Below are 48,054 nucleotides of genomic sequence, written 5' to 3'. Positions count from 1 at the left end.
TGCCCGCCGAGTCATAGCCGCGATATTCCATCCGCCGCAGGCCATCGACCAGCCGGTCTGCCACCTGTTCCTTGCCGACGATTCCGATGATTCCGCACATTTGGGGATGGGCTTTCGTTTAGAGTGTTGTGGCGCTTAGAGCGTATAGGGCACGCGGATGCCGGGCATGGTTGCCGGAAAATCCTTGGTATTTCGTGTAATCAGAATGGCCCCGTTAACCTGTGCAGTAGCCAGGATATAGGCATCCATCAGCTTCATCCGGCTGCGATAGCGGATATCGGCTGCTGCAGTGGCGATCCGCGCATCGATTTCCACGCAATCGAAATGGCTCAAGGCTTCACGCACCAGATCGCGCCTTTCCAGTGCTTCACCGGCCATCACTTCGGTCCACACGATCCTGCTGATGCGGTGGCTGCGATATCGCGCGATCTCCTGCGTGGCATGGGGCATCCGCCGCAGCCAGTCGATCACGATGTTGGTGTCGAAAAACGGTGCCGACACGGTCAGATGTCTTCGTAAGGTCGGCGATCCTCGCGCATGGCGCGCTGATATTCGACGCTGTCGCCGATATCGGTGCGATGGGCCCACAACCCGGCATAGCGGTCAATCCAGTCGTTGCTCGTATCGCTCTGCACGAGAAAAAGCTTCACCGCCTCGCGCACGAGCGCGGCCCGCGACTTGCCCTGTTCGCTGGCACGCGCATCAAGCGCGGCAATGTCTTCATCCGGGATATCGGCGAGGATACGAGTCATTGTGATATCATGATATGATATCGTGCTATCGTCAAGTCCTGAGGAACGCATCCCTGCCCTCGCCGGTTGCCTGTGGAAACCCATCGCAGGAGCACCCGATGAGCATTTTCAGCAAGATTATGGACGCCATCTCGTGGAAGGGCACGCGCCCGACCCAGACCGGCCAGACGCCAAAACCCGCGCCCACCGCAACCCCTGCTGCCCCTTCGCCATCGACGCCGGCGCCGGCGCCCGCACCAACGGCAACCGCAGCCCCCGTTTCGCAGTTTGACGTCGAAGCCAATCTTGCCGAAATGGCGCAGGGCAAGGACCTCAACTGGCGCAGCTCGATCGTCGACCTGATGAAGCTGCTCGGCATCGATTCCAGCCTTGCCAACCGCAAGGAACTCGCCCAGGAACTGGGCTACACCGGCGCCCTCGACGGTTCGGCCGAAATGAACATCTGGCTGCACAAGGCAACCATGCGCAAGCTGGCGCAGAACGGCGGCAAGGTGCCGGCGGCGATGCTGGATTGAATGTGCGTGAGGGTAAGGGTGCGTCCCTTACCCCCGCTTTTCGGCCTTCTTCTTCTTCATCGCATCGTGGAAGCGGTCGGCCCAGCCCGGTTTCACCAGCTGTTCGGCCCGCACCATCCGCAGCTCGCCATCGGCCACGTCGCGTGACACTGCGCTGCCTGCCGCGACGATGGCGTCCGCGCCGATCTTCACGGGGGCGATCAGCGCCGAGTTCGAGCCGATGAAGGCACGCTCGCCGATAGTGGTCTTGTACTTGAAGTAGCCGTCATAGTTGCAGGTGATCGTGCCTGCGCCGATGTTCGCCTCGGCACCCACTTCGGCATCGCCGAGGTAGGTGAGGTGGCTGGCCTTGGCGCCGCGGTGCATGACCGTGTTCTTGACCTCGACGAAGTTGCCGACCTTGACGTCCTCCTCCAGCTTCGCACCAGGCCGCAGGCGGGCATAGGGACCGATGTGGACGCCGGGCGAGAGCGTCGCGCCTTCGAGATGGCAAAAGGCGTGGATCGTCACGCCATCGGCCACGGTCACGCCGGGGCCGAAGAACACGTTGGGCTCTACCGTCACATCGCGGCCAAGCACGGTGTCCCACGAAAACCACACGGTTTCGGGCGCGATCAGCGTTGCGCCATCGGCCATGGCCTGCGCCCGGCGGCGCAGCTGCCAGCGGCCTTCGGCTTCGGCAAGCTCCGCGCGGCTGTTGATCCCGGCCACTTCATCGGCATCGTCGGTGACGATCACGGCACAAGTCCGCCCATCGGCAATCGCGATGTTGACCACGTCGGGCAGGTAGTATTCGCCTTGGGCATTGTCGTTGCCGACGCGGGCGAGCAGGCCGAACAGGTCCGCGCTGCGCACCGCCATGAGGCCCGAATTGCACACGCGGCAGGCACGCTCCTCGTCGGTCGCGTCCTTGTGCTCGACCATCTTCACGATCCGCCCATCTTCAGCAATCACGCGTCCGTATTGCAGGGTATCGGCGGGCGCGAAGCCCAGCACGACCGCGGCTGGCGCATCATTTTCATGCAATCGCGCGATCATCGCCCGCATCGTTTCGGCGCGCACAAACGGCACGTCGCCATAGAGAATCAGCACATCGCCCTCAAAACCGGCGAGCGCGCCCTCGGCCTGCTGCACGGCGTGCGCGGTGCCCAGCTGCGGGTCCTGCACGGCAATCGTCGCAGATCCGCCGAGCGCCTTTTCCAGCTGCTCGCGCCCGTGCCCTGCCACCACCACCTGACGCTGCGGCGAGAGCTCCGCAGCGCTCGCCATCAGGTGCCCTACCATCGGCCTGCCCGCGATCGGATGCAGCACCTTGTGCAGGTCGCTCTTCATGCGGGTGCCTTTTCCGGCGGCGAGGACGATAATGGCGAGGGGGGTCTGTTCAGTCATGGCCGCACCCTTGCCAGACAAATCTTGCGCTTTCCAGAACAGCGCGCCACTTGGGCGCACCATGGCGGATTTTCCTTATGCAATCGTCGGATTCGATCTCGACGGCACGCTGCTCGATACCAGCCGCGATCTCGGCGTCGCGCTCAATCACGCGCTGGCTCTCGCAGGCAGGCCACCTGTGCCGCTGGAGGAGACGAAGCGCCACATCGGCGGCGGCGCGGCGCAGATGCTGCGTTCGGCGCTGACGGAATCGGGCGGGGTGGACGAGGACGCCTTCCCCGGCCTGCAGGCGAGCCTGATCGAATTCTACGGCCACAACATCGCCCACCACACCGAACTTTTTCCCGGTGGCGCAGCGATGATGGACGAACTCGACGCGCGCGGCGTGAAGATCGCCATCGCCACCAACAAGGCTGAAGACCTGGCGGTCAGGCTGTTCGAGGAACTGGGCCTGCTCCACCGCTTCGCCTGCGTGATCGGCGGCGATACGCTGGGTCGCCATCGGTCGAAGCCCAAGCCCGACATGCTGCACGAAATGGTCGCGCGCTGTGGCGGAGGCCCTGCAGCTTTCGTCGGCGATACCACCTTCGACGTGGGCGCCGCCAAGGCCGCGCAAATGCCGGTCGTCGCCGTCCGCTTCGGCTTTAACGACCTTCCGGCTGACGAGCTTGGCGCCGATGCCGTAATCGATCATTACGATGAGCTGGTGCCGACGCTGGAGCGTCTCGCCAGCGTTGCGCAGAGCGTCTAGGCTTTCCCGGATGACCGCTCCCCTAGCCCTTACCATCGGCGATCCGGCAGGCGTCGGCCCGGAACTTGCCGCCGCCGCGTGGGCGTTGCGCGATAGCGAAGGCTTGCCCCCGTTCTTCGTCGTCGGCTCGGCCCGCGTTGTCGAGGAAGCGGCGCGACGGCGTGGCATCTCGGCGCTGGTCTGCACGGTCAAGGCGCCCGATGAAGTGGCGGAATGCTTTGACGGCGCGCTGCCGGTGCTGGACCTTGCCGATCTGCGCTACACTCCGGGCGAGCCTGACGACGCGGGCGCCAGCCTTGCCCTGAATGCGCTTGCCACTGCCACCGGCCTCGTCCGTTCAGGCGCGGCATCGGCGCTGGTCACTGGCCCCATCGCCAAGAGCCGCTTGGCAAGGGTCGGTTTCGATCACCCGGGGCAGACTGAATTCGTGGCGCAAGCCTGCGGCGTGACGGCCGAGAACGCGGTGATGATGCTCGCCGGGCCAAGCCTCAAGGTCGTGCCGATCACCGTCCATGTGGCGCTGCGGCTGGTGCCCGACATGCTCACCGCCGAACTGATCCGCACCCGCGCCGCGATCACCGCTGCGGCCCTGACGCGCGACTACGGCCTCACCGCCCCGCGCCTCGCGGTCGCCGGGCTAAACCCCCACGCGGGCGAGGACGGGCGCATGGGCCATGAGGACACGCAGGTTGTCGCTCCCGCCGTGGCCTTGCTCCGTGACGCCGGGATCAACGCCTTCGGACCGCTCCCGCCGGATACCATGTTCCACGCCGAAGCGCGCGAGAGCTATGACGTGGCCATCTGCATGTACCACGATCAGGCGCTGATCCCGATGAAGGCGCTGGATTTCGATGCTGGCGTGAACGTGACGCTCGGCCTGCCGATCATCCGCACCTCGCCCGATCACGGCACCGCCTTCGCCATCGCCGGCACCGGCAAGGCGCGCGTCGGCCCCACTATCGCAGCGCTGCGCATGGCGGGCGAATGTGCCGCGCGGAGGGCTTCGGCATGACCGACCTCCCCCCTCTACGCGACGTCATCAATCGCCACGGCCTCTTCGCCACCAAGGCGCTCGGCCAGAACTTCCTGTTCGACGAGCAGTTGCTCGATCGCATCGCGCGCGTCCCGGGCAAGCTCAAGGGCGAGAATGTTCTCGAAGTCGGTCCCGGCCCCGGCGGCCTGACCCGCGCCCTGCTGCGTGCAGGCGCAAACGTCACCGCGATCGAAATGGACAAGCGCTGCATGCCTGCGCTTGCCGAACTGTCCGATGCCTTTCCCGGCCAGCTGACCGTGATTCAGGGCGATGCCACAAGGATCGATCCGGCAACGCTGTTTGAAGGTCCGTGGCACGTCGCGGCGAACCTGCCCTACAACGTCGGCACGCAGCTGTTCACCGGCTGGCTATCCGGGCAAGACTGGCCGCCGCAGTGGAAATCGTTGACGCTGATGTTCCAGCTGGAAGTGGCAGAGCGCATCGTCGCCGCGCCCGGCACGGATGCCTATGGCCGCCTTGCCGTACTGGCACAGTGGCGCGCGTCCCCGCGCATAGCGATGAAGGTTCACCGCAGTGCCTTCACTCCGCCGCCCAAGGTCATGTCGGCGATCGTCCATGTCGAGCCCGGCACGATGCCCGAAGGCGTCTCCGCCCGCATGCTGGAGCGCGTGACGGAAGCCGCCTTCGGCCAGCGCCGCAAGATGTTGCGCCAGTCCCTGAAGGGCCTGCCCGGCGCGCTGGACGCGCTCGAAGCGCTCGGCATCGACGCACAGCGCCGGGCCGAGACGTTGAGCGTGGAGGAATTCGTCTCCATCGCCCGCGTGCTGACGAAGTAAGGGCGGACCCGCAGGCCCGCCCCCTTCAAGTTCAGGCCGGCTCGGCGACCTTCGCCAAAGCGGCCTTCTTCTTCAGGCGCCATGCATGCAACAAAGGCTCGGTATAGCCGTTGGGCTGCTCCACCCCGTTGAACACCAGATCGCAGGCCGCACGGAAGGCAAAGCTTTCTTCCCAGTTTCCGGCCATCGGCTCGTAGAGCGGATCGCCCGCGTTCTGCGCATCAACCTTGGCTGCCATGCGCTTTAGGCTGTCCATGACTTGTTCGTTGGTGGCCACGCCGTGCAGCAGCCAGTTGGCCATGTGCTGGCTGGAAATCCGCAAGGTCGCGCGGTCCTCCATCAGCCCGATGTCATTGATGTCCGGCACCTTGGAGCAGCCGACGCCCTGATCGATCCAGCGCACGACATAGCCCAGCAGGCCTTGCGCGTTGTTGTCCAGTTCCTCGCGCACTTCCTCTTCCGACCAGTTGGCACCATCGGCCAGCGGAATGGCGAGAAGCGCGTCCAGACCCGGTGTCGCTTCCTGCGCAACGTCGCGCTGAACCCCGAACACATCGACCTGATGATAGTGCATCGCGTGCAGCGTTGCCGCCGTGGGCGAAGGCACCCAGGCCGTGTTCGCCCCGGTGCGGGGATGCGCGATCTTCTGTTGCATCATGTCGTGCATCATGTCGGGCGCGGCCCACATGCCCTTGCCGATCTGTGCCTTGCCCGAAAGGCCGTGGGCCAGCCCGATGCAGACGTTGCGCTTTTCGTAAGCCGCGATCCAGCCAGATCTCTTGATGGCCCCTTTCCGGATCATCGCCCCCGCCTGCATCGAGGTGTGGATCTCGTCGCCGGTGCGGTCGAGGAAGCCGGTATTGATGAACACGATGCGGTCGCGAACCTTCTCGATGCAGGCGGCGAGATTGGCAGACGTGCGCCGCTCCTCGTCCATCACGCCGACCTTCACGGTGTGGCGTTCCAGCCCGAGCAGGTCCTCGACCGCGTTGAACAGGTCGTTGGTGAAGGCGACCTCTTCGGGACCGTGCATCTTGGGCTTGACGATATAGATGCTGCCGGTGCGGCTGTTGCGGTGGCGGCCCAGGCCCTTGAGGTCGTGCATGCCAATCGCCGACGTGATCACAGCGTCCATGATGCCTTCCGGTATCTCGCTGCCGTCCTGGAGCAGGATCGCCGGATTGGTCATCAGGTGGCCGACATTGCGCACGAACAGCAGGCTGCGCCCCGGCAGCGTGATCGCCTCACCCTTGGCCGAAGTCCACTCGCGGTCCGGCTCAAGCGCGCGGGTCATGGTCTTGCCGCCCTTGCTGAATCTCGCCTCGAGATCGCCGCGCATCAGGCCGAGCCAGTTGCGATAGGCCAGCAGCTTGTCTTCGGCGTCGACTGCAGCGACCGAATCCTCGAGGTCGACAATGCTGGTCAGCGCCGCTTCCATGACGATATCCGCAATGCCCGCCTTGTCATCCATGCCCACCGGGTGCGTCCGGTCCAGCACGATTTCGACATGCATACCGTTGTTGCACAGCAGAATGCCACCGGGTTTCGTGCCGGCAAACTGCATCTCATCGCACAACGGCAGGCTGCTCGCCCCGTCCCATTCGGTCCAGCTCATGCCGTCCAGCGGGAATGTCAGGTCAAGGAACGCGCGGCCTGCGCGGACCACCGCCGCGCCGCGTTCCTTGTCGTAGCCGCCCGGCCGGGCCGGGGCCGCATCGAGCGCGTCGGTGCCGTACCAGGCATCGTAGAGACTACCCCAGCGCGCATTCGCCGCATTGAGCACGAACCGGTCATTCAGAACCGGCACGACCAGCTGCGGCCCTGCCATGCAGGCAATCTCGCGGTCGACGTTTTGCGTGCCGATCACGAAATCCTCAGGCTCTGCCACAAGATAGCCGATCTCGGTCAGGAACGCGCGATACTCGGCAGGATCGATCGGCTTGCCCTTGCGTTCGTGGTGCCAGGAGTCGATCAGCGCCTGCAGCGCCTCGCGCTTGTCCAGCAACATGCGGTTTACCGGGGCGAAATGGCCGACCAGCGCGGCAAAGCCCTGCCAGAATGCGCCCGCGTCAAGCCCAAGTGGCCCGAGCACGTCATTGTCGATGAAGCTGGCGAGGTTAGCGTCGACCTTCAGGCCGCTGCGTTCGATACGTCCGTTCATTTCACCCATGTCCATACGCTCACATAAGCGGCGCCCCGCAAATCTTGCGAAAAGCCGAATCCGATGAACCTGGGGAGGAACGGCTAAAGCCTATGCATGATCCGACATTGCATTGCAATCATGCGAAAGTCGTGCCTCAGCCGAATGCCTCTGCATAGAGCCGCTCGATCTCCGCCGCATCGGGCACGCGCGGGTTGTTGCCGGGTGATCCCGAAGCCAGCGCCTGCCGCGCCATTTCCGGCACCACCTCGAACCATCGCGCCTCGCTGATACCGTGAGAACGCGGGGATGGCACGGACAGGTCAGCGTTCAACGCTGCCAGTTCCACCAGCAGCCGCGCCACCGCCGCCTGATCGCCCTCGTCTGCACCGGCGACGCCCATCGCCCGCGCGCAATCGGCATAGCGCGCAAGCGCGGCTGGCGCGGAGAAGGCCGTCACCGCAGGCAGCAGCATGGCGTTGGAAAGCCCGTGCGGCACATGAAAGAACGCGCCCACCGGTCGGCTCATGCCATGAACCAGCGCCACGCTGGCGTTGGAGAATGCGATCCCCGCATGATGCGCCCCCACCATCATCGCCTCGCGCGCTGCCCGGTTGCCCGGCTCGTTACAGGCAGTGCGAATGGCGGGCGCGATCAGCTTCATCGCCGAAAGCGCCATGGCATCGCTGAAGGCATTGGCCTTTTTCGAGACGTAAGCCTCGATCGCATGGGTAAGCGAATCGATGCCGGTATCGGCTGTCAGCCGCGCGGGCTTGCCCATGGTCAGTTCGAAATCGACGATCGCCACGGTCGGCAGGAAAGCAAGGCCAGCGCAAAGCATTTTCTCGCTGCTGGCCTCATCGGTGACGATGGTGAACTTCGTTGCCTCCGATCCGGTCCCAGCCGTGGTCGGCACGGCGATGATCGGCAGGCCGGGCACCTCCGTCGTTGCCGGAGTCTTCATCGACTGGACCGGCCTCGGCTCCACCGCCAGTGCGGCAATGGCCTTTGCCGTATCGATCGGGCTGCCGCCGCCGAAGCCGATAACGCAATCGCAATCGGCAGCACGCAGAGCCTCCAGCGCAGCTTCAACCACCGCCACGGTCGGATCGGGCACCGTATCGGCGAACACGGTCGCATCGATGCCGGCTTTGTCGAGCACGGCGAGCAACGTCGCCACCATCCCGCTGCTCACCAGGAATGCGTCGGTCACGATGAACGGTCGGGACACCCCGCACTGGGCAAGCGCTTCCGGCAATTCGGCCAGTGCGCCGCCCCCTACCCTGATGATCCGTGGAAGATTGATCGCCGCCATACCTGTCCTCTTGCCAAAGCCTGCCTATCCGACCGCAAATCGCGGCGGACGGCAAGCTGGCAAAAGCACCCGTTCGGGCCGTCACCGCTCAATTCCGTCGGGCATCACCAAGCGGCTCTGCCGTGACGGGAATCACCGCTCCATCGGGATAGGGCATGATCAACGTACCGTCGGGCGCAGCGGTAAAGGTCGTCTGCGTGGGATAGGGTATGCTGATTCCTTCGGCGGCAAAGCGCTCCATGATCGCCACCAGCAAGCGATCGCGCAAAGGATGCGCTACGTTCCAGTCAGCACCAGGCACGTCGAGGATCAGGGTGAAATCAAGCGAACTGGCTCCGAACGCCTCGAAGCCTGAGCGGGCCACTTTCGCGCCTTCCGCCTCGCCCAGCGCCTTCAGCATTGCCGGAATCCGCGCCAGGGTTTCAGGCGGGGTTTCATAGGCAACGCCAATCGCGAAAGTCAGGCGGATGTGATCGCGCACGGTAAGATTGCTGATCTCCTTGTCGAGCAGGTTCTTGTTCGAAACCACCAGCAGTTCTCCGCTTACCAGCCTGATACGGGTGGTGCGCATGCCGATGATCTCGACAGTTCCGGTATTCCCGCCCCAGCTGATCACTTCCCCCACCTTGAAAGGCCGGTCGAACAGGATCGAAATGCCGGCAAACAGGTCGGAGAAGATGCCTTGAGCCGCAAGACCGATCGCAATGCCGCCGATGCCAAGGCCCGCAACGAGCCCGGCGACATTGACGCCAAGGTTTCCGAGGATGAGGACGAAGGCAATGGCGAAGACAAGGAATGTCACCAGCGCCCTCAGGATGTTGAGTGCCGAATTCAGCGCACCGTTGGCGTGTTGTGCTTCACCTGCGCGATGTTCGATCAGGCCGATCGTCAGTTCCCGAACCCACAGCGCTGCCTGGAAGGTGAGGCCGACGGTGAAGAGGAAGCGAATGGTCTTGTCCAGCCAGACCGGTGTCTGCGCGTAGCTGGCTACCGCCTCCGCTGCGACCAGCACGATGAACCAGAATCGCGTGCGGCTTGCCATTCGGCCGATGATTGTCTTCCAGCCGACCAGCGCCTCGCCTTCGGGGCAGAACCGGCGCCCGAGGTTGCGGATGGCGACAAGGACCAGAACGACGACAGCCGCGATGCCGATGGCGATCGAGATGCGCAACCAGTTGTCGGTAATCCAGCCGGTCGTATCGGCAATCAGAACGTCGGGGCTGGATGGAAGAGCGAGCGCGGCGGCCTTCGGAGTAACGATCATGCCTTGTTCAAGCGATGGTCCGCCGATCCGTTCCCTAGCGCCCCTGCATGTCCCGCGCTTCGGCCGGTATGTGCACCACCAGCCCGTCGAGCGCCTCGGTAAGTTCGATCTGGCATGACAGGCGACTCGTCCGCGTCACCCCGGCAGCCAGGTCGAGCATGTCCTCCTCATCGTCGATCGCTGGCGGCAGTTTCGCAAACCAGTCGGCATCGATGACCACATGGCAGGTGGAGCAGGCCATCTGGCCCTCGCAGGTGCCCTCAAGCGGCATGCCCTTGGCTTGCCCCAGTTCCAGAAGTCGCGTCCCCGCTTCGCCTTCTGCGGCGATCTTTTCACCCTTTGCGGTGACGAAGGTGACGCTGACCATGGTTACAAGACTCCCTGCGCGCGCGCCGCGGCGTTGATCGCCTCGGCAGCCTGTTCCAGTTCATCATCCCCCGTATAGCGTCCGAAACCGATGCGGATCGCGGTTCTGCTATCCCTGTCCGAAAGTCCGAGCGCGCGCAAGACATGGCTTGGCCTGCCCGACCCGCTGGCACAGGCCGATCCCGCTGAAATTGCGATCGTGCGGCATTCCGACAACAGTCTCGCCACGTCCAGCCCCGGCAATCGCAGGTTGAGATTGCCATACCAGCGCTCGGTGGCGCTCCCGTTCAGAATCCATCCCTCGAACAGAGACAAAGCCTTCGCCCACAGCTTATCCACATGAAGCCGGTCGGTTTCCGACAGACTTGTGCACAGGGCCGCCGCGGCGCCGAAGCCCGCGCAGAGCGCTGGCGAGAGCGTACCCGAACGCAAGCCGCCCTCCTGCCCCCCGCCATGGATCAGGGGCGCAAGTTCCACCCCGTCACGCACCCACAGCGCGCCGATGCCTTTCGGGCCATAGAGCTTGTGCGAGGACACCGCGATCAGGTCAGCCCCTTGCGGAGCGGCGATCTTGCCCGCCCCCTGCACCGCATCGCACAGGAACAGCGCGCCCATGTCGCGTGCCCGCCGGGCCAGCGCTTCGATCGGCTGGATCGTGCCGATCTCGTTGTTGACCTGCATTACCGCGACAAGACCGGTTCCCGCCGGAATCGCCACCTCAGGATCGACCAGACCCGCACCATCGACCGGCAGCACCGCCACAGCGGGATCAAGAACCCGCGCCGTATCCAGGACCGCCGCGTGTTCAATGGCGCTGACCGCCAGCCGCTTTCGGCCACATCCAGCCAGAGCAAGGTTGATCGCCTCGGTCGCGCCCGAGGTGAAGACCACGCGCCCGCCGGGCGGGAGCAGCGCCGCCACCTGCTCGCGCGCAACCTCGACCGCGGCTGCGGCGGCACGCCCTGCACGGTGGGGGCTATGCGGATTGGCGAATCCCATGGCCTCTTGCCCCGCCAGCCACGGCATCATTGCCTCGCGCGCTTGAGGAGCGAGCGGCGTGGTCGCCTGATAATCGAGGTAGATCACCCCCGGATCTCCTTCCACACCTCGACAAAGCGGGCAATCTCGGCCTCGGTCGTCTCGCGCCCGATGGACACGCGGATGACCTCGCCCGGATGGGCATAGCTCATCGCCGTCAGCACGTGGCTCGCCTTCAACGAGCCGGACGAACATGCGCTCCCGGCGGAAACGGCGATCCCTGCGCCATCGAAGCGGATCAATTGCGCCGCGCTGGATTTGCCCGGCATGCGGTAGGCGGCAATCGTCGGGCTGCGCGGGGAATCTTTCGCGACAATTTCCGCCCCGATTTCAAGCATTTGACTCTCAAGCGATTCCCGCAAACCTGAAGCGCGCTTGAGCCATGCATTTCCAGCCTCCAGCGCTGCCGCCATGCCCAGCACCAGCGGCATCGGCTCGGTCCCGGCACGATAGCCGCGCTCCTGGCCGCCGCCGGGGTGCAGCAGGCCGTAACTGCGCACGAGCAACGCGCCGATGCCCACCGGTCCGCCAAACTTGTGCGCCGAAACCGCGATCATGTCGGCCTCGGGCAGCGGAAGCTTGCCTGCGCCCTGCGCCGCGTCGACCAGCATCAGCGCATTGCTGGACTTTGCCAACGCGGCCAGCGACGCGAGATCCTGCATCACGCCGGTTTCGCTATTGACCTGCTGGATTGCCAGAAGCGCCGGCCCTTCCTCCTTTAGCGCCTGCTCAAGGCCGGAAATGCTGACCAGGCCATTCGCATCGACGGCCAGGCGAACAGCGTCTGGCGTCAGCCGCAGCACCGCCTCATGCTCTACCGCGCTCGTGATGTTCCTGTTATGTTTCCCCGGGGAAACTTTTTTCGTGGCAATCTCCAGCGCCTCGCTTGCTCCGCTGGTGAAGATCACCTCGCCGTCCCAGGCAAGCGCCTTCTTCACCCGCGCCCGCGCATCCTCCAGCGCCGCCCTTGCCGCGCGTCCCGCTGCATGGGGGCTAGAAGGGTTGGCCCAGATGCGCCAGCCCTCCTCCATCGCCGCCAGTGCCTCAGGCAGCAGCGGGGTTGTGGCGGCGTGATCGAGATAGATCGGATTTAGCGGCAAGATTCGCCCCGGAATGCGTGGAAAGATTGCTTTCGAAGGCTCGGTTTCTATATAGCCATCAGCTTAATTCCCAGCCCCGGCATTCCGTGCCGCATAGGGCCAGATCACAGGATTACCGGACAGGCAATGCCCGCAGTCATTTTCCCCGGCCCCGAAGGCCGCCTCGAAGGCCGTTTCCAGCCCGCCAGCCGGCCCCGAGCACCGGTTGCGATGATCCTCCACCCGCACCCGCAGGCGGGCGGCACGATGAACGATCGCATCACGCAGGCGCTCTACAAGACCTTCGTGGCCCGCGGCTTTGCCACGCTGCGCTTCAACTTCCGTGGCGTCGGCCGCAGCCAAGGCAGTTTTGACAACGGCATCGGTGAACTCAGCGACGCCGCAGCCGCGCTCGATTGGGTCCAGTCGATCCACCCCGAAGCCAGCACCACCTGGATCGCAGGCTATTCGTTCGGCGCGCTGATCGGCATGCAGTTGCTGATGCGCCGCCCTGAGATCCGCGGCTTCATCTCGGTGGCGCCGCCCGCCAACATGTACGATTTCAGCTTCCTTGCCCCATGCCCCGCCTCGGGCATCATCGTGCAGGGCACGGCGGATACGGTCGTTACGCCCAACGCGGTGCAGAAGCTGGTCGACAAGCTGCGCACGCAGAAGCACATCACCATCCATCACGACGAAATCCCGCGTGCCAACCACTTCTTCGAGAACGAGATGGATGACATGATGCGCGCGGTCGACAACTACCTCGACATGCGCCTCTCGCCGGATTGCCCGATCCGCTGATGCATTGGAGCCGGCTGGTAGGAATGCCGCCCAGCCGGCCCCCTGATCGGCCAGTACCCTGTCAATTCACCTGGCGTTCGAAGCCAGCCCAGTAGGGCTCACGCAAGGTGCGACGCAGGATCTTGCCTGAAGGATTGCGCGGCAGCGCCTCGATCACATCGACCGACTTGGGCACCTTGAACCCGGCCAAGCGCTCCCGCGTCCAGTCGATGATCGATTGCGGATCGATCACGTGGCCCGGCTTTGGCACGCACACCGCCTTCACGGCTTCGCCCCATGTCGCATCGGGCACGCCGATCACCGCCACTTCCAGCACATCGGGATGGCCATAGATCGCGCTTTCGACCTGCGCCGGATAGACATTCTCGCCGCCCGAAATGATCATGTCCTTGATTCGGTCGTGCATGTAGACGTAGCCGTCCTCGTCAAGGTAGCCGGCGTCGCCGGTGGCAATCCAGCCGTCGGGGGTCATCGTCTTCGCGGTGGCCTCTGGCAGGTTCCAGTACCCCAGCATGTTGTTTGACGATCGCGTCTGGATCTCGCCAATCTCGTTCGGCCCCAACGCCTCGCCGTTTTCGCCGACCACGCGGACTTCGACACCCGGCAGGGGCTTACCGGCAGACCGCATGCGCTGATTTCCCTCGACGCAGTGGTCCTCGGGCGGGAGCATGCAGATCGTGCCGGTCGTCTCGGTCATGCCATAGGCCTGGATGAACTCGGCCTTGAACATGGCGATGCATTCTCGGAGCAAGACCAGCGGGATGGGTGATGCGCCATAGATGATGTACTTCACGCGGGCAAAGTCCACGCTGGCGCAATCGGGGTGATTGAGAAGCATCTGAAGTGCAGCGGGCACGATGAAGAAGCGCGTCACGCCCTTTTGCTCCACCGCATCGAACACCGCGCGCGGCTCGAACTCGGCAAGGATGATGCCCGGCAGCCCTGCCCCCATGGCCATGACGCCAAGGCCGGTGCCGCCGATATGGGCGCACGGCATGGCAACCAGGATCGCTTCGTCGTCCGTCATCTGGGTATAGGGCTGATCCTGCCCGAGCGATTGCTTGCGCAAGCCGAACAGGTTGCGATTGGAAAGCACCGCCCCCTTGGGGTTGCCGGTCGTGCCAGAGGTATAGAGCTGCAGCACCGCATCATCTGGCCCGGCGGCCTCATGGGCGATTGGCTGCTGCGCATCGATCCAGCGCCACGCCTCGTCCTGCGTCAGCGCCATGCGCACGGCAGGGAGCGCGGAAAATGTCGCAGCCAGTCCTTCGAACCCGGCCCCGAGGAACACGGCTTTCGCCTGAGCATCGCTGGCAATCCACGTCGCCTCTGCCGGGGCAAGACGCCAGCCGATCGGAACCATGACCGCGCCGAGGCGGGCAGCAGCGAAGAACAACGTGAAATAGAGCGTGCTGTTCTTGCCGAACCAGGCAATCCGGTCTCCCTTGCCGATGCCAAGGTCGACAAGGCCCGCGACCACCTGTGCCGTCGTGGAATCAAGGCTGCCATAGGTCAGCGTCCGATCGGGTCCGTCGAGCGCGAGGCCTTGAGGTCGATCGGCTGCCCAGAACCGAATGAATTCGTCGAAGGTGAACAGGTCGGCAGTGCGCTCTGCTGTCGTCGGCTTCACGGCGGCGTCGGCCATGTGTTGCTCTCCCAAGCAATTTTGCGCAGTTAATCACGCAATTAAGGCAAGGTGCAAGCCCACCAATCGTGACAGAGTGTATCGCCTTGCTTCTGGCCGCCTCAGGCTTCCGCCATGGCTTTCTTGTACACGCTGTTCAAAGGCCGTTCGAAGAGGCGCATGACCATCGGCTCGAAGAACTCGAGCGGCAAGGTGTCATAGTTCGGGTCGAACGCCGGGCAATCGTACTTCTCGATGAACTCGGCCGTCGCCGCAGCATAAGGGTGATCGGCGAACTTGTCGCGCATGTTGCGATCGAGGCCGATGAAGTGGAAGAAGTTGTAGCCCTGGAAAATGCCGTGGTGCTGGACGATCCACAGCAGCTCTTCCGAAACGAACGGCTTGAGGATCGCAGCGGCAACGTCCGGGTGGTTGAAGGCACCAAGCGTGTCGCCAATGTCGTGCAGCAGGGCCATCACCACGTAAGCCTCGTCCCGCCCGTCGCGGTGGGCACGGGTCGCGGTCTGCAGGCAATGGGTCAGCCGATCGACCGCAAAGCCCCCGCAATCGCCCTCCAGCAGGCGCAAGTGATCGAGCACGCGCGCGCCGCCGCTCTGCGCAAAGGGCCGCATGTGGGTCATGATCGCGTCCCAGTCTTCCTGGGTGCCTTCGGTCATGGTGTGGAACTTGGCGGTAGGCAGGTCGTCCATGGCGATCATCCTCTCACGGTGCGCCTTGGCGGCGCATCTCGTTTCGGATGAGATTATCGCGTTTATGCTGCTTGGGAAGAGGCCTCAGGCGCAAATATCTGCCCTGGCAGGGAAAGCGCCAGCACAAGGCAGCCGACCAACAGCACGAGGATGACGGCAAGCGCTGCGTAGATGCCGCTGCTGCCCATCGCCAGTTCCGGTCCGCCCAGCGCGAAATAAGCGCTGCCGACCAGCGCAATGCCGAACGCGCTGCCCATCTGCAGCACGGTCTTGAGAATGCCGCTTGCAGCCCCGGCGTGGCGTCGGTCGACCCGCGCCAGAGCCACCGGCGAGACCGGGCCGGAAAGGCAACCCATCCCCACGCCCGCCAGCAGAAGCGCCGGGAGCAACAGCGGCAGACCGGGTCCACCCCAGGCGATCCAGGAAAGGGTGGCTGTATCAGCCACAACCAGAGCCAGCGCCGCAGAAACCAGCACCCACTTGCCCATCTTCGCGAGGTAGCGCCGCCCGAGGAAACCCATGCCGAGCATGACGCCAGCACTGAACGGGATGTGGACGAGGCCCGTCTGCAGGGGCGAATAGCCGAGCCGCGATTGCAACGCATGGGCGAACACGAACAGGAAGCCGGTATTCGCGGCCGAGAAGATCAGGCCGATCAGCGCGCCTGTCCGGAACAGGCCGTTGTGCAGCAGTTCCGGATCGAAGATCACCGGTCTGCCAGCCCTGGCGCGGCGGTTGAGCCCGGCCCACGCCGCCCACATCAGCAGCGGCGATGCCGCCAGCAGCGCGAGGCTTGCCGCATCCAGCCCGGCATGCTCGCCCCGCACCAGCGGGAACAGCATGGCCGCCAGCGCCGCTCCGAACGCGAGCGTGCCGATAACGTCGATCTTGGCGCCCTTGTGCGCGATCTCGCGGGGCAGATAGCGCCACCCGGCCGTGAACGCTGCGATGCCGATGGGCAGGTTGATCAGGAAAACCGTGCGCCAGCCGAGACCTGCGATGTCTGCCGAGATCAGCAGCCCGCCGATAATCGGCCCGGCGATCCCGGCAAGCCCGCCGATCACGCCGAACCACGCCAGCCGCCCGATGCGCTCGACCGGATCGTAGAGGATCTGGATCACCGCCATGACCTGCGGCGCCATGATCGCGCCCGCCGCGCCCTGCAGGACACGCGCAGCAATCAGGAAATGCGGATCGGCCGCCGCGCCACACAGCAGCGAGGCCAGCGTGAAGCCTGCAACGCCGGTCAGGAACATCGCCCGCCCGCCGAACAGGTCACCCAGCCGCCCGCCGAGGATCAGCAGCAAGCCGAACGCCAGCGAATAGCCCGCCGCGATCCACTGCGCCGCGCTGCCGCCAAGGTCCTGCCCGCGAGCAGCGAAGTCAGCCTGCATGGCCGGGAGCGCGGTGTTGATGATTGTGACGTCGACGATCTCGAGCACCAGCGCGGTGATCAGCGTGAAGAAGGCGAGGCTCTTCTGCCTCTCGGTCATGCCGGCGATAGTCTGAGCCATCTCCTCAGATCACGCCTTCGCGGAGCATCTTCACCGCCGCATCGCAGGCCCGCGCTGTCAGCGCCATGTAGGTCAGCGATGGGTTCTGGCAGGCCGAAGATGCCATCTGCGCGCCGTCGGTCACGAACAGGTTCGGGATGTCGTGCGCCTGGCTCCACTTGTTGAGCACCGAGGTCTTCGGATCGAGGCCCATGCGCGCCCCGCCCATTTCGTGGATCGCCGTGCCGCCCGGCCCCGGCTTGTCGAGGCCCATGATCACGGTGCCGCCCGCCGCGGTCATCATTTCGGCGGCATCGGCCTTGGCCTGCGCCAATGCGGCCTGCTCTTCCTTGCCGAAGGCGAAATCGACGTGAAGCTGCGGAATGCCGAAGCGGTCGGTCCTGGTCCGGTCCAGAGTAAGGCGGTTGCTGTCGCGCGGCACGCAGTCGGCAAAAGCGACCAGCACCATGCGCCACATGCCGGGCTGGTGCAGCTTGTCCTTCAGTTCCGCCCCGATTCCGGCCTCGCGCTTGCCCGCACCCCAATTGCTCTGCAGCGCGCCGCCCTGGAACGAGAAGCCGCGGGTATGGCCCTCGCCATCCATCGCGTCCATGTTGCGATAGCGCGCGATGATCGCCCCGGTCGGCCGGTTGCCGAACGTGGTGCGATCGTTGAACTGCGGGAACAGCGCGATCGTCGAAAGCGTGTTGGCGTGATCCATGATCTGGGTGCCGAGCACGCCGCTGGAATTGCCAAGGCCAGTCGGCATCGCCTCGCTGCGCGAATTGAGCAGGAGGTGGACCGAGTTGAAGGCGCCTGCATTGAGGAACACCAGTCGCGCCGTGGCAGCCCCCCGCGTCCCGTCCTTCGTGTTGACATAGCGCACGCCAGTCACGCGCTTCGTCTTCGGATCGTAGTCCACGCCTTCAACGATGGCATCGGTCACCACGGTCAGGTTGCCGGTGGCCTTCGCTGCCGGAAGCGTGCTCGACTGCGTCGAGAAGTAGGCCCCGAACGAGCAACCGCGCGTACAGATCGAGCGGTTCTGACATTCCGAGCGGCCCTCTTCGGGCTTGGCGACGGTCATGTTCGCGGTGCGACCGATAGTCAGGCAGCGGCCGAACTTGTCAGCCACGACCTTGCGCACGTGCTCCTCGACCACGTTGAGCTTCATGCCGGGCTGGAACTTGCCATCGGGCAACTGGGGCAGGCCTTCCGGGCTGCCCGAAACGCCGATGAATTCCTCGACCTTGTCATACCATGGCGCCAGATCGGCATAGCGGATCGGCCAGTCGGTGCCATGGCCATCGCGCTTGTTGGCGCCGAAATCGTAATCGGACCAGCGATACGACTGCCGCCCCCAGGTGAGCGAGCGACCGCCCAACTGATAGGAGCGGAACCACGTGAAATCGGTGTCCGCACCGGTCGAGTACGGGTTTTCCTTGTCGTTGACGAAGTGCCCCTGGGTGAACTCGTTGAAGTGCCGGTTCTTCATCTGGACCTGGTATTCGCGGGCATAGAGCGCCGCATCGCCGAGGCCACGGAACGGCATTTCCCAAGGGGCCTTGTTCTCGGTCTCGTACTCGCCGTGGACAATTTCGCGCCCACGCTCGATCATCAGGACCTTGAGGCCGGCCTGCGTCAGTTCCTTGGCCGCCCAGCCGCCGGTGATACCGGAGCCGACCACGATCGCGTCGAATTGCATGTCAGTCAGTCCTTATCCGAAGTCGACCGCGGTCCAGTCGTTGGAAATCGCCCTGAAATCGGGCGTAAGCGGCAGGTCGGGATCGAAACGGCCGGGCACCGGCTCGTAGCGCAGCTCCTGCGCGCCACCGACTTCGCTGGTGTAATACCCTGTCAGGATCAGACCCTTTATGGCCTTCCACGGGCTCTCGCTCTCGCGGCTGGCGAAGGCTTCGGCATCCACCGCCTTCACCGCGGCAAGGCGTTGCGCCGCCGGCGCCTTGAGGAAACTGCCGCCAGTCCGTCCGTCGAGCTCCTTCTCGAGCCAGGCGACGTGCCGTATCGAGCCGTCATTGCGCGCAAACCGGGCATAAGCCGCCGGGTCCTTGAGCGGCGAACGCGACCCATCAAGCCCGTGGGCGAGCGCGAGAATCGCAAAATCCCCTGCGCCAACGTCGCCCGCGCCGGGGGTTGCCAAACGCGGGATCACCAACTGGCTGACCTCCTTCATCATGAGGCGCTGCGCATCGCTTGGCGCCTCTTCCGATTCGAGTCGGGTCAGGCTCACGGCGGCGGCGGGCACGCCAAGCGCCAGGGCGATCAGCGCAGAGGCGCTGACGAATTCGCGGCGATTCCAGCCGCGCTGCGGATCATTCTGCATCAACCGAAGACTCTCCCGGCGCACGGATCACCGCGCGCATTCAATATAGAATGAATACTCTAATTTGGATCGATGACGCAAGACTCTTCCTGCATCCGATCCAGCTTATTGATCAGTGATTAATCTAGCGCTTTTCGCAGATCTCGCAAAGGGCGTGAATGATCGCGCGGACGATCTCGTCCTTCAGGCTGTAGAAGCGCACCTGCGCTGCCACGCGACTGTCGACCACGCCTTCGTCGCGCAGGCGCGCAAGGTGCTGCGACACCGCCGACTGCGACAGGCCGGTCAGCTCGACCAGCTCGGTTACAGAAACCTCGCCCTCGTCCATCCGGCAAAGCATGAGCAGGCGCTCGGGGTGGCTCATCGTGCGCATCCGCCCGGCCATCGCGGCGGCATTCTGCTTCAGTTCGGCAAGGCTGGCAGGCTTCATAAGCTCAGCAGATAACGCCGATTGCGCCACGCACAAGACTGCAAGGCCAATTAAATTACACTTGCCTTATATTAGGTAAAAGTTATATAAAGGGACAAAGGAGTCTTCCGATGTCCGACAATGCCATTGCTACCGCCGCCGCCCAGATCGGCGGCGCCCGCGCCTCCGCCGTGGTGCCCGTCGTCACCACCTTCTTCGACGAGGCGACCTTCACGGCGACCCATGTCGTCCACGATCCCGCCACCTTGCGCGCGGCTGTGATCGACCCGGTGCTCGATTTCGACCAGGCCTCGGGCCGCACCAGCCATGCTTCTGCCGACCGCGTGCTCGCCCACGTCGAAGCCCACGGCCTCACGGTGGACTGGCTGCTCGAAACCCATGCCCATGCCGATCACCTTTCTGCCGCCCCCTATTTCAAGCAAAGGCTCGGCGGGCAGATCGTCATCGGCTCAGCGATCCGCACCGTGCAGGACGTTTTCGGCAAGGTCTTCAACGAAGGCCCGGCTTTCGCCCGCGACGGCAGCCAGTTCGACCTGCTCATGGACGACGGCCACGCCTTCCGCGTAGGCGAGATTGAAGCCGTGGCGCTGCACGTTCCCGGCCACACCCCCGCGTGTCTCGCCTACGTCATCGGCGATGCCGTGTTCGTCGGCGATACGCTGTTCATGCCTGACTACGGCACTGCCCGCGCCGATTTTCCCGGCGGCGACGCGCGCACGCTCTACCGCTCGATCCGCCGCCTCATGGCCTTGCCCGACGAGACGCGCGTGTTCCTGTGCCACGATTACAAGGCCACGGGCCGCGACCAGTTCGTCTGGGAGACAACCATCGGCGCCGAACGCACTGCCAACGTCCACGTCCACGAAGGCGTCAGCGAGGACGAGTTCGTCGCAATGAGGGAAGCGCGCGATGCCACGCTCGGCATGCCCAAGCTCATCCTGCCGTCGATCCAGGTCAACATGCGCGCAGGCCATCTGCCCGAACCAGACAGCAACGGCGTGCGCTACCTGCGCCTGCCGGTAGACCTGTTGTAAGGGGCCGGCGGTGATCTTCGATCTTCAACATCTCCTGGCGAGCCTGTCGGGGGTAATCGTCGGTTTCGTCCTCGGCCTTGTCGGCGGTGGTGGGTCGATCCTTGCCGTGCCGCTCATGGTCTATGTCGTCGGCGTCGCCAGCCCGCACCTTGCCATCGGCACGAGCGCACTGGCCGTGGCGGCAAACGCGCTGTCGGGCCTCGCCAGCCACGCCCGGGCGCGCAACGTCAACTGGCGCTGCGGGGGCATGTTCGCCGCGGCGGGCGTGCTCGGCGCACTCGGCGGATCGACGATCGGCAAGGCCTTCGACGGCCAGAGCCTGCTTGCCCTCTTTGCCTTGCTCATGCTGATCGTCGCCTTCCTCATGTGGCGAGGCCGCGGCAGCGAAGGGATCGAGGGCGTCGTCTGCAACCGCGACAACCTGCCGCGCGTGTTCACCTTCGGCGCAGGCACCGGCCTGCTCTCGGGCTTCTTCGGGATCGGCGGTGGCTTCCTGATCGTCCCGGCCCTTGTCGCCAGCACCTCGATGCCCATCGGCCGCGCCATCGGCACCTCGCTTGTCGCAGTCAGCGCCTTCGGCCTTGCCACGGCGCTGAACTACGCCGCGTCGGGAATGCTCGACTGGCCCCTGGCGATTGCGTTCATTGCCGGCGGCATTGCCGGATCGCTCATCGGCACCAGGGCTTCGACCCGGCTTGCCGCAAGCAAGGGCACACTCAACACCCTCTTTGCCGGACTCATCGTCGTCGTGGCGCTCTACATGCTTGCGCGCAGCGGCGCTGCACTGTTCGGCTAGGCCTCTGATCCGGGGGCGGCCGTCTCGACCAGTTCGGCAATTTCGAAGGCAAAGCTCTTCCAGCCCCGCATCTTCGCCGCCTCCTGCGCCGGAGCCCGCTTCTTGCGCGCTTCGGCCAAAGATCTGGCGTGGCCCCAGAACACCTCGGTCTTGCCGTTCTCCAGTTCGGCGACGATCCGCCAGTAGTGCGTGAAACTGTCGGTCGTCGGCCCGATGGTCTTCACGTAACCATCGGGCATCGTCGCAGTCAGGTATCGGCGCTTGCGCTTGCTCATCGCCGCCCTCTGTGCCGCGCTGCCGTTCATGGAGCAATCCACCAAAGCTAACCGGCAGGGCGTTTCGTCCTGCGCGCAGGGATTGGGAAGAAAGCCGGTTGCCGCGGAACAGTCCGAACGCAAACGACCTGCGCGAGGCACGACGGCTTTCTTACGTCGGGTTCGCATGGGCGCGCCAAGAGGTTCATCTTCTGTACGGCAAGAATGCGTGATCGAGGCTCAGGAGCGGTTCGCAGTCGGAGCGGAAATGTCCGTCGCGCTGCACAGGATGGAGCGCGGTGGCGACTTTCGAGCATTTCTGTGGCAAAGTCCGCCAGTGAGCTGCCAGCCCGATGACAGTCGTTGCTCAACCCGCGACCACTCCTGCCACACCGTTTCGGCGATCAGGTAAAAGAAACAACTCGCAAGAGACGGTCCGATGCGCCATTCTTGTCCAGGAAAGGTCCTGCGAAAGCTTACTATATTATGTCTAACGCACCCTTCACGCTATTGGGTATCGATCATGTCGTAATCCGAGCGGCCGACGCGCGGCGACTGGTCGATTTCTACGTGAGCGCTCTTGGCTGCACGATGCAGTGGGAGCGGCCCGAGCTGGGATTGTATCATCTCACCGCCGGATCCGCCCTGCTCGACATCGTGAGCATTGACGGGCCACTGGGTGTATCAGGCGTTGCGGCACCGAGTGGGACCGGGCGCAACGTCGACCATGTCTGCTTCCAGGTCGATGCAATCGAGCCTGAAGCGCTCGGAAAGCACCTACGCGAGCTCGGCTTGGAAATGGATGAGCCCAAGACCCGTTTCGGCGCACAAGGATTTGGCGTTTCGGTCTACCTGCAGGATCCAGAAGGCAACGGGATCGAACTGAAGGTGGCAGCTGCTGCGCCAGCGAACCGGTAGCTGATCATGCAAGCCAGATCATATTGAACTGACGAAGGAATCCGGGGGTCCGGAGCTGGCATTCGCAGCCCCGGACCCACGTCGCGTGCAACCTCAGAACTTGACCGAGATTTCCGCACCGATGGTGCGGGGTTCGCCCGGGTATGCCGTGTTGACGCCGTTGGATGCACCCAGCGCATAACCTGAAATGTAGTAGGTCTCGTCGGTAAGGTTGCGGACGAAGACTGCTGCGGACACCTGGCTTCCCATGATTTCCTTCCAGTTCAGCCTTGCGCCGACATTCCAATACCCATCGAGGTGCGTTCCGGGCGTGGAAGTGCCGTTGGTGTTCGAGAAGAAGAAGCCGGTCTGGCCGTAGTAGTCGCCGCGCAGGCTGATCTTGCCGATCTCGGCGGGAACCGGGAACTTCACCTCGATGTTTGCAGATCCTGCCCACTTCGGTGCGTCTGGATAGGAATCGACTTGCAGGCTGCCGACGAACGGGATGGGTACGGTACGCTTGGTGTACTTCGCATCGGTGTAGGCCAAGTTGAACCCGACATCGAGCCAGGAGGTCAGACCGGCGAAGGCGTCGACTTCGAAGCCCTTGGTCTCGGCCTGCGGCACGTTCACCGTAAACCCTGCCGGAGCGCCACCCACCAGCGCGTAAAGGGCGCGTTGGGCGTCCTTGACGATGATCTTGTAGGCCGCGACGTTGAACTGAACGGGGGCACCCCCGATACGGCCATTGAACTTGTAGCCCAGTTCGAAGTCGTGAACCTTCTCGTTCTTGAAGAAGTTGGCGGGCTGGCCGGTGAGCGGATCAGTGAACGGCGCCACCGTGCCGTTCAGGTTGCCCGAACGGAAGCTGCCGCGCTGGTTGAAGTAGACCATGTTGTTCGGGTCGATCTGGTACTGCAGGCTGGCGGTCCATGCCGGAGCCGAAAGCTTCCTGCTCTGATCTGCGGCTGGCGAGTTGGGATCGACGCCGAACACGTTGCCGGGTGCCTGCCGGATGCCGACATTCTCCCAAGTATAGCGACCGCCAAGCGTTGCGGTAAGCGCTTCGGTAACCTTGTAGCTTACCTGAGCAAAGACCGCCTTAGATTCCTGACGGTTGCGATAGGCGTAGGAGATATCCGCAATGCCGCCCGGGACCACGTCCGCGCCGATGTTGATCGGGATGATCTCAAAGCGCTTCTGGTTCGAGTAAAACACGCCTGCGGTGTAGTTCAGGCGGTCATCCAAGAGGCTGCCCTGAATCTGCAGTTCTTCGCTGAACGTCTTAGACCGGAAGGTCTGGCCGCCTGGTGCGCCGGTTGCGTTGATCCCGGCCAGCTTGAACAGCCAAAGCGAGCCGAACGGGCCGCCCGCGAGGTTGCCAGGGGTGTTGGACTTGCCATTCATGTAGCTGAAGATGTTCTTCAGCTTGGTGTCGGCACCAATTTCAAGCTCGGTCGTGTTCGAGACGAAAACGTTCTCGGCACTGTGCGGGAGATCGTACTGAAGCCAGACCTTGTAGGGGTTTGCACGGGTGAATCTTGTGTACCCTTCAACGCCGCCCGGGAAGAAGCCAGGAGCAGCTGGACCATCGTTGTTGCCATAGATGGCGGCGAGAGTGTTGGTCAGCCCGCTGACAGGTATGTGATTTGTACCGTCGCTGACGAACTGCGGGTTCGTCGCCGAATTGTACGTGTAGATGCCGCCGACGCCTTCGGTCCCCTTGACGCGATCATACTGGACGATCGTGATATTCTTCAGCGTATCGGTAGGTGTGAGCAGCAGCGTTGCACGCCCGGAGCGGCTGTTCTTGTCGCCCAGCGTGTTCCCGGTGTTGATGTTCGTGACGTAGCCGTTGCCGCGCGTCGCGTCGAATGCGAGGCGCAGGGCAGCCTTGCCTTCAGAAAGGGGCAGGTCAACGGCAGCCTGAATTTGCCCGTAGTCGCGTGAAGCGCCACGGACAGTCACGTATCCGCCAAAGCTGTCCCCAGGCATGGGAGTGGTGTAGAGAACCGCACCGCCAGTGGCGTTACGCCCGAACAGGGTACCCTGTGGCCCCTTCAGCACCTGGATCGACCCCAGATCGAAGAAGGCCGTGGCCGTGTTGCCGGGATTGTATGGAGCTTCATTGAGGTAAGGCAGGACCGCAGGGCTGGTGCCCGAGAACGGGTCCAGTGACTGGCCGCGCATGCTGTAGCTCAGCTGATTGGAGTTCTGGCCATTCTTCACCTGAAGACCAGGGACGAGCGTTCCGATATCCTGCTCGCTGGTAATATTTCGGTTCTGCAGCGCTTCCGATCCGAACGCGACGACCGCGACGGGAACCTTCGAAAGCCGCTCTTCACGGCGCTGCGCCGTGACGACGATGTCCTGGGTGGCTACTTCTTCCTGCGGCTCGGCGGTTTCTGCCTGAGCTGCAGCCACCGAGGGCAGCAGGAAGCACGAAGCGATTACTGCAAGACTTGCGCCGCGGAGATTGCGCGCCCCGTTCTTGATCGCGGCATAGCCATGATGCGAATTGGTCATTGTCCCTTCTCCCGTCTATATTCTCGTTGGAAATCTGGTGCCGGTCGCGAGCGCGCCGGCACCAAGCACTTTTGGTTTCAGGCTGCAGCGAGCGCTTCAGGCAGCTTGACGCGCGGCGCCACTTCCTTCGCGAGCAACTCGAGCGAGTTGAACCACGGCGAGGGGTCGTCGTAGTAGTCGTGCGCTTCCACCTGGAGCGTGCCCCAGCCGCCGCACTTGGCAAACAGGGTGTTGAGCTTGTCGACGATGGTATCCGGCGATCCGACCACGAACACGTTGTCGACGAGGAACTCGAGGTCGGCCTTGAGGGGATCGATACCCGCATCCTTGGCAAAGCCATCCATCATGCCGAACCGGCGCCAGATCGGGATCAGGTAGCGCTCGAAGCAGTAGCCGATCGGCCCTTCCATCACGAGACGCTTGGCCTCGGCATCGGTGTCAGCACAGAAAACGGTCTGCGAAACGGCATGGCGCTGACGGTCGGGCGTGAACCCGGCCTTGATGTTGGCTTCCGAGTAGGTTTCCCAGTGCTTCTTGAGCGCATCGATACCAGAAAAGATCGACACCGGCTTGAAGTTGCGCTCACCCGCAAGCTTCATCGATGGCGAATTGTAGCTGAAACCGGTGACGGCGAATTCGGGGAAGCTGCCACCATAAGGAGCGTAGTTCGCGAGCATGTGCTGCTCATCTTCCTCGGTCTGCGCAGGCTCTTCCTCGGGGAAGCCGGCGCTCCAGAACTTGCCTTCGTAGAAGAACGGTTCGCGCTTCCAGATCTTCTCCATGATGAAAAGCGATTCACGGACCATTTCGTTGAGGAACGCGGTGTCCTGACCGTTCTTGATGCCATGGATATAGGAGGCGAGCGGATAAGCGCCCGCGCCGATGCCCATGAAATAACGCCCTTCAAGGATCTGCGAGAGCCAGCCGACCATCATGGCGAGCTTCGCCGGGTGCTGGTGCGGGAGGATGTGCGCCATCGGAGCAAACTTGATGTTGTTCGTCTGCAGGGCAGCAGCCGCCATGATCAGCTCGGGGTTCGGGATGTTCTCCCAGATCTGCGACGCATGCTCCGAGATCATCATCGAGCTGAAGCCGATCTTGTCGCAGTGGACCGCACTCTGAACGCCCCATTCGAACGTCTGCCGGGCGGTGCGACCGGGACGCATGTAGGGGTGAAAAATCAAACCGGTGTCCATCGCCATGTCATCTCTCCCATGTGTCTTAAAATTAAGCCATGTGGGTTACATGCCCATAGGTGCAGGGTTCGTCAATCCGGAAAATTCATCTCGAAGCTGATGCCGGCGTGCTCTGGCCGCATGCGAAATGCCTGGTTTCTTGACGAAACTGGCGGATTAGCCCAAATGGCTTAAATGCCTACGAAACCTGCCTTGCGGCCGTCCGCTCCGACGAGTTCGATCCTGAATCAGGGGCCTAAAGTGGCCCTCATTCTGGCGGCGGAGGTCCTGTTTGCTCGTGATGGAATAGAAGGAGCGTCCCTGCGGGAGATCGCTTCGCAGGCCGGCCAGCGCAACCACCACGCGGTGCAATATCACTTCGGCTCGCGTGATTCGCTGGTGCAGGCAGTGTTCGATTACCGAATGAACCAGATGGAAGAGATGCGCGGCCTGATGCTTGCCAAGGCGGAAGCGGAAGGCAAGCTGAACGACCTGCGCACCATCGTCGAAGTGATCTTCCTGCCACAGATCCAGCTGATCGACGCGTTTGGCGACCATTCGTATGCCGCGTTCCTGACGGCCTATCTTCAGCGTTATCAGGCGCAGCAGTTCGGGCAGTTCGGCGATCACGTCGCCCCTCAGCTCGCGCGGACGCTGGCCCTGCTACGCGCGTGCCTCGACTATCTGAGCGAAGCAGCAGCGCAGCGCCGCCTTATCACGGCGTGCTTCATGTTCCTCAACATTCTCGTCATCCACACCCGTGACAGCGACAGCCAGGAGGAGCGCTTCGAGGATGCCGTGGAAGACACCATCGGCCAGATCGTTGCCGCATTCGCTGCGCCGGTGCGGGTCGGCACAGAAATCGCCGCCTGAAGATCCGGCTCAGAAATCCGGCAGGATCCTGAGCGGTGAATCGGGGCGGTTCTCGCGCAATTCGGTTCGCCCGTTGATCGTCAGGCCGAAACCTTGCAGCGCGGCAAGCTTGGCCTTGCTTGATGTCAGCAAGGTCATCTGCTGAACGCCGAGGTCGATCAGGATCTGCGCGCCGATCCCGTAATCGCGGTTCGCGTTCTTCTCGTGGTACTCGCGCCGCCCCCCCGCTACGCGACGGGAGATCGACTCCGGATCCGGATCGCGCACCAGCACGAGCGCGCCCGGACCGGAATGATCCGAAATGAAACGGAGGGCCCGCCGCAGGTAATCGGGCGCCGCGGTGTTCCAGCCAAGTACGTCGGTCGTGAGATCGACCTGATGCACGCGGACAAGCGTGTCCTCGTCGGGCCGGATCTCACCCTTGACCAAAGCAACGTGTTCGCCCCCGTCGATCTTGTTGCGATAGACATGAACCGTCATGGGAGAGGGGCAGAAGTGGCTCTGGAAAGGCGCGGATGCCATTTTCTCGACCAGTTGCTCGGACGAGCGACGATAGGCGATAAGATCAGCGATCGTACCGATCTTGAGCCCGTGCCTTGCGGCAAAGACCCTCAGGTCCGGCAGGCGTGACATGGTGCCGTCGTCATTCATGATCTCGCAGATCACGCCGGCGGGCGTAAGCCCGGCGAGACGGGATATGTCGACCGCCGCCTCGGTGTGCCCTGCCCTGACCAGCACTCCGCCATCGCGAGCTGTCAGTGGGAACACGTGGCCAGGTGTGACCAAGTCGTCTGAACCTTTGGTGGGATCGACAGCGACGGCGATGGTTCGCGCCCGGTCGTGCGCAGAAATTCCGGTGGTGACCCCTTCCTTCGCTTCGATCGACACGGTGAACGCCGTGCCGTAACCGGACTGATTGCGCGGGGCCATCGGCCTCAGTTTCAACTCCGCCGAGCGTTCCTGCGTGATGGCAAGGCAGATCAGCCCGCGGGCGTGACAGGCCATGAAGCTGATCTGCGCCGGCGTTGCAAACTGCGCCGGGATGATGATGTCACCTTCGTTCTCGCGGTCGTCGGCATCGACGAGGATGAACGGGCGGCCTTCCACGGCTTCGCGGATGATATCCTCGATAGGGGAGATTTCGGCCTCGATCATTGCGGGCATTCCTTCGATTCTCGTGCAGCCGGATTGCATCGCATCCTCAGACCGCCTTCTGTTCGGCGAGCATCTCCAGCGCGATCTTGCGCAGTTCCGCCTTCTGTACCTTGCCGGTCCCGGTCTTGGGCAGCGCCTCGTCTGTCGTGAACCAGACGTCGCGTGGCATCTTGAAAGCGGGAATACGTTCGCGAAGGTAGGCCATGACGTCCTCGACGGTGATCGCGCTGCCTTCTGCACGCACGACCCAGGCGCAGCCGCATTCGCCGAACTGGTTGTCGGGCATGCCAATGAAGAAGGCTTGCGAGACCGCAGGATTGGCGGTGAGGATCTGTTCGAGTTCCTTGGGCGAGACGAGCTCGCCCTTGCTCTTGTAGAGTTCCTTGGTGCGCCCGGTCAGGAACAGGTTTCCGTCCGGACGGAACTGACCGAGGTCCCCCATTCTGATCCAGCCTCCGTCGAGGAAGAGTGATGCGGTCGCCTCGGGTCGGCGGAAGTAGCCCTTGCTGTTCATCGGGCTTCGGCAGCACAGCTCGCCGGGCGTGCCCCAAGGCAGGTCTGCCCCGGTTTCCGGATCGATCGTCTTGAACTGTGCGATCCGGCCGTCCTGATCGGCCATGCCTGCAATCCCGGCCTCGACGATGCGACCTTGCGTCTCCGATACTATCTCGATCGAATCTCCGGGCGCGGTACAGATCACGGTCGCGGTGACTTCGGTCTGGCCATAGCTGGTGATGATCTCATCGCATCCGAAAGTGGCGCGGATATCCTCCCACACCCAGCTCGGCGTGGGCGCTGCAGCGCTGTGAATCGCGTTGAGGGAAGACAGATCGTAAGCTTGTCGCTTGGCCTGCTCGAGCAGAGCGATTGTCATTGTGGGCACGCCCATCAGGTAGGTGGCGCGATGGCGTTGCGTGGCATCGAGGATCTGGTGCGGATCGAACCGCAGCAATGGAATGATCGCGCCGCCCGCAACCATGCCCGAAAGCAGGCCGACGACGAGACCGAAACCATGGTAGAGGGGAAGCGAGAAGACGGCGCGGCGGCCATCCTCGAACGCCTGATGATAGGCGCCGGCGTACATCGCCCGTAGAAGGTTGTCGTGGGTGATCTCGACCCCTTTCGGAGAGCCGGTGGTGCCCGAAGTGAACAGGATGAGCGCGGTGTCGTCTCCCGCGATATCCCCGCTACGCACGCCGGAAGGGGCCGGGACCGACAGTTGCTGGACCAGATGCTCAGGAACAGCGCGGTCGAAGATCAGCCCGCCACGCAGTTCAGGCAACTCAGCGCACGTGCCAGACTGCCAACCGGGGATAGTTTCGTCGAGCTCCTGCTCCAAATTGCGCGAGCCGAACCTGTCCATGGCGATGAGCAACGCACAACCGGCTTCGGCCAGCGCGAACCTGATCTCATCCGGTCTGTAGAGAGTATTCAGCGGCACCGCGATAGCACCGGCCCGCCAGATGGCGAACAACAGCGGGACTGTCAGGGGATCGTTGGCCATGATCAGGCCAACCCTTTCGCCCTTGGTGATGCCTCGCGCCTGCAGACCGGCGGCAAGCGCAACAGACTGGCGGGCAACGTCGGAGTAGGTGAGCACGTCGTTGTCAGTGATGACCAGCGGACGTTCGCCGAAATCGTTCGTGCTCCAATCGAGATAGCCGTGGAGGCTGCTCCAGACCCAGGCAGGATGGCGAGCGGCAATCGCGTGCCTCCGGTCATCTGCACTCATCGCAAACATGTCAGTCGTCTCTCCCGATGCGCCTTCCGGCAACCAGCCGGTAGAGCGCAAAATGCCCATCAAGGCACGAATGCTGGCCTCGTCGCAAAGAATTCTGTCTAATACGATTTAGGTTTGCCCTAATTTAAGCCACGTGTAAACAGGTGAGGCCGATGAGATGAAACAGAAGTTCGGAGCGTGGCGCCAATGGCTCACGGGCCATTGCCGGCACGGCGACCCGGACCGGTGTCCGGACAGGAGATGACGATGGACATGGATGGAGTTGTCCTCGAGGAAGGCGAGGCGATAGACTGGATCGTCTTCAATCGCCCTAAGGCCGCAAACGCCTTTTCGGCGGCAGTGCTCGAGCGATTCACTGCGCTGGTCAAGGATCGGCAGACAAATGGCGCTCCGGTTCTTGGTATCCGCGGAAATGGCCGTGGCTTCAGCTCTGGCATGGACCTTGGCCAATACAGCGCGACGAGCGGCCCTACGAGCGATGTGATGAGGCTTTCCTCATATGTCGAACGCTGGCTCGACCTCTGGCGGCACCCCAAGCCCATTATCGTTGCGGTGCACGGCTATTGCATTGGCGTTGGGGCACAACTTGCTTCGTTTGCAGACATCCTGGTGGTCGCCGACGATGCGGTGATCAGCGAGCCTACCATTCCAATCGGAGGCGGCTTCATCGCCCCCGCCTGGACCAGCCATGTCGGTTCACGAAGAGCCAAGGAATTCGCGTTCCTTCCGGGCAACCGCATCGACGGGCGTACAGCGGCCGAATGGGGCTGGGCGAATTGCGCCGTGCCCGCGTCGGAACTCATCGCGTGCTGCGAAAGCCTGGCCCAGCGCATGAAACTCGTGCCACCTGCGGTTCTCACCATGAAAAAGCGCTCGATCAACCGGGCCATGGAAGCAGCGGGCTTCCATGCAGCCCTCTCCGCAGTTGCGGAAAGCGACGCGCTTCTCCACCTCGAACCCGAGGTTTCAAGGATCAGGAACCGCCTCAAGACCGAGGACCTGAAGGCCGTGGTCAAGGATTACGCAGGCGAAAGCTCGCAGGAAATCTTCCGCCGCCATCAGGTTCGCGCCGCTGAACAGGGCTGAGGTTACAAAAGAGTTGTCGAGACAGACTAATTTTAATTAGGCTGGCGCTATAAGGAGTCGAACACTTAGACCAGGGTTCGACATTTCGGGACAGGACGATGAGATGATGGAAGGTGAACGGTGGCGCTGCCTCTGGGACGCCAAGGCTATCCTCGGCGAAGGTACGATCTGGGATGACCGCGATGGCTGCATCTACTGGGTCGACATAGAAGCGCCCAGCGTGAACTGGTTCAATATCGAGACCGGCAGCAAGGGCACCTGGGTTCCCCCCAAATGGGTCAGTGCATTAGCGCCCAGATCGTCGGGTGGGTTCATTGCCTCTTCGGCCGACGGGTTCGTGCATATCGATCCCCAAGCGGGAACCTACCATCCGCTCGTCCACCCGATTGCCGATCCGCGCATCGCCAGGTTGAACGATGGCGTGGTCGATCGTAGCGGTCGCTACTGGTCAGGTTCGTGCGATTGCAGCCAGTGGGACGAAAGCACCACGGCCGAGGACAAGGAGAGCACGCTCGGCAATCTCGACGCGCGCAATACGGGCGAGCTTTACCGCCTGGACGCGGACGGAACCGTGTCGTCGCAAGAGCAGAACATAGTGACGGCCAACGGTCCGGCCTTCAGCCCCGACGGCAGGACCGCCTACGTCAACGACTCGATGCCTTTGGTGAGTTGGGCCTATGACGTCGATGCTGACGGCAACCTCTCGAACCGGCGCGACTTTCTCCGTTTCAAGCCGGACGACGGTTATCCTGACGGGATGGCGGTGGACGTCGAGGGTTGCATCTGGATGGCGTTTTACGAAAGCCGGATGCTGCGCCGGTTTGCTCCGGACGGCACGCTCCTGGAAGAGCGCCGCCTGCCGGTAAGGCGCGGCCTTCGCCCAGCCTTTGGCGGCACAGACTATTCGCGGCTGTTCCTGATCACCGGCTCACAGGGGTATGGCGCCGACCAGTTCGCGCAGCAGCCTTTGGCCGGCGGGCTTTTCGAAATTCTTGATCCTCCTGCCGCTGGCGTGCCAAACGTTCCATTTGCAGGTTGATCACAAAGCCCCGGTGCATCAGTTGTGCCTGAACCAAACGAAGATTGATCATGGCACAAGTTGAAAACGGCAAGACTCGCATTCTTGATTCGGCGGCGACCGCCCTTCGACAGAAGGGCCTTGCCGGCGCGAAACTCACAGAGATTGCCGCCGGTGCCGGGATGCTTGCGCCCAGCATCTATCATCACTTTTCCTCGAAGGACGATCTGGTCGAGGCAGTGATGATGGAAGGCATATACCGCAACAATCGCCACATCATGGCTCAGGTCGAAGTGCTTGGCCCATCGGCGACCGCGCTGGAACGGCTGCGGGCGGCGATCGAAGCGCATATCGGCTTTCTGCTGACCGGCGATGACTATTCGTCGGCGGTTTCCCGCGTATTCGACGATCTGCCTGCGGAGATGAAGGGCCGGGTACTGGCGGCCTATTCCAGTTTCGACAACTACTGGCGCGATCTGATTGCCGCAGCGCAAGCCGATGGCTCGGCAAGAAGCAGCCTTGATCCGACGGTCGTCAGGAAGTTCCTGATCGCCATGCTCGACTCCTGCGCCACATGGTACCGGCCGGGCAAGCTGGCGCCTGCCCAGATCGCGGAGCAGGCTGCGGACCTCGCCTTGAACGGTTTTGCCAACGAGTAACGCGGCCCCGCCCTGGGCGCAGGGCCGCGACCGGCATTGGGACAATCAGGCGGCAGGCAGGAACGATGCAACCTTGCCGTAGCTTCCCTTGTGAAACAGCAGGGGATCGCCGTCGCCTGCGACGCCGAAGCTTTCAACAGCACCGAGAACCAGCAGGTGGTCCCCCGCATCGCTTACGGAGTGCGTCGAGCAATCGATCCAGACGAGTGCCCCGTCGATCATGGGAGCGCCACGTGGCGAGGTGGAGTGCGCTATGCCTTCGAACTTGCGCGGGTCCTTCGACGCCAACTTGCGGCAGATATCTTCCTGCGACGCACCCAGCACGTTCACGCAGAACCCGTCGCAAAGGGACAGCGCGCCCCAACTGCTCGACTGCTTGTCGGGGAAGAAGCCGACAAGAGGCGGATCGAGCGATACGGACGTGAACGAACCGACGATCATCGCGGCTGGCGCGCCATCCAAGGACATCGCCGTGATTGCACAGACCCCGGTAGGATAATGGCCGAGGACCTTGCGGAAAGATGCCTTGATCTCGTCCATCATGCCGGAACCTTCTGCCGCTCCCACTCAAGCGGAATGTTCTCGACCGCCGCCACGATACCCGAATGGTAGATCGGCCTCGCCCCGTCCTTGAGCCTGAACTCGGGAATGCGAGCGAGCCATTCCTGCAGCATCACGGTCACTTCCAGCCGCGCAAGGTGCATGCCTGCACAGCGGTGCGGCCCTTGCGCAAAGGTGGAGTGGGTGACGTCCCGACGGGAGAGGTCGACGGTCATCGGATCGGCATGCTGCCGATCGTCAAGGCCATGCAGGGCTGTCGGCAGGAGAATGAGATCGCCCTCCTTCAGTTGCGTGCCATGGAACTCCATGTCGGCAACGACATAGCGGGCATCGGAAACGACGGCGAAGCGACGGAACAGCTCTTCAACCCCGCGCTGCAGCTTGAGTGGATCGCTCCTCATTTCAGCCACCGTTTCCGGATGCCGAGCGAGGTAGATCATCATGAAACCGAGGAAGTTGACCACGGTATCAAGCCCACCGAGCAGCAGGAGCGACACGAGGCCGAGCGCCCGGTCGTCGGGCATGGGCTTGCCGTCGATCTCGACATTGAGAATGCGGGTGATCAGATCTGTCCCACTGCCGCCCCTGCGCTCGGCAATGATGGGCGCCACGTATTCAAAGAAGCCGCGGTTGGCCGTTTCCAGCGATCGGCCCTGCTCCTCGGGCGTCTTGCCTGACGGACGGGTCATCTCGTTTGCGAGAAGGCCAAGCTTGTGTGCATCCTCCATCGGCAATCCCGCCAGTGCGAGGAAGACCCGCACTGGAAAGACCGTTGAAAACTCGCTGCCAAAGTCGCAGCTTCCCCGATCGGCGAAGCTCTCGATGATCTCCACCGCAATGGTCCGGATCTGCTCTTCGAGCTTGCGGATCTCGGCAAGATTCAGACCCTTGTCGATGGCCTTGCGATAGGGCGTGTGCTCGGGCGGATCGAGCTTTGTGGGCACCATATCGTAGGCTTCACCCGCTTCGCGCGGGACCCAGATGACCCGGCTCGAGAAGCGTTCGGGGCTGCGATAGACTTCATCTATCACCACGCCGCGCGTTGCGATCCAGTGCCCACCCGTGAACGGAGTCCAGACCAGCGGCGGGGTATCGGGCTGCTGCACCTGCTTCCAGGCTTCGTGGAAACCTGCCTCCAGTCCGTCAAGGTCATAGGCGTCGATCTCGCGTATCAGGTCAGCGGGAACGTGGGGGGGCGGTGACACGCGATGTTTCTCAAGTGTTTTCGGGGTTTCGGCGTTCATCGGTCCTGTCCTTGAATTCTGGTCTGTCACCCTAAGGTTCAGCTGATCGACGGGTCGATCACCGCCTTGGTAGCGATGCCGGTCTTGGTGGCGTGAAGCGCTTCGGCAGCTTGCGAGATGCCGAAGCGGTGGCTGACCAGTTCGGCAAGCGGCACCTCGTGCTGCACGCGCGCGGCGAACTGCATGCCGTGATAGTAGTTCTTCGGCGCAGGGAACGATGCCCCGCCGACCGTGAGGTTCTTGAGCGTCAGGTCACGCGGCGAGATTGGCTGCGTTCCGATCGCACCCCAGAGCCCGAGGATGATGTAGCGGCTGTGGATGCCACTGATGTCCACGCCTTCGGGAAAGGCGGGCAGTGCGCCTGCCGCTTCAATCACGATATCGGGGCCCTGCTTGCCGGCGCGATCGTAGATCATCCGCTTGCGCTCGTCCTGTGGCAGGCCGAGCGACACCGTTGCGGTTGCACCGAGCTTCACCGCGGCTTCGAGCCGGGCGGGCGCAGCATCGATCACGATCACTTCGCGGGCTCCGGCCTGCGCCGCAACCAGGACCGCAGAGAGTCCGACCGGTCCGGCGCCTTGCACGACTACACTATCGCCGAAGCGCACCGGTCCGCAGCGATCGAAGCCCCGCAGCACGGTTGGCAGCGCGCAGCCGAGCGCAGCAACCGCTTCGGGGATGGCGCCATCCGGCAACCGGTAGAATGGCATCGAATTGGGAAGCCATGCGAAATCGGCATAGCTGCCCCAGTTTGGCTTCGATGCATCCTCGAAGTAGCGGCTGTTCTCGCACGGTGTCTCTTCAAGGATCGTGCAGGAATAGCAACGGTGGCACAGCGCGATGGGCGACCACACGACGAGATCGCCGCGCTTGACCGGCACGCCTGCGTAATCGGTGGATACGCCCGCGCCGAGCTCGATGATCTCGCCGACGCCTTCGTGACCGAGGATGATCGGGAAAGGCATCTCGCCGGCCTCGCCGGTCATGATGTGGACATCGCTGCCGCACACGCCGCCCAGCACCGTGCGCACGAGCGCCCCTCCCGGTTCGGGAGAATGGACGTTCACCTCCCAAGTTTCGAGGCGGTTGGTCTCAACCAGGACCGTTGCCCTGCCCTTCATCCGTCATCTCCTCTCGACATGAAGCCGCCGGAAGCCCTCGCAGCTCTTTCGTTGCTGTGAAGCTATCCAACTAATCACAATTAGTCCATAGGATTGATTCCACCTGCGGTAGGATTGCCTCAAGCGAACAAACGCAAACGCGCAAAGCGGCAAAATACCCGTTTTTACGGCCTTTCTCAAATTCCGCTTAGCGACAAGCGGCGAGATCTCCCTCAACAAAAGCCATTGTCGTTCCGACAAAATTTGATAACATTACCTGAATCGGGATTAGGTAGCGACGTTCGAGAGGAGACGAACAATGGCAAGGCTGGCAGGCAAAACCGCAATAATCACGGGTGCCGCGCGGGGAATGGGGGAATCGCATGCCCGCACCTTCGTAAGGGAAGGCGCAAAGGTCGTCCTTACCGACCTCAGCGAAGCTGCAGGCCACGCACTGGTCGAGGAACTGGGCAACGATGCCATATTCCTGAAGCAGGATGTGACGGACCCCGGCTCCTGGGATGGCATCGTCGAAGCCGCAGTCCGCCAATTCGGGTCCATCGACATCCTCGTAAACAACGCCGGCATCCTTGGCCCCATGGCGGCGACCGACAGCCTTGACGACGACGGCTACCGCAAGGTCTGCGCTGTGAACCAGGACGCGGTCTTCTTCGGGATGCGCGCGGTCCTGCCCGTCATGGTCAAGGCGCAAAAAGGCTCGATCGTCAACATCTCGTCGATTGCCGGAATGGCCGCAAACTACGGCTTTCCCAGCCTTGCCTACGTTGCCAGCAAGTTTGCCGTGCGCGGAATGACCAAGGCGACTGCCGTGGAATTCGGCAAGTACAACATCCGCGTCAATTCCGTGCACCCGGGCTTCATCCAGACGCCGATGATGGTCGAGGCCACAGACGAGGTGGGCGGTGATGCGTTGTCGCAGATCCCCCTCGGCCGCATCGCCGACCCGTCCGAGGTTTCCAACCTCGTGCTGTTCCTGGCGTCGGACGAGGCTTCCTACATCACGGGCGCGGAACACCTCGTCGATGCCGGCATGCTGGCACACTGAGTCAAAAGACTGAACTAGGCCCAGGCGGGAACCGGGGAAGGATAGGACAAATGGCGCTGATCGAAACATCCACCGTGGGGCACGTCGGCTACATTACTTTGAACCGGCCGCAAGCGCTCAATGCCCTAAACGAGGAGATGGACCAGCTTCTCGGCGCAGCGTGGGACAAGTTCGAGACCGAGAGCGGAATCTGGGTCATCGTCCTGCGCGCCAACGGCGAACGCGCGTTCTGCGCCGGGGGTGACATGCACGCACCGCCCACGGGCAGCAGCGGCCTGTCGTTCGGAGGCGGGATCACCGGCATTGGGGGACGGCTGCGGCCGATCTCCAAACCGGTGATCTGCGCGACTTACGGCCACGTTCTCGGGCTAGGCTTCGAGATCGCGATGTGCGCCGACATCATCGTTGCCGCCACGACCTCGAGATTTGCCTTGCCGGAAGCCCGCGCGGGAATCATCGATCATTGCGGAGTGGTGCACCGGGCTGTGCGGCAGTTGCCCCACCATGTGGCGATGGCGATGATCCTCGCCGGCGAGCCCCTGGATGCCGCGCAAGCCACGCATTACGGACTCGTCAACGAAGTCGTCGCGCCCGACTGCCTGGAGCATGCGACCACGCGCTGGGCCGATAAACTGCTTGCCTGCTCGCCCCTTGCGGCGCGAGCGGCAAAGGAGGCCGCCATCGCAGGGCTGGAAGGATCGCTGACCGAGGCTCTGTCTGGCACCTACCCCGGCATCCGCCGCTACGCCGAAACCCGCGACCGGACCGAGGCTATCGATGCCTGGTCGGGACGCAGGAAACCACATTGGGCCGGAACGTAAGCAGCTAAACTAATAGCGGTTAGCTTGAGTTTCACAAGCCTGCGCATCTTCGCGCATTAGATTCCCTGTGAAATGCGCCATGATTTGGAGATTTTTTCGAGAATCTCCCAACAGCCGTCAAATCATGTTGCCTCAAAACCTAATTTTGATTAGGTGTAATTCAGCGATTCAGGGGTACCGTCAGAAGCGCACGCCCCTGCGCCCGAACAAGGCCGAGGAACGCCAATGTCAGATTCAAATAGTCCTATCGTGGTTGATGCGGTCGTTGTCGGCGCGGGTGTCACCGGGATCTACCAGACGTATCTCTTACACCGGAAAGGCATGTCGGTTCTCGGCGTGGACGCCGCCGACGACGTTGGTGGAACGTGGTACTGGAACCGCTATCCGGGCTGCCGCCTTGATACAGAGAGCTACGCCTACGGCTACTTTGCGATGACGGGGATAATCCCCGACTGGAAGTGGAGCGAGCGTTTCGCGGGGCAGGCAGAGATGCTGCGTTACGTGAATGCGGCGGCCGATGCGATGGACGTGCGCCGACACTACAGGTTCAAGACGAAAGTGCTGAGCGCGCACTTCCTGGACGACGAGAAGCGGTGGAAGATCACGCTCGACAGCGGCGAGACGATCCACGCACGCTTCTTCATTTCGGCCACCGGTCCGCTTTCGGCATCGAAGATGCCGGACTACAAGGGCATCGACCTGTTCAAGGGCCAGGCATTCCACTCCTCGCGCTGGCCCCGCGATGACCAGGGCAATCTTGCAGGCATGGACTTCGCCGGCAAGCGCGTTGCAGTGCTGGGCACCGGGGCGACCGGCGTGCAGATCATTCCGATCGTGGCGGAGACGGCGGGCGAGCTGTTCGTGCTGCAACGCAATCCGAACTGGTGCACGCCGCTGGGCAATACACCGCTCAGCGACGAGGACATGAACCTGATCCGCACCCGCTACCCGACCATCCTCGAATACGTGAAAACTACCGACACCGCGTTCCCGTATCACCGCGATCCGCGCAAGGCATCTCAGGTCTCAGCCGAAGAGCGCGAGGAGTTCTTCGAACGACTGTATGACCAGCCCGGCTACGGCATCTGGCTCAGTGGCTTTCGCGACCTGTTGCTGAGCCGTGAATCCAATCAGTTCCTTGCCGATTTCGTGGCCAAGAAAATCCGCCAGCGGGTCAAGGACCAGACGGTTGCGGAAAAGCTCATTCCCACCGACCACCCATTCGGCTCGAAGCGCGTCCCGATGGAGACGAACTACTACGAGGCGTACAATCGCGAGAACGTGCATCTCGTGGATCTGAAGGCCGCGCCAATCGACGAGTTCGTCGAGAACGGCGTGATCATCGGCGGCGAACTGCTCGAGGTCGACGTGATCATTTTCGCAACCGGCTTCGATGGCGTTACCGGCTCGCTTGACCGGATAGACATCCGTGGACGCCAGGGCCAACGACTGATCGACGCCTGGGCCGACGGGCCGACGACCTACCTGGGCCTGCAGACGCGCAACTTCCCGAATTTCTTCGCGCTTGTCGGGCCGCACAACGGCTCCGCTTTCTGCAACGTCGGTGTCTGTGGTGCGCTGCAGGCTGAATGGGTCACGCAGATGTTGCTCTATATGGCGGCGCGTGGCTTCGAGACTGCCGAGCCGAGCGAAGCGGCGGAAGCCGCATGGACCGAGGCAATCTACCGTGACTTCGAACGGACGCTGATGGCCGAAACAAACGCTTGGTGGATCAAGGTCACCCACAAGCCCGACGGCAGCGTGGTTCGACGCACGCTCGTATATGTAGGCGGAGGCCCAGAGTATCGCCGCCGCTGCGAGCAGGTCGCCTATTGCGATTACGAAGGCTTCGAAATGGCCTGAGCCTGCGATTCCTCAGTCTCACCCCTTTTTTCAGGCAAGTCATGATCGATCTGAAAGTCGTCAAGCGCGACGGTACCGAACTTTCCATACAGGCAAATCCGGGCTGTTCGGTGATGGAGGCACTGCGGGACAACGGCCTCGACGAGCTGCTGGCACTTTGCGGTGGCTGCTGCTCATGCGCCACATGCCATGTCTATATCGAGGCCGGGCCAAACGGAACCGACCACGTGGGCGGTGCAGACGAGGACGACCTGTTGGACAGCTCAGACCACAGGCAGGAAAACTCACGCCTTTCCTGTCAGATCATGCTGGACCAGAAGATGGACGGCATGATTTTGCGGATCGCGCCGGAAGACTAAGCGCCACTGCCAGCGCTACTTGGTGCCGCGAGCACTCATCACGAAATGAGATGAGACAAATTGACATGCCCGCTTCAACCTGCCATGCGCCGCCACCTTGGCTGGCCACAGTCGAGGCGATCAAGGTCGCTGCATTACGTCCAGATTACGCCCGACAGGGTGCATATCGTGGCTCTTGCAGCGTCTTGGACGAACCCAAAACCCCCGGAAACAGGGGTTTCTCCCGGTCGGGGAGTAGCGCAGCCTGGTAGCGCATCTGGTTTGGGACCAGAGGGTCGTAGGTTCGAATCCTATCTCCCCGACCACTTCATGTCCGTTTGCGCCAGTCGGTCAGGCGCTCACAGGCTTCCTCCAGCATTTCCAGCGCGGCGTTGATGGACCGCTGACGGACGAGCGCCCGGTCCGCGAGGCCGAAATGGCATTCGCGCGTGATCGCAAGATGGCCTTTGCCGCTGGCGGCAAGGTGGACCAGTCCGGCCTCGTCGCGCGCTCCGCCAGGGCCCGCAAAGCCGGTGATGGCTAAGGCGATATCCGCGTTGCTGTTTTCCAATGCACCTTGCGCCATTGCCAGAGCCACCTCGCGGCTGACGACACCGAACATGGCAATCACGTTGGCCTGTACTCCCAGCATTTCGGTCTTTGAAGCGGCTGAATAGGTGACGAAGCCGCGATCAAATGCGCTGCTGCAACCCTCGATGTCGGTCAGCAACGATGCAAGCAGCCCGCCAGTGCAGCTTTCGGCAGTCGCCACCGTCAGGCCCGCTGCCGAGATCTGCGCCAGAACCTTTCTGGCATGATTTTCGGCACTCTCGATACCGTCAGGCAAGTCGTCCGTTGGCATGTATCATCTCCTGGCCGAACATGGACTGGCGCCATTGAGGAGCGACCAGCCTCTCCCAGCCAGCCGCCCCGGCTTTGGCGTGTCTGTCACGACGCGTTTGCTTGTCACGAAGGTCAATCGGAGGTTTGCCGTTAGGTTCCAGTTTCCATCGCCTTTTCATATGCTTGGAACCTATCCGACTGGCCACCGGTTTTGCCCGGGTGAGTACCAACGCGACTGCAATGGAGCGAAGCGATGCCGGAAAGCCGCACAGAGGATCAGGCATCCCGCCGCGGGATATGGGGCAAATACGCCTACGGCTGGATCACGCTGGCCTTCTTCCTCGGTTCCTTTGCCCTGCACTGGTGGTTTGGCTGGAAAGCCTACGTGGATGAGTCGCAGACGCATGGGCAGATGCCGGAATGGAGCGCCTATCTGGATGAGATGCTGCGCGATACCTTCGAGAACTGGCAGTCGGAATTTCTGCAATTGATGTGGCAGGTGATCGGGCTCGCCTACTTCCTTTATGTCGGATCGCCCACATCGAAGGAAAACGACGATCGCATGGAGGCGAAGATCGATGCCCTGATACGGTTGCAGGCCGGCGAACGCGCGGATGCCCTGCTCCAGGGAATCGACGACAGATACCTGCGTCACCATGGGCACCCCCGCCCCCATGGACACGAGCAGGAGCGCGCCGACGGATCATGAGTGTCAGGGTTTGAGCACGACCTTGGTCCAGGTATCCTGTTGCTCCTTGAAGTTCCGATATCCCGTGGCCGCTTCTTCCAACGGCAGGCGATGGCTGATGAGGAACGTGGTGTCGAGCGTGCCGTCTTCGATCCGCGCAAGCAGATCCTTCATGTACCGCTGCACGTGAGTCTGCCCGGTGCGCAGTTGCAGCCCCTTTTCCATGAGCGCGCCGAGCGGAAACTTGTCGGCCAGTCCGCCATAGACACCGGGAACCGAAACGCGCCCGCCCTTGCGGACAGCCAGCAGCGCCTGACGCAGCGCAGCGGCCCGGTCGGCGCCGATACCGATCTTCTGCTTGGTGATATCGAAGATGTTGTCGATCGCAAAGCCGTGCGCTTCCATGCCCACCGCGTCGATCACCGCATCGACACCAAGGCCGCCTGACATGTCCATCAGTGCCTCGAGAACATTGGTCTCGCGGAAGTTGATGATATCTGCACCGAGACCACGCGCCAGCTCGAGCCGGTGGGGATAATGATCTATTGCAATGACTTTGGCCGCCCCCATGGCGAGAGCGGACTGAACTGCAAACAGGCCAACGGGACCACATCCCCAGATGGCTACGGTATCGTCGGGTTCGATCTGTGCGTTCTCCGCTGCCATCCACCCCGTCGGCAGGATATCCGACAGGAACAGGACCTGCTCGTCATCCAGATGCTCGGGCACGACGATGGGGCCGACGTCGGAGAATGGCACCCGGACAAACTCCGCCTGGCCGCCCGAATAGCCCCCGGTCATGTGCGAATAGCCGAAGATCCCTGACGTCGCGTGGCCATAAGCCTTTTCCGCCAGGTCCTGCTTTTCGGCCGGGTTAGAATTGTCGCAGGCGGAAAACTCCTCACGATTGCAATGGAAGCAGCGGCCGCAGCTGATGGTAAAGGGCACCACCACGCGCTGTCCTCTGACAAGCGTGCTGAGCGGCCCGGTTTCAACCACTTCGCCCATGAACTCGTGGCCAAGAATGTCTCCGGGCATCACCCCGGGGATCACGCCATCATACAGATGGAGATCGGAACCACAAATCGCCGTCGAGGTGACGCGGATGATTGCGTCGCGCGGGTTGATGATCTCGGGATCGTCGACGGTGTCGACACGGACGTCCTGCGTACCGTGAAAGGTCAATGCGCGCATCATGCGTTCTCCGCTGGAGTGGAAGCCTGGTCCTGTTCCTCGCGCGCCTGTCTTGCAGCGCGGGTCTGCTCCTTGCGTCTTGCCGATGTCGCTATTTCCCCTGCCTCCATCAGCATCTTGAACCGGCGCAGATCGCGGCGTGCCTGGATTTCAGGTTCCCGCCCCTGCAGCTTGGCAAACAGTCGCCCCAGTTCACCGGCTGGCGGCTTGTAGGCGATGCGCACGCTGACCCGGGTCCCCCGCTCGCCCGGTGCATCCTCGAACGTCACGCGCCCCTCGGTATCGATGTCCGACCCGGCAACCGAACGCCACGCAATCAGCTCGCCCGGTTCCTCGCGCGCAATCACCGTTTCGATTGCGACGGTCCGTCCCGCGGGCGCGCGGATCGTCCAGACATTGTGCCCGTCCCCGCCGACCGGCCGCACGTCCTCGACGTTCTCCATGAACCGGGCGAGATTTGCAAAGTCGCGCCAGAACGCAAACAACTCCTCGCGCGGACGGGCAATGGTCACGCTGCGGCCGCTTACCGCATAGCTCCCGAATGACCGTCGCGCGGCATAGCCCGGAGCAGAGTCCCCACTCACGTCACGGGGCCGACGCCTTGCTCCGAGCACCAGCCCGATGCCTGCAGCGATCGCCGTCGTCATGGCCACAGCCGCCAATGCCTGTCGGCCCGAGGGTGGTTCGTGCCTGCTCATCCTTGTTCTCCTTGCTTTTCAGCGCATGGGTGCTGCTCGGTGCTGTGATCCATCTGCGTGGATGCGAGCAGGCTTCTGCCGCACAGGTGAACGCAGTTCTGTTCAGCCAGCCGGTGCAGCACGCGGTTCACGTGGACAGGCGTCAGCCCCACGATGTCGGCAATCTCGCGCTGGGTCAGCGGGATCACGACCTTGTCGTCATCACTGCCCAGCCTGGCGCGCAGATCGGCGAGAAGCTCCACGATCCGTTCGGTCGCGCTCTTGCGGCCAAGGCGGGTAATCCATTGCGCCTGCCGCTCCATGGCTTGGACCATGGCGTGAAGGACATTCCTGACCCCGCCCTCGCCAGGGTGATCGATCTGGCCAAGCGGAATCGGCCTCGCGGTGAGGCGGGTCAGGGCCATCACTGGCAGACGGGCCTGGCCGGACAGGAGCCAGTGCGGTTCGCAGTACTCCCCGGGCAGATAAAGCGCCGTGATCTGGCGGCGGCCGTCGCGGAGCAACTCGTAGCGGCACGCCCAGCCATCCTTGATGCAGTATATGCAGTCAGAGCGGTCCCCTGCGCGGGCGAGATGTTCGTACCGCCTGAATTGTCTCCAGGGAACTTCCGATATTCGCTTGTGCATGGGCTGGCATCCAATCGTGCTGCACCCGCTCACTGCGTCATGAACGACTGATGCAGGACTAACCCATTAATGTAGAAAGGTTTTCTGCGTTTGAGGCGTGCCGTGGACAGAGCGCGCCGATCTGTTCGCCGCAGGTGTGGCCCGCACGGCGGACATTGCTTCAACCAGGTTAGCGCAGAGGATCGAACAAGCTGCGTGCGGCCTTTTCCCGATGCGATCCGGCGCTTGCAGCCGGGCACAGAGAGAGGAGGCAATCCCATGGCATCACAGGCTGGCGCCAAGCCAAACGACGAGGCCGCCGAGAATACGGCGAACGCCAAACCGGGCAGTTCCGCTGTCGGGGACGAGAACAAGTCACAGAGCTCATCCGGCAGCGGCGGCGCAAACGGGGCCAAGGCGCAGCAGGCTCGCAAGACCGCTGGCAAGCAAGGTGCAGCAAAGACGGGCGCAGCAAGAACGACTGACCCGGATCGGAGCGCGATTGCGAGCCTGAAGGCCGATCATCGCAAGGCCGAACAGCTTTTCGCCCGCTTCGAGAAGGCTGGCGAGGAGGAAAAGCAGACGCTCATCGAGGAGGTCTGCAAAGCGCTGACCCTGCACACGATGCTGGAAGAGGAAATCTTCTACCCGGCGTGTCGGGACAGCATCCCGGAAGACGACCCGCTGAACGAGGCGCAGGTCGAACATGACAGCGCGAAGGTGCTCATCGCCGATCTCATGAACCTGCGCGATGACGATCCCTTCCGGGATGCCAAGGTCAAGGTGCTGGCCGAACAGGTCAAGCACCATGTCGGGGAGGAAGAAAGCGGCAAGGACGGCATCTTTGCCAAAGCCCAGGCGCATGGGGTGGACACCCCGGAACTGGCTCAACGGCTGAAGCAGCGCCGTGCCGAGCTTGAACAGCGCGATCGTCTCCCCGGCGGAGAGCCGGTGGCGATCCACATTCGATCCACGAACAACCAACGAGAGGAATACGAAATGGCCAGTTATCAACAGCGCGGGCAGGAACGCGACGATCAGGGTCGATTTGCCAGAGGCGGTGCAGGAGGCCGCAACGGTTCGGACGATGATCGCGGATCCCGCCGCGACGGCGGCTCCGGTCGCGAACGCGATGAGGATGGGCGCTTCACCAGCTCTCGCAATGGCGGCGGATCGAGTCGGGGCCGCAACGACGACGACCGCGACTACGGGCGCAGTAACGGGCGTAGCGGGGGCGGCCGCGGTGATGATGATGGACGCGGCTGGTACGGAGATTCGCGTGGCCATTCCGAAGCAGCCCGTCGCGGGTGGGAGGACCGTGGCTCGTCGCGTTCGTCGCGCGATGACGACGACGACGACAACCGTGGCTATTCGTCACGCGGGAGCAGCCGCGACGACGACGACGATCGCGGCGGGCGCCGCCAGGGTGGAAATGGCCGCGGAAATGGCGGCGGCAACGACGGGCGCGGCTGGTATGGCGATTCCCGCGGGCACTCCGAGGCCGCACGCCGGGGTTGGGACAACCCTGATCATGGCGACAGCGGCTGGTACGGGGATTCGCGCGGCCATTCCGAAGCGGCGCGTCGCGGCTGGGACAACCCCGATCATGGCCGCAGCGGCTGGTTCGGTGATCCCGAAGGACACTCCGAAGCTTCGCGCCGGGGCTGGGAAGACCGCGGATCAACGCGCTCGTCGCGCGGTCGCGACGACGATGACCGTGGTTCTTCCCGCTCCTATCGCGGGCGAGACGATGACGACGACGATCGCGGTCGCGGTCGCGGTGGAAGCGGCGGCCACGGTGGCTGGTTCGGGGATTCCCGTGGGCATTCGGAAGCCGCCCGCAGGGGTTGGGACAACCGGAACTGAACTCTGAGCGGAAAGTGTCGGGGTCGGGCGTGAATGCCCGACCCCTTCACTCTGCATCATGAGAGACACAACCCCGGAATCTGCAGGAAAAGGAGAACCATTCCATGCCCCTACTTCCGAAAGGCGCAAGCCGCACCGCAGTCGTCGTGGCGCTCGCCGCCGCTCTTGGAGCGTGCAACGCACCCCGGGGCGATGAAGGCGCTGCAACCGGCCCGGCCACCGATGCTGCAGACGATAGCGCTGCTGCCACTGCAACTCCCGGAACCGGCGCTGTTGCCGGAGAGGCCCTGCCTCTCACCGGCCAGGCCTTTGTCGATGCGGCTTCCGGCAGCGACCAGTTCGAACTGGAAAGTGCCAGGATCGTCCAGTCAAAGGGAGTCACAGGCGATTTGCGAGATTTTGCGCAGATGATGATCCGCGATCACACTGCTTCTGCGAACGCGCTTCAGGCTGCGGCGAGCAAGGTCGAGGGCGTTCAGTTGCGCCAAGCCCCCATCCTCACCGATGCGCAGCAGGGCAAGCTCCAGCAGCTTCAGGCTGCCGATGGCAAATCCGCCCATGATCTTTACATCCGGCAGCAGGTGGAAGCGCACGAGAAAGCCTATGCCATGCTGACGACATATGCGAGCAGCGGGGACGCGAAGCCGTTGATGGACTTTGCCGCCAAGACTGCGCCCGTCGTCCAGAAGCACCTGGCCGAAGTCCGCAACATGCAGCCCTGAGGACAGCCAACGCACGCGCGCTTCAGCTATCGGTATGGACCGCGTCCGGCTTCCTGACCAAGCACTTTTCGGGTCCTGCTTCTGCACCAGACGCAATGAGTGGCATGACGAACAGGCTACGCCCTTGCTGAACGACAAGGCCTTTTTCGGCCAGGCGATGAAGGATCCGGTTGACGTGAACCGGGGTCAAACCCACGACATCGGCTATTTCGACCTGGCTTAACGAGATCAACGTCGGTTGATCGCTTGAGCCAAGTCGCTCGTAAAGATCGGCAAGCAGCTCAAGAATGCGTTCCGTCGCATTCTTCCGCCCGAGGCGGACGAGCCATTGGGTTTGCCTCTCCAGGTTGCGGACGATCCCCGCGAGTACCTGTTTGATCCCTTCCTGATCCTGCCGGTAGAGCAGATCGACCGAGATCGGTTCAGCCGCAAGGCGCGTCAGGGCCATGATGGGCGCTGTGGCATCCCTGGTGATCAGCCATTGTGGCTCACAATAGTCACCGGGAAGATAGAGATCGGTTATCTGCCGCCGTCCATCTGCGAGAATGTCATAGCGACAGGCCCAGCCTTCCTTGATGCGATAGATCTCCGCGCGCCGATCGCCTGCTCTTGCAAGATGAGAGCCCCTGTCGAACAGGCGAGGTGCGGAAGGCTGCCTTGTCTGTGCCATGCCTTTCAGGTTCCACACGGCTTCGAAATCGGCGGCCGCTCGGCGTGGGAAGCGCCTTCGTCGGTATTGAGCGCGGCTTTCATCATTTCTTGGTCTCTTTCCAGGCGAAGAGGAGCGAAGCGTCAGCGGGAAGGCGCGCTTCGAGGCGGCCGTCTTGCAGTTCGAAGGGCAGGGCTCGGCCGTCGGATGTGGTCAGGCGCGGTTCGATGCCGTCAGGCGTGTTGCCATCTTCCATCACCAGCGCGAGCCGCGCTTCGGTCCCGGCCGGGCCATCGATGCGCATGCTGATGGTGGTCGCGTCGATCTTGTGGACGGCGCGGACAAAGACGTCGCACCAGATCAGGAAAGGAACGCCCTCGATCCTGCGGAAACTGCGGGTGGTGTAGATCAGCGCCGCGCCGCTGCCGTAAATCTCCTGGCCAACCTGACCCGCAGGCTGGCTGTCTGGATAAAGGTCTTCCAAGGGAAAATTGAGGCGCCGCAGGATATAGCCGTTGCGGATGTCGTCCTTGGCGACACTCTCTTCCGGCAGTGCATCGGGGTAGTAGAACCATGCCCGATCGAGCGCGTGGCGGCAGTATTCCGAAAGCAGCAGGCGCACGGACGGTATCAGGTCGGGCCCGCCATAATCGAGATAGCGTTCGAACGCCGAATAGCTGTCGAAGCACTCGTAGGCGGCCATGTAGGGCGCGTCCTGCAGGCACGTGACACCGAGAA

The 48,054-nt window shown here is 63.0% G+C and carries 47 protein-coding genes, 1 tRNA gene and 1 pseudogene; 20 read left to right on the top strand and 29 right to left on the bottom strand.

Going from position 1 to position 48,054, the window contains the following annotated elements; all coding sequences use genetic code 11:
• Nucleotides 1-135: 135 nt before the first annotated feature.
• Both NJ75_RS21320 and NJ75_RS21315 read right to left on the bottom strand, forming a co-directional pair.
• A complete protein-coding gene (locus tag NJ75_RS21320) occupies nt 136-501 on the bottom strand; it encodes a type II toxin-antitoxin system VapC family toxin (protein ID WP_039337932.1) in 366 nt (121 codons plus the stop codon).
• Nucleotides 502-503: 2 nt separating this feature from the next.
• Nucleotides 504-752 (bottom strand): ribbon-helix-helix protein, CopG family, encoded by a 249-nt coding sequence (locus NJ75_RS21315; protein WP_039337931.1) that lies wholly within the window; start codon nt 750-752, stop codon nt 504-506.
• 98 nt (nt 753-850) lie between these two features.
• Here NJ75_RS21315 and NJ75_RS21310 point away from each other — a divergent pair, with 98 nt between their 5' ends.
• Nucleotides 851-1,267: a DUF3597 domain-containing protein gene (locus NJ75_RS21310; RefSeq protein ID WP_039337930.1), complete on the top strand. Its 417-nt coding sequence runs from the start codon at nt 851-853 to the stop codon at nt 1,265-1,267.
• A 27-nt stretch (nt 1,268-1,294) separates the two neighbouring features.
• On the opposite strand, the gene glmU is transcribed toward NJ75_RS21310, so the two are convergent.
• Nucleotides 1,295-2,656 (bottom strand): bifunctional UDP-N-acetylglucosamine diphosphorylase/glucosamine-1-phosphate N-acetyltransferase GlmU, encoded by a 1,362-nt coding sequence (glmU, locus tag NJ75_RS21305; protein ID WP_039337954.1) that lies wholly within the window; start codon nt 2,654-2,656, stop codon nt 1,295-1,297.
• Between the two features lie 61 nt (nt 2,657-2,717).
• Here glmU and NJ75_RS21300 point away from each other — a divergent pair, with 61 nt between their 5' ends.
• The 3 genes from NJ75_RS21300 to rsmA are packed head-to-tail and all read left to right on the top strand — an operon-like array spanning nt 2,718 to nt 5,237.
• Nucleotides 2,718-3,407: an HAD-IA family hydrolase gene (locus NJ75_RS21300; protein ID WP_039337929.1), complete on the top strand. Its 690-nt coding sequence runs from the start codon at nt 2,718-2,720 to the stop codon at nt 3,405-3,407.
• 10 nt (nt 3,408-3,417) lie between these two features.
• Nucleotides 3,418-4,419: a 4-hydroxythreonine-4-phosphate dehydrogenase PdxA gene (gene pdxA / locus NJ75_RS21295; RefSeq protein WP_039337928.1), complete on the top strand. Its 1,002-nt coding sequence runs from the start codon at nt 3,418-3,420 to the stop codon at nt 4,417-4,419.
• Complete coding sequence (gene rsmA / locus NJ75_RS21290; RefSeq protein WP_039337953.1) at nt 4,416-5,237, top strand: 16S rRNA (adenine(1518)-N(6)/adenine(1519)-N(6))-dimethyltransferase RsmA; 822 nt, start codon at nt 4,416-4,418, stop codon at nt 5,235-5,237. Before pdxA ends, rsmA begins: the two co-directional genes overlap by 4 nt.
• 31 nt (nt 5,238-5,268) lie before the next feature.
• On the opposite strand, the gene NJ75_RS21285 is transcribed toward rsmA, so the two are convergent.
• From NJ75_RS21285 to NJ75_RS21260, 6 genes are all read right to left on the bottom strand, one after another.
• A complete protein-coding gene (locus tag NJ75_RS21285; protein WP_039337952.1) occupies nt 5,269-7,398 on the bottom strand; it encodes a malate synthase G in 2,130 nt (709 codons plus the stop codon).
• Nucleotides 7,399-7,534: 136 nt separating this feature from the next.
• Nucleotides 7,535-8,692 carry an iron-containing alcohol dehydrogenase gene (locus NJ75_RS21280; protein WP_039337927.1) on the bottom strand — a complete coding sequence of 386 codons (1,158 nt, stop codon included), beginning with the start codon at nt 8,690-8,692 and terminating at the stop codon, nt 7,535-7,537.
• A gap of 88 nt (nt 8,693-8,780) precedes the next feature.
• Nucleotides 8,781-9,956, bottom strand: coding sequence for a mechanosensitive ion channel family protein (locus NJ75_RS21275; protein WP_039337926.1), 1,176 nt, complete (start codon nt 9,954-9,956; stop codon nt 8,781-8,783).
• 34 nt (nt 9,957-9,990) lie between these two features.
• A complete protein-coding gene (locus tag NJ75_RS21270; RefSeq protein ID WP_039337925.1) occupies nt 9,991-10,323 on the bottom strand; it encodes a 2Fe-2S iron-sulfur cluster-binding protein in 333 nt (110 codons plus the stop codon).
• A 2-nt stretch (nt 10,324-10,325) separates the two neighbouring features.
• Nucleotides 10,326-11,408, bottom strand: coding sequence for a cysteine desulfurase family protein (locus NJ75_RS21265; protein WP_039337951.1), 1,083 nt, complete (start codon nt 11,406-11,408; stop codon nt 10,326-10,328).
• Nucleotides 11,405-12,460, bottom strand: a complete 1,056-nt coding sequence (locus tag NJ75_RS21260; RefSeq protein WP_039337924.1) for a cysteine desulfurase family protein — start codon at nt 12,458-12,460, stop codon at nt 11,405-11,407. Before NJ75_RS21260 ends, NJ75_RS21265 begins: the two co-directional genes overlap by 4 nt.
• Before the next feature lie 126 nt (nt 12,461-12,586).
• On the opposite strand from NJ75_RS21260, the gene NJ75_RS21255 reads away from it, so the two are divergent.
• On the top strand, nt 12,587-13,243 hold the full coding sequence (locus NJ75_RS21255; protein ID WP_039337923.1) for an alpha/beta hydrolase: 657 nt from the start codon (nt 12,587-12,589) through the stop codon (nt 13,241-13,243).
• A gap of 61 nt (nt 13,244-13,304) precedes the next feature.
• Here NJ75_RS21255 and NJ75_RS21250 read toward each other — a convergent pair whose 3' ends face one another.
• The 6 genes from NJ75_RS21250 to NJ75_RS21225 all read right to left on the bottom strand — a co-directional run bounded on the left by NJ75_RS21250 (nt 13,305) and on the right by NJ75_RS21225 (nt 19,844).
• A complete protein-coding gene (locus NJ75_RS21250; RefSeq protein ID WP_039337922.1) occupies nt 13,305-14,888 on the bottom strand; it encodes a fatty acid--CoA ligase in 1,584 nt (527 codons plus the stop codon).
• Between the two features lie 101 nt (nt 14,889-14,989).
• Nucleotides 14,990-15,577, bottom strand: a complete 588-nt coding sequence (locus tag NJ75_RS21245) for an HD domain-containing protein (protein WP_039337950.1) — start codon at nt 15,575-15,577, stop codon at nt 14,990-14,992.
• 62 nt (nt 15,578-15,639) lie between these two features.
• Entirely contained in the window at nt 15,640-17,091 is a 1,452-nt protein-coding gene (locus tag NJ75_RS21240) for an MFS transporter (protein ID WP_039337921.1), read from the bottom strand.
• A 4-nt stretch (nt 17,092-17,095) separates the two neighbouring features.
• Nucleotides 17,096-18,775 (bottom strand): GMC oxidoreductase, encoded by a 1,680-nt coding sequence (locus NJ75_RS21235; protein ID WP_039337920.1) that lies wholly within the window; start codon nt 18,773-18,775, stop codon nt 17,096-17,098.
• A 12-nt stretch (nt 18,776-18,787) separates the two neighbouring features.
• Complete coding sequence (locus NJ75_RS21230) at nt 18,788-19,414, bottom strand: gluconate 2-dehydrogenase subunit 3 family protein (protein WP_039337919.1); 627 nt, start codon at nt 19,412-19,414, stop codon at nt 18,788-18,790.
• A 124-nt stretch (nt 19,415-19,538) separates the two neighbouring features.
• Nucleotides 19,539-19,844 (bottom strand): ArsR/SmtB family transcription factor, encoded by a 306-nt coding sequence (locus NJ75_RS21225; protein ID WP_039337918.1) that lies wholly within the window; start codon nt 19,842-19,844, stop codon nt 19,539-19,541.
• A 110-nt stretch (nt 19,845-19,954) separates the two neighbouring features.
• Between NJ75_RS21225 and NJ75_RS21220 the strand changes: the two genes are divergently transcribed.
• Together NJ75_RS21220 and NJ75_RS21215 are read left to right on the top strand one after the other, a co-directional pair.
• Complete coding sequence (locus NJ75_RS21220) at nt 19,955-20,878, top strand: MBL fold metallo-hydrolase (protein WP_039337917.1); 924 nt, start codon at nt 19,955-19,957, stop codon at nt 20,876-20,878.
• Between the two features lie 13 nt (nt 20,879-20,891).
• A complete protein-coding gene (locus tag NJ75_RS21215; protein ID WP_407668300.1) occupies nt 20,892-21,674 on the top strand; it encodes a sulfite exporter TauE/SafE family protein in 783 nt (260 codons plus the stop codon).
• On the opposite strand, the gene NJ75_RS21210 is transcribed toward NJ75_RS21215, so the two are convergent.
• Nucleotides 21,671-21,949, bottom strand: coding sequence for a hypothetical protein (locus NJ75_RS21210; protein ID WP_039337949.1), 279 nt, complete (start codon nt 21,947-21,949; stop codon nt 21,671-21,673). The two genes, NJ75_RS21215 and NJ75_RS21210, sit on opposite strands and share 4 nt — an antisense overlap.
• A 465-nt stretch (nt 21,950-22,414) precedes the next feature.
• On the opposite strand from NJ75_RS21210, the gene NJ75_RS21205 reads away from it, so the two are divergent.
• On the top strand, nt 22,415-22,846 hold the full coding sequence (locus NJ75_RS21205) for a VOC family protein (protein ID WP_039337913.1): 432 nt from the start codon (nt 22,415-22,417) through the stop codon (nt 22,844-22,846).
• 93 nt (nt 22,847-22,939) lie between these two features.
• Here the strand turns inward: NJ75_RS21205 and NJ75_RS21200 are convergent, their stop codons facing one another.
• Together NJ75_RS21200 and NJ75_RS21195 are read right to left on the bottom strand one after the other, a co-directional pair.
• Nucleotides 22,940-25,351: a TonB-dependent receptor gene (locus NJ75_RS21200; protein ID WP_039337912.1), complete on the bottom strand. Its 2,412-nt coding sequence runs from the start codon at nt 25,349-25,351 to the stop codon at nt 22,940-22,942.
• 77 nt (nt 25,352-25,428) lie between these two features.
• On the bottom strand, nt 25,429-26,553 hold the full coding sequence (locus NJ75_RS21195) for an LLM class flavin-dependent oxidoreductase (RefSeq protein ID WP_039337910.1): 1,125 nt from the start codon (nt 26,551-26,553) through the stop codon (nt 25,429-25,431).
• A 168-nt stretch (nt 26,554-26,721) separates the two neighbouring features.
• Here NJ75_RS21195 and NJ75_RS21190 point away from each other — a divergent pair, with 168 nt between their 5' ends.
• Nucleotides 26,722-27,399, top strand: coding sequence for a TetR/AcrR family transcriptional regulator (locus NJ75_RS21190; protein WP_052242723.1), 678 nt, complete (start codon nt 26,722-26,724; stop codon nt 27,397-27,399).
• Between the two features lie 9 nt (nt 27,400-27,408).
• On the opposite strand, the gene ribB is transcribed toward NJ75_RS21190, so the two are convergent.
• Nucleotides 27,409-28,554, bottom strand: coding sequence for a 3,4-dihydroxy-2-butanone-4-phosphate synthase (gene ribB / locus NJ75_RS21185; protein WP_039337909.1), 1,146 nt, complete (start codon nt 28,552-28,554; stop codon nt 27,409-27,411).
• A gap of 46 nt (nt 28,555-28,600) precedes the next feature.
• On the bottom strand, nt 28,601-30,295 hold the full coding sequence (locus tag NJ75_RS21180) for a class I adenylate-forming enzyme family protein (protein ID WP_039337945.1): 1,695 nt from the start codon (nt 30,293-30,295) through the stop codon (nt 28,601-28,603).
• 246 nt (nt 30,296-30,541) lie between these two features.
• On the opposite strand from NJ75_RS21180, the gene NJ75_RS21175 reads away from it, so the two are divergent.
• The 3 genes from NJ75_RS21175 (at nt 30,542) to NJ75_RS21165 (ending at nt 33,058) form a co-directional block, all read left to right on the top strand.
• Nucleotides 30,542-31,381 carry an enoyl-CoA hydratase/isomerase family protein gene (locus NJ75_RS21175; RefSeq protein ID WP_082013515.1) on the top strand — a complete coding sequence of 280 codons (840 nt, stop codon included), beginning with the start codon at nt 30,542-30,544 and terminating at the stop codon, nt 31,379-31,381.
• 103 nt (nt 31,382-31,484) lie between these two features.
• Nucleotides 31,485-32,420: an SMP-30/gluconolactonase/LRE family protein gene (locus NJ75_RS21170; RefSeq protein ID WP_039337908.1), complete on the top strand. Its 936-nt coding sequence runs from the start codon at nt 31,485-31,487 to the stop codon at nt 32,418-32,420.
• 50 nt (nt 32,421-32,470) lie between these two features.
• The gene (locus NJ75_RS21165) at nt 32,471-33,058 is read left to right on the top strand and encodes a TetR/AcrR family transcriptional regulator (protein ID WP_039337906.1); all 588 of its coding nucleotides are present in this window, start codon (nt 32,471-32,473) and stop codon (nt 33,056-33,058) included.
• Between the two features lie 45 nt (nt 33,059-33,103).
• On the opposite strand, the gene NJ75_RS21160 is transcribed toward NJ75_RS21165, so the two are convergent.
• Genes NJ75_RS21160 through NJ75_RS21150 form a run of 3 tightly spaced genes read right to left on the bottom strand, consistent with a single transcriptional unit; the run spans nt 33,104 to nt 35,984 of the window.
• On the bottom strand, nt 33,104-33,601 hold the full coding sequence (locus tag NJ75_RS21160) for a flavin reductase family protein (RefSeq protein WP_039337904.1): 498 nt from the start codon (nt 33,599-33,601) through the stop codon (nt 33,104-33,106).
• Entirely contained in the window at nt 33,598-34,863 is a 1,266-nt protein-coding gene (locus NJ75_RS21155) for a cytochrome P450 (RefSeq protein WP_039337903.1), read from the bottom strand. The genes NJ75_RS21160 and NJ75_RS21155 overlap by 4 nt, the downstream gene beginning before the upstream one ends.
• Nucleotides 34,864-34,901: 38 nt before the next feature.
• On the bottom strand, nt 34,902-35,984 hold the full coding sequence (locus NJ75_RS21150) for a zinc-binding dehydrogenase (protein ID WP_039337901.1): 1,083 nt from the start codon (nt 35,982-35,984) through the stop codon (nt 34,902-34,904).
• A gap of 298 nt (nt 35,985-36,282) precedes the next feature.
• On the opposite strand from NJ75_RS21150, the gene NJ75_RS21145 reads away from it, so the two are divergent.
• The 5 genes from NJ75_RS21145 (at nt 36,283) to NJ75_RS21125 (ending at nt 40,377) form a co-directional block, all read left to right on the top strand.
• Nucleotides 36,283-37,029: an SDR family NAD(P)-dependent oxidoreductase gene (locus NJ75_RS21145; RefSeq protein ID WP_039337900.1), complete on the top strand. Its 747-nt coding sequence runs from the start codon at nt 36,283-36,285 to the stop codon at nt 37,027-37,029.
• Between the two features lie 50 nt (nt 37,030-37,079).
• Entirely contained in the window at nt 37,080-37,850 is a 771-nt protein-coding gene (locus NJ75_RS21140; protein ID WP_039337899.1) for an enoyl-CoA hydratase-related protein, read from the top strand.
• Nucleotides 37,851-38,075: 225 nt separating this feature from the next.
• The gene (locus tag NJ75_RS21135) at nt 38,076-39,713 is read left to right on the top strand and encodes a flavin-containing monooxygenase (protein ID WP_039337898.1); all 1,638 of its coding nucleotides are present in this window, start codon (nt 38,076-38,078) and stop codon (nt 39,711-39,713) included.
• 41 nt (nt 39,714-39,754) lie between these two features.
• On the top strand, nt 39,755-40,072 hold the full coding sequence (locus NJ75_RS21130; protein WP_039337897.1) for a 2Fe-2S iron-sulfur cluster-binding protein: 318 nt from the start codon (nt 39,755-39,757) through the stop codon (nt 40,070-40,072).
• 228 nt (nt 40,073-40,300) lie between these two features.
• A tRNA-Pro gene (locus NJ75_RS21125) sits at nt 40,301-40,377 on the top strand.
• A gap of 2 nt (nt 40,378-40,379) precedes the next feature.
• Here NJ75_RS21125 and NJ75_RS21120 read toward each other — a convergent pair.
• On the bottom strand, nt 40,380-40,913 hold the full coding sequence (locus tag NJ75_RS21120) for a CinA family protein (protein ID WP_082013514.1): 534 nt from the start codon (nt 40,911-40,913) through the stop codon (nt 40,380-40,382).
• 234 nt (nt 40,914-41,147) lie between these two features.
• Here NJ75_RS21120 and NJ75_RS21115 point away from each other — a divergent pair, with 234 nt between their 5' ends.
• A complete protein-coding gene (locus tag NJ75_RS21115; RefSeq protein ID WP_052242722.1) occupies nt 41,148-41,603 on the top strand; it encodes a DUF6766 family protein in 456 nt (151 codons plus the stop codon).
• Nucleotides 41,604-41,606: 3 nt separating this feature from the next.
• On the opposite strand, the gene NJ75_RS21110 is transcribed toward NJ75_RS21115, so the two are convergent.
• The 3 genes from NJ75_RS21110 to NJ75_RS21100 are packed head-to-tail and all read right to left on the bottom strand — an operon-like array spanning nt 41,607 to nt 44,100.
• Nucleotides 41,607-42,776: a zinc-dependent alcohol dehydrogenase gene (locus tag NJ75_RS21110; protein ID WP_039337939.1), complete on the bottom strand. Its 1,170-nt coding sequence runs from the start codon at nt 42,774-42,776 to the stop codon at nt 41,607-41,609.
• A complete protein-coding gene (locus NJ75_RS21105) occupies nt 42,776-43,474 on the bottom strand; it encodes an SRPBCC family protein (RefSeq protein ID WP_052242721.1) in 699 nt (232 codons plus the stop codon). The genes NJ75_RS21110 and NJ75_RS21105 overlap by 1 nt, the downstream gene beginning before the upstream one ends.
• Nucleotides 43,471-44,100 (bottom strand): Crp/Fnr family transcriptional regulator, encoded by a 630-nt coding sequence (locus tag NJ75_RS21100; protein ID WP_082013513.1) that lies wholly within the window; start codon nt 44,098-44,100, stop codon nt 43,471-43,473. Before NJ75_RS21100 ends, NJ75_RS21105 begins: the two co-directional genes overlap by 4 nt.
• 258 nt (nt 44,101-44,358) lie before the next feature.
• On the opposite strand from NJ75_RS21100, the gene NJ75_RS24920 reads away from it, so the two are divergent.
• Together NJ75_RS24920 and NJ75_RS21085 are read left to right on the top strand one after the other, a co-directional pair.
• Nucleotides 44,359-45,945 (top strand): hemerythrin domain-containing protein, encoded by a 1,587-nt coding sequence (locus tag NJ75_RS24920; protein WP_082013512.1) that lies wholly within the window; start codon nt 44,359-44,361, stop codon nt 45,943-45,945.
• 104 nt (nt 45,946-46,049) lie between these two features.
• A complete protein-coding gene (locus NJ75_RS21085) occupies nt 46,050-46,667 on the top strand; it encodes a DUF4142 domain-containing protein (RefSeq protein ID WP_052242719.1) in 618 nt (205 codons plus the stop codon).
• Nucleotides 46,668-46,689: 22 nt separating this feature from the next.
• On the opposite strand, the gene NJ75_RS21080 is transcribed toward NJ75_RS21085, so the two are convergent.
• A complete protein-coding gene (locus NJ75_RS21080) occupies nt 46,690-47,337 on the bottom strand; it encodes a Crp/Fnr family transcriptional regulator (RefSeq protein ID WP_052242718.1) in 648 nt (215 codons plus the stop codon).
• Nucleotides 47,338-47,419: 82 nt separating this feature from the next.
• A pseudogene (locus NJ75_RS21075) lies at nt 47,420-48,054 on the bottom strand (hypothetical protein); the annotation flags it as partial.

Origin of the sequence: Novosphingobium subterraneum, assembly GCF_000807925.1 — a bacterium.
In the GTDB taxonomy this organism is placed as follows: Bacteria; Pseudomonadota; Alphaproteobacteria; order Sphingomonadales; family Sphingomonadaceae; genus Novosphingobium; species Novosphingobium subterraneum.
This window is presented reverse-complemented; position numbering and strand designations above follow the sequence as displayed.

Excerpts from the sequence above, each read along its gene's own strand:
- NJ75_RS21315 (WP_039337931.1), bottom strand. The coding sequence starts at position 752 with ATGACTCGTATCCTCGCCGATATCCCGGATGAAGACATTGCCGCGCTT.
- NJ75_RS21310 (WP_039337930.1), top strand. The coding sequence starts at position 851 with ATGAGCATTTTCAGCAAGATTATGGACGCCATCTCGTGGAAGGGCACG.
- glmU (WP_039337954.1), bottom strand. The coding sequence starts at position 2,656 with ATGACTGAACAGACCCCCCTCGCCATTATCGTCCTCGCCGCCGGAAAA.
- NJ75_RS21300 (WP_039337929.1), top strand. The coding sequence starts at position 2,718 with ATGGCGGATTTTCCTTATGCAATCGTCGGATTCGATCTCGACGGCACG.
- pdxA (WP_039337928.1), top strand. The coding sequence starts at position 3,418 with ATGACCGCTCCCCTAGCCCTTACCATCGGCGATCCGGCAGGCGTCGGC.
- rsmA (WP_039337953.1), top strand. The coding sequence starts at position 4,416 with ATGACCGACCTCCCCCCTCTACGCGACGTCATCAATCGCCACGGCCTC.
- NJ75_RS21285 (WP_039337952.1), bottom strand. The coding sequence starts at position 7,398 with ATGAACGGACGTATCGAACGCAGCGGCCTGAAGGTCGACGCTAACCTC.
- NJ75_RS21280 (WP_039337927.1), bottom strand. The coding sequence starts at position 8,692 with ATGGCGGCGATCAATCTTCCACGGATCATCAGGGTAGGGGGCGGCGCA.
- NJ75_RS21275 (WP_039337926.1), bottom strand. The coding sequence starts at position 9,956 with ATGATCGTTACTCCGAAGGCCGCCGCGCTCGCTCTTCCATCCAGCCCC.
- NJ75_RS21270 (WP_039337925.1), bottom strand. The coding sequence starts at position 10,323 with ATGGTCAGCGTCACCTTCGTCACCGCAAAGGGTGAAAAGATCGCCGCA.
- NJ75_RS21255 (WP_039337923.1), top strand. The coding sequence starts at position 12,587 with ATGCCCGCAGTCATTTTCCCCGGCCCCGAAGGCCGCCTCGAAGGCCGT.
- NJ75_RS21250 (WP_039337922.1), bottom strand. The coding sequence starts at position 14,888 with ATGGCCGACGCCGCCGTGAAGCCGACGACAGCAGAGCGCACTGCCGAC.
- NJ75_RS21245 (WP_039337950.1), bottom strand. The coding sequence starts at position 15,577 with ATGGACGACCTGCCTACCGCCAAGTTCCACACCATGACCGAAGGCACC.
- NJ75_RS21240 (WP_039337921.1), bottom strand. The coding sequence starts at position 17,091 with ATGGCTCAGACTATCGCCGGCATGACCGAGAGGCAGAAGAGCCTCGCC.
- NJ75_RS21235 (WP_039337920.1), bottom strand. The coding sequence starts at position 18,775 with ATGCAATTCGACGCGATCGTGGTCGGCTCCGGTATCACCGGCGGCTGG.
- NJ75_RS21230 (WP_039337919.1), bottom strand. The coding sequence starts at position 19,414 with ATGCAGAATGATCCGCAGCGCGGCTGGAATCGCCGCGAATTCGTCAGC.
- NJ75_RS21225 (WP_039337918.1), bottom strand. The coding sequence starts at position 19,844 with ATGAAGCCTGCCAGCCTTGCCGAACTGAAGCAGAATGCCGCCGCGATG.
- NJ75_RS21220 (WP_039337917.1), top strand. The coding sequence starts at position 19,955 with ATGTCCGACAATGCCATTGCTACCGCCGCCGCCCAGATCGGCGGCGCC.
- NJ75_RS21210 (WP_039337949.1), bottom strand. The coding sequence starts at position 21,949 with ATGAGCAAGCGCAAGCGCCGATACCTGACTGCGACGATGCCCGATGGT.
- NJ75_RS21205 (WP_039337913.1), top strand. The coding sequence starts at position 22,415 with ATGTCTAACGCACCCTTCACGCTATTGGGTATCGATCATGTCGTAATC.
- NJ75_RS21200 (WP_039337912.1), bottom strand. The coding sequence starts at position 25,351 with ATGACCAATTCGCATCATGGCTATGCCGCGATCAAGAACGGGGCGCGC.
- NJ75_RS21195 (WP_039337910.1), bottom strand. The coding sequence starts at position 26,553 with ATGGCGATGGACACCGGTTTGATTTTTCACCCCTACATGCGTCCCGGT.
- NJ75_RS21190 (WP_052242723.1), top strand. The coding sequence starts at position 26,722 with ATGCCTACGAAACCTGCCTTGCGGCCGTCCGCTCCGACGAGTTCGATC.
- ribB (WP_039337909.1), bottom strand. The coding sequence starts at position 28,554 with ATGATCGAGGCCGAAATCTCCCCTATCGAGGATATCATCCGCGAAGCC.
- NJ75_RS21180 (WP_039337945.1), bottom strand. The coding sequence starts at position 30,295 with ATGTTTGCGATGAGTGCAGATGACCGGAGGCACGCGATTGCCGCTCGC.
- NJ75_RS21175 (WP_082013515.1), top strand. The coding sequence starts at position 30,542 with ATGGACATGGATGGAGTTGTCCTCGAGGAAGGCGAGGCGATAGACTGG.
- NJ75_RS21170 (WP_039337908.1), top strand. The coding sequence starts at position 31,485 with ATGATGGAAGGTGAACGGTGGCGCTGCCTCTGGGACGCCAAGGCTATC.
- NJ75_RS21165 (WP_039337906.1), top strand. The coding sequence starts at position 32,471 with ATGGCACAAGTTGAAAACGGCAAGACTCGCATTCTTGATTCGGCGGCG.
- NJ75_RS21160 (WP_039337904.1), bottom strand. The coding sequence starts at position 33,601 with ATGATGGACGAGATCAAGGCATCTTTCCGCAAGGTCCTCGGCCATTAT.
- NJ75_RS21155 (WP_039337903.1), bottom strand. The coding sequence starts at position 34,863 with ATGAACGCCGAAACCCCGAAAACACTTGAGAAACATCGCGTGTCACCG.
- NJ75_RS21150 (WP_039337901.1), bottom strand. The coding sequence starts at position 35,984 with ATGAAGGGCAGGGCAACGGTCCTGGTTGAGACCAACCGCCTCGAAACT.
- NJ75_RS21145 (WP_039337900.1), top strand. The coding sequence starts at position 36,283 with ATGGCAAGGCTGGCAGGCAAAACCGCAATAATCACGGGTGCCGCGCGG.
- NJ75_RS21140 (WP_039337899.1), top strand. The coding sequence starts at position 37,080 with ATGGCGCTGATCGAAACATCCACCGTGGGGCACGTCGGCTACATTACT.
- NJ75_RS21135 (WP_039337898.1), top strand. The coding sequence starts at position 38,076 with ATGTCAGATTCAAATAGTCCTATCGTGGTTGATGCGGTCGTTGTCGGC.
- NJ75_RS21130 (WP_039337897.1), top strand. The coding sequence starts at position 39,755 with ATGATCGATCTGAAAGTCGTCAAGCGCGACGGTACCGAACTTTCCATA.
- NJ75_RS21120 (WP_082013514.1), bottom strand. The coding sequence starts at position 40,913 with ATGCCAACGGACGACTTGCCTGACGGTATCGAGAGTGCCGAAAATCAT.
- NJ75_RS21115 (WP_052242722.1), top strand. The coding sequence starts at position 41,148 with ATGCCGGAAAGCCGCACAGAGGATCAGGCATCCCGCCGCGGGATATGG.
- NJ75_RS21110 (WP_039337939.1), bottom strand. The coding sequence starts at position 42,776 with ATGCGCGCATTGACCTTTCACGGTACGCAGGACGTCCGTGTCGACACC.
- NJ75_RS21105 (WP_052242721.1), bottom strand. The coding sequence starts at position 43,474 with ATGAGCAGGCACGAACCACCCTCGGGCCGACAGGCATTGGCGGCTGTG.
- NJ75_RS21100 (WP_082013513.1), bottom strand. The coding sequence starts at position 44,100 with ATGCACAAGCGAATATCGGAAGTTCCCTGGAGACAATTCAGGCGGTAC.
- NJ75_RS24920 (WP_082013512.1), top strand. The coding sequence starts at position 44,359 with ATGGCATCACAGGCTGGCGCCAAGCCAAACGACGAGGCCGCCGAGAAT.
- NJ75_RS21085 (WP_052242719.1), top strand. The coding sequence starts at position 46,050 with ATGCCCCTACTTCCGAAAGGCGCAAGCCGCACCGCAGTCGTCGTGGCG.
- NJ75_RS21080 (WP_052242718.1), bottom strand. The coding sequence starts at position 47,337 with ATGGCACAGACAAGGCAGCCTTCCGCACCTCGCCTGTTCGACAGGGGC.